General features: G+C 70.2%; 32 protein-coding genes and 1 pseudogene (1 of these 33 only partly in view). 18 read left to right on the forward strand and 15 right to left on the reverse strand.

The window, feature by feature from the left end; all coding sequences use genetic code 11:
- Window positions 1-220, forward strand: partial view of a putative bifunctional diguanylate cyclase/phosphodiesterase gene (locus BXA03_RS18910; protein WP_076510708.1) — the end only. It extends 1919 nt beyond the left edge of the window; only the last 220 of its 2139 coding nucleotides appear in the window; its start codon lies beyond the left edge, outside the window; its stop codon occupies window positions 218-220.
- A gap of 42 nt (window positions 221-262) precedes the next feature.
- Here BXA03_RS18910 and BXA03_RS18915 read toward each other — a convergent pair whose 3' ends face one another.
- From BXA03_RS18915 to BXA03_RS27510, 6 genes are all read right to left on the reverse strand, one after another.
- Window positions 263-4558, reverse strand: a complete 4296-nt coding sequence (locus BXA03_RS18915) for a PilC/PilY family type IV pilus protein (RefSeq protein WP_076510710.1) — start codon at window positions 4556-4558, stop codon at window positions 263-265.
- Between the two features lie 31 nt (window positions 4559-4589).
- A complete protein-coding gene (locus tag BXA03_RS18920) occupies window positions 4590-5201 on the reverse strand; it encodes a pilus assembly PilX family protein (RefSeq protein WP_143476370.1) in 612 nt (203 codons plus the stop codon).
- Window positions 5198-6376, reverse strand: a complete 1179-nt coding sequence (locus BXA03_RS18925) for a PilW family protein (RefSeq protein ID WP_076510714.1) — start codon at window positions 6374-6376, stop codon at window positions 5198-5200. The genes BXA03_RS18920 and BXA03_RS18925 overlap by 4 nt, the downstream gene beginning before the upstream one ends.
- Window positions 6377-6437: 61 nt before the next feature.
- Window positions 6438-6875: a type IV pilus modification protein PilV gene (pilV, locus tag BXA03_RS18930; RefSeq protein WP_143476375.1), complete on the reverse strand. Its 438-nt coding sequence runs from the start codon at window positions 6873-6875 to the stop codon at window positions 6438-6440.
- A 20-nt stretch (window positions 6876-6895) separates the two neighbouring features.
- Window positions 6896-7519, reverse strand: coding sequence for a pilus assembly FimT family protein (locus BXA03_RS18935; protein ID WP_076510716.1), 624 nt, complete (start codon window positions 7517-7519; stop codon window positions 6896-6898).
- Window positions 7510-7968, reverse strand: a complete 459-nt coding sequence (locus BXA03_RS27510; RefSeq protein ID WP_076510718.1) for a type IV pilin protein — start codon at window positions 7966-7968, stop codon at window positions 7510-7512. Before BXA03_RS27510 ends, BXA03_RS18935 begins: the two co-directional genes overlap by 10 nt.
- A gap of 343 nt (window positions 7969-8311) precedes the next feature.
- Here BXA03_RS27510 and BXA03_RS18945 point away from each other — a divergent pair, with 343 nt between their 5' ends.
- The 10 genes from BXA03_RS18945 to BXA03_RS18990 all read left to right on the forward strand — a co-directional run bounded on the left by BXA03_RS18945 (window position 8312) and on the right by BXA03_RS18990 (window position 22735).
- Complete coding sequence (locus BXA03_RS18945) at window positions 8312-8503, forward strand: CsbD family protein (RefSeq protein ID WP_076510720.1); 192 nt, start codon at window positions 8312-8314, stop codon at window positions 8501-8503.
- A gap of 115 nt (window positions 8504-8618) precedes the next feature.
- Complete coding sequence (locus tag BXA03_RS18950) at window positions 8619-9623, forward strand: hypothetical protein (protein ID WP_076510722.1); 1005 nt, start codon at window positions 8619-8621, stop codon at window positions 9621-9623.
- Between the two features lie 343 nt (window positions 9624-9966).
- Window positions 9967-11142 (forward strand): non-hydrolyzing UDP-N-acetylglucosamine 2-epimerase, encoded by a 1176-nt coding sequence (wecB, locus tag BXA03_RS18955; RefSeq protein ID WP_076510724.1) that lies wholly within the window; start codon window positions 9967-9969, stop codon window positions 11140-11142.
- The gene (locus BXA03_RS18960) at window positions 11139-13337 is read left to right on the forward strand and encodes a cellulose biosynthesis cyclic di-GMP-binding regulatory protein BcsB (RefSeq protein WP_076510726.1); all 2199 of its coding nucleotides are present in this window, start codon (window positions 11139-11141) and stop codon (window positions 13335-13337) included. Before wecB ends, BXA03_RS18960 begins: the two co-directional genes overlap by 4 nt.
- A 38-nt stretch (window positions 13338-13375) precedes the next feature.
- Window positions 13376-15073: a glycosyl transferase family protein gene (locus BXA03_RS18965; RefSeq protein ID WP_076510728.1), complete on the forward strand. Its 1698-nt coding sequence runs from the start codon at window positions 13376-13378 to the stop codon at window positions 15071-15073.
- Window positions 15070-18285 (forward strand): NfrA family protein, encoded by a 3216-nt coding sequence (locus BXA03_RS27515; RefSeq protein WP_076510730.1) that lies wholly within the window; start codon window positions 15070-15072, stop codon window positions 18283-18285. Before BXA03_RS18965 ends, BXA03_RS27515 begins: the two co-directional genes overlap by 4 nt.
- Window positions 18286-18354: 69 nt before the next feature.
- Entirely contained in the window at window positions 18355-19341 is a 987-nt protein-coding gene (locus BXA03_RS18975) for an alginate O-acetyltransferase AlgX-related protein (protein WP_076510732.1), read from the forward strand.
- Window positions 19338-20453: an alginate O-acetyltransferase AlgX-related protein gene (locus BXA03_RS18980; RefSeq protein ID WP_234983746.1), complete on the forward strand. Its 1116-nt coding sequence runs from the start codon at window positions 19338-19340 to the stop codon at window positions 20451-20453. The genes BXA03_RS18975 and BXA03_RS18980 overlap by 4 nt, the downstream gene beginning before the upstream one ends.
- A 12-nt stretch (window positions 20454-20465) precedes the next feature.
- Window positions 20466-22049 carry an MBOAT family O-acyltransferase gene (locus BXA03_RS18985; protein ID WP_076510734.1) on the forward strand — a complete coding sequence of 528 codons (1584 nt, stop codon included), beginning with the start codon at window positions 20466-20468 and terminating at the stop codon, window positions 22047-22049.
- 56 nt (window positions 22050-22105) lie between these two features.
- Window positions 22106-22735, forward strand: coding sequence for an alginate O-acetyltransferase AlgF (locus BXA03_RS18990; protein ID WP_234983748.1), 630 nt, complete (start codon window positions 22106-22108; stop codon window positions 22733-22735).
- Here BXA03_RS18990 and BXA03_RS18995 read toward each other — a convergent pair.
- From BXA03_RS18995 to BXA03_RS19030, 8 genes are all read right to left on the reverse strand, one after another.
- Window positions 22725-24164, reverse strand: coding sequence for an AMP-binding protein (locus tag BXA03_RS18995; protein ID WP_076510738.1), 1440 nt, complete (start codon window positions 24162-24164; stop codon window positions 22725-22727). The genes BXA03_RS18990 and BXA03_RS18995 overlap by 11 nt on opposite strands.
- A gap of 20 nt (window positions 24165-24184) precedes the next feature.
- Window positions 24185-24427, reverse strand: coding sequence for an acyl carrier protein (locus BXA03_RS19000; protein ID WP_076510740.1), 243 nt, complete (start codon window positions 24425-24427; stop codon window positions 24185-24187).
- A 41-nt stretch (window positions 24428-24468) separates the two neighbouring features.
- Window positions 24469-25641 (reverse strand): acyl-CoA dehydrogenase family protein, encoded by a 1173-nt coding sequence (locus tag BXA03_RS19005; RefSeq protein WP_083716181.1) that lies wholly within the window; start codon window positions 25639-25641, stop codon window positions 24469-24471.
- Window positions 25642-25770: 129 nt separating this feature from the next.
- A complete protein-coding gene (locus BXA03_RS19010; RefSeq protein WP_076510742.1) occupies window positions 25771-26742 on the reverse strand; it encodes a DUF4434 domain-containing protein in 972 nt (323 codons plus the stop codon).
- An 11-nt stretch (window positions 26743-26753) separates the two neighbouring features.
- Entirely contained in the window at window positions 26754-27614 is an 861-nt protein-coding gene (locus BXA03_RS19015; protein ID WP_076510744.1) for an isocitrate lyase/PEP mutase family protein, read from the reverse strand.
- Window positions 27615-27678: 64 nt separating this feature from the next.
- Window positions 27679-28872 carry a 2-methylaconitate cis-trans isomerase PrpF gene (prpF, locus tag BXA03_RS19020; RefSeq protein ID WP_076510746.1) on the reverse strand — a complete coding sequence of 398 codons (1194 nt, stop codon included), beginning with the start codon at window positions 28870-28872 and terminating at the stop codon, window positions 27679-27681.
- 3 nt (window positions 28873-28875) lie between these two features.
- Complete coding sequence (gene acnD / locus BXA03_RS19025; protein WP_076510790.1) at window positions 28876-31524, reverse strand: Fe/S-dependent 2-methylisocitrate dehydratase AcnD; 2649 nt, start codon at window positions 31522-31524, stop codon at window positions 28876-28878.
- A gap of 87 nt (window positions 31525-31611) precedes the next feature.
- Complete coding sequence (locus BXA03_RS19030) at window positions 31612-32589, reverse strand: tripartite tricarboxylate transporter substrate binding protein (RefSeq protein ID WP_076510748.1); 978 nt, start codon at window positions 32587-32589, stop codon at window positions 31612-31614.
- 295 nt (window positions 32590-32884) lie between these two features.
- On the opposite strand from BXA03_RS19030, the gene BXA03_RS19035 reads away from it, so the two are divergent.
- The 3 genes from BXA03_RS19035 to BXA03_RS19045 are packed head-to-tail and all read left to right on the forward strand — an operon-like array spanning window position 32885 to window position 36120.
- Window positions 32885-34018 (forward strand): HPP family protein, encoded by a 1134-nt coding sequence (locus BXA03_RS19035; RefSeq protein WP_076510791.1) that lies wholly within the window; start codon window positions 32885-32887, stop codon window positions 34016-34018.
- A 30-nt stretch (window positions 34019-34048) separates the two neighbouring features.
- Window positions 34049-34807, forward strand: a complete 759-nt coding sequence (locus BXA03_RS19040; protein ID WP_369822451.1) for a c-type cytochrome — start codon at window positions 34049-34051, stop codon at window positions 34805-34807.
- The gene (locus BXA03_RS19045; protein WP_076510750.1) at window positions 34804-36120 is read left to right on the forward strand and encodes a c-type cytochrome; all 1317 of its coding nucleotides are present in this window, start codon (window positions 34804-34806) and stop codon (window positions 36118-36120) included. The genes BXA03_RS19040 and BXA03_RS19045 overlap by 4 nt, the downstream gene beginning before the upstream one ends.
- Window positions 36121-36193: 73 nt before the next feature.
- Here the strand turns inward: BXA03_RS19045 and BXA03_RS19050 are convergent, their stop codons facing one another.
- Entirely contained in the window at window positions 36194-36898 is a 705-nt protein-coding gene (locus tag BXA03_RS19050; protein ID WP_234983749.1) for an IclR family transcriptional regulator, read from the reverse strand.
- 189 nt (window positions 36899-37087) lie between these two features.
- Between BXA03_RS19050 and BXA03_RS19055 the strand changes: the two genes are divergently transcribed.
- From BXA03_RS19055 to BXA03_RS19070, 4 genes and pseudogenes are all read left to right on the forward strand, one after another.
- The gene (locus tag BXA03_RS19055; protein ID WP_076510754.1) at window positions 37088-38362 is read left to right on the forward strand and encodes an aromatic ring-hydroxylating dioxygenase subunit alpha; all 1275 of its coding nucleotides are present in this window, start codon (window positions 37088-37090) and stop codon (window positions 38360-38362) included.
- A gap of 35 nt (window positions 38363-38397) precedes the next feature.
- Window positions 38398-39378 (forward strand): Bug family tripartite tricarboxylate transporter substrate binding protein, encoded by a 981-nt coding sequence (locus BXA03_RS19060; RefSeq protein WP_076510756.1) that lies wholly within the window; start codon window positions 38398-38400, stop codon window positions 39376-39378.
- Between the two features lie 2 nt (window positions 39379-39380).
- The gene (locus tag BXA03_RS19065) at window positions 39381-40169 is read left to right on the forward strand and encodes an SDR family NAD(P)-dependent oxidoreductase (RefSeq protein ID WP_076510758.1); all 789 of its coding nucleotides are present in this window, start codon (window positions 39381-39383) and stop codon (window positions 40167-40169) included.
- Between the two features lie 9 nt (window positions 40170-40178).
- A pseudogene (locus tag BXA03_RS19070) lies at window positions 40179-40495 on the forward strand (oxidoreductase); the annotation flags it as partial.

Raw genomic sequence — 40495 nt, forward strand, 5'->3', positions numbered from 1 at the left:
CGTGGTGCGCCTGTCGCACGCGCTGGGCCTGCGCGTGGTGGCCGAGGGCGTCGAGACCGTCGGCCAGCGCGACATCCTGCTGGCGATGGGCTGCGACGAGCTGCAGGGCTTCTTCTTCGCCCGGCCGATGCCGGCGGACGACCTGCTGGCGTGGAGCCTCGGCCGGCGGCCGGCCGACACCCATGGCGAGTTCTCGCCCTCGGTGATCGCGTCGCTCTAGCCTGCGCCCCGGCAGCGGCAGCGGCAGCGGCCGCCGCTGCTCTTACTTCACCGTGCCGACTTCGCGCCAGCCCAGCTGCCGCGGATCGAAGGCCCAGAACACACCGGACGGCGCACTGATGCCGCCCGCACTGCTGCCGGCGATCAGCCGCGGCTTGCCCTTGACGTTGTAGAAGCTGAGCTCAGTCACGATGGCGCCCTGCGGGATATAGGCCACCGTGCTGTCGAGCACCGAGGTCGCCTTCGCGTAGTTCAGGGCATAGATGCGGCTCTGCCCGTCGGGGTTGCAGGCATCCCCGGTGGGCAGCGTGGAACTGAAGGCGACGAGGCCGCTGAAGGCGGTGGGCGGCGTGATCAGGCGCCAGCCCACGCTGCCGGTCGTGCCCAGGTCGATGTACCAGCCGGCCTTGCCGCTCAGGTTCGGCGCCGTGGCCAGGGTGCCGCCGTTCGGATCGTTGGTGGCGTTGGTGGCCGTCACCGCAGCCAGACGGCTGCGCAGGTCGACCGGGTAGGCCTGGCCGTCCGCACCCGCGGTGGCGAAGGCGGCGATGCCGCCGTCGATCAGCGCGTAGAAGCTCTGGTTCTGGCCGCTGAGCAGGTCGGTGCGGTCCAGCAGCCGGCCGGTGCCCACGAGCACGTAGCGCTGGCGCGTGACGGGGTGCACCTCCACCAGCGGCGCGGTCGTGATCGGCTGCGCCGCGTTGCTCGCATCCTTGAGCACGGCGATGCGCGTCGGCGCCGGATACGCGGCACCCCCACGCGGCGACGTGAGGTCGAAGCGCCATACCTGTCCCGACAGATCGCCCACGTAGACCGAGTCGGCCGTGAAGTCGGCGAAGTCGCGCACATAGGCCGTGGGCCGGGCCATGCCGTCGGCGGCCTGGGTGCCGGTGGAAACCTTCTCCAGCAGGCGGCCGTTGCGCGGATCGACGACGAACAGCCAGCCCTTGCCGTCCTGGTTGTTGTAGCCCGAGGTGAACAGCGCCACCCAGCCGTACTTGGCGGTCTTGACGACCACCGGGTCGCCGAAGCTGTAGCCCATGTCCACGCAGTTGCCGCTGGAGATGTTGCAGGTGCCGCCGGCCGCCGTCGGCAGGTTGGCCGCGCCCGGGAATTCCCACAACACCTTGCCGGCCACCGCCGCCTCGCTGGTCATCACCGAGGGATCGCTGACATCGATGGCGTAGTAGCTGCGGCCGCCCTTGCCCAGGCCGCCGATCAGCACGCTGCGCCAGTCGGACGAGGTCACGCCCTGGGCATTGGTGACATTGGCGAAAGCGCCGCCCGCGTTGAGGAAGTCGATGTCGAAGACCTGCGGCGTGGCGTCCACGTAGTTGCGGTGGGCATAGAGCGGCTTGCCGAGCTGGGCCAGCAGGCCGTCGGTCGGGTTTGTGGCGTCGCCAGGGTCGCGGCTGAACAGCACCGAGGGCACGTAGGCGAACAGTTCCCGGCCGGCATTGGTGCCGGTGCCGCCGGTGAAGGCATGGAGCATGCCGTCGTTGGCGCCCACGTAGAGCATGGTGGCGCGCGAGGCCTTGCCCTGCCTGTAGGCGCTGTAGCCGGGGTTGGCCGCGTCCGAGTACGAGGCCGCGGGCGGTCCGACGACCGTCACCTTGGAGTCGACGATGTCGCCGAGACGCCGCGGCTGCTGCACCGCGTTGCCGCTGCTGTCGGTGGTGGTGATGGACCGGATGCGGTAGCCCAGGCCTTCGCGGCTGCGGTCGCCGCGCAGCCATTGCAGGTAGTTGGAGCCGTCGTTGCCGCTGACGTAGCTGGTGTCCAGCGCGGTCTGCTGCGCCGAGGTGAGGCTGGCGTAGCGGAAGGGAACGCCGGCCGTGCCCGTCCAGGTGACGACCTGGCGGGCCGTGCTCCAGCCGGTGTCGGTCGTGCCGGTTCCGAGCTGGTTCTCGAAGGTGGTCGTGGTCGTCCAGGCCGGGGTGGAATTGGCCGTCGGCGTGCCGTCGGCCGCGAAGCTGATCTGCGTGGCGGTCAGCTCGCCCGTCCAGTTGGCGGGGTTGTACTGCGTGGCATAGGACACGTCGCTGTCGGTCGTGACCTGCCGCCCGACCAGCGACACCACCGACGAGAACGCACCCTTGGACTTGTTGGCGATGCTGTCGAAGGCCTGGCGCAGGCCGGCGACCATGGTGTCCGGACGGCCGGCGGTGAAGTAGTTGTCGGGCCGGGGCTGCTGCGCGCCGTTGCGGTTGTCGGTCAGCGTGTCGCCGTTGGTGGACCACCAGTCCTGCGGAATGGTGCCGGCGAAGGTGTAGGGATCGAAGCCCTGGGGCACGTTCAGGCCGCCGAACTTGGCTGCCAGGTAGAACTTGTTATTGCTCTGGAAGGGCTGCTCCAGCACGTCGACCCAGTAGGTCTGCACTGTCTGCTTGCCGACGGTCTGCGGCTTGCTCGCGTCGTCGGGGCGGATGTCCTTGGTGTTGGCGTCGAAGGCCAGGCCCGCCATGTAGTAGCGCGAGGCGCCGGCACCGGTGGCCACCGACGCCAGGTTCGTACTGACCGACGCGTCGACCTTGTTCTGCAGAAAGCCGACACGGTTGGTGGCCACGACCGAATCGACCGAGTTGTCGTTGGCAATCAGCGCGGGCTTGGTGGGCTCGGAGTCGGTGCCCGTGTTGTTGCCCGGCACGTTCTTGTCGTTCCAGGTGTAGATGTCGCCGATGCCCAGCACGAAGTTGCGCTGGCAGGAGTACTGGATCGGGTCGTCCCAGTTGGTGATCACCGGAAAGCCGTCGAGTTGCGTCCGGCGGGCATTGGTGTCCGTGGTGGTCATGTTGGACCATTCGGGCACGTTGCCCAGGGCACGGAAGTAGCGCAGCGTGGCGTAGTACAGCTCGTTGACCGGGTCGTAGCTCTTGTAGTTGCCAGGATAGATCTGGCCGAACTTGTTCAGGTAGTTGATGACGCCGCTGTCGGCGATGGCGATGCCGGTGTTGGTGGTGGTGGACGTCGCGTCGGCCGTGTCGGGATTGCGCACGAAGGTGCCGTCGGTGCTGCTCCATTCCGCCGCGCCGTTGGTCACGCTGGGCTGACCTGGCACCGGATTCGTCGGACCCACGAACTTCTGCCGCGCCCGCATCACACCGCCGTCGCGCAGCGCCGCGCCGTCATTGAGATAGCCGAAGGCGCTGAAGCGGATGTCGTTCGAGTACTGCTGGACCAGGCCTTCGGGCTTCCAGTTGCTGCCGTACTGCTTGCAATTGGATTCCACGCCGCCCGCGCCGCTGGACGGATCGCACACCTTCACGCGCACCGTGTAGTCCTGGGTGGGCGCGAGCTGGTTCGACAACACGTCCCAGCTGCCACCGGGCTGCAGCATCTCGAGCTTGGCGACTGCATCGCCGCCGCGCTCGTAGTACTTCATTTGCACCTGGATGTTGTCGCCGGCGTTGAAGCTGATGCCGACCGTGGTGTTGACCGTCGCGCTGTGGTCGTTCCAGTTGTTCACCCTCAGCACGCCGTTGATGGAGAGCAGCACGCCGTCGTCCGAGGTGGTGCGGAAGGTGTATGTGCCGGTGGAGGGGGCCGGAAAATTCACCGTCCAGATGGCGGTGAAGTTGTCGGTGCCCACGCCATTGCCGGGCCCGCCCTGGCCCCAGTTGTAGTTCACCGAGTCGTTGTAGTTGGTGTAGGTGGGCGTGCCAGCCGGGTTCTGGTTGATCGTGTTGGCGTAGTAGTCGCCGCGGATGCCGGTGACCGGCGTCAGCCGCATGGCAAAGCCGCGGCCGTTGATCGAGATGCCCAGCGAACCGGCGTTGGTGAAGGGCGTGGCGCCAGCAATGAACTGCTGCGGCAGGCTGCGATCGTTGAACAGGCCCTGGCCGGAATGCCAGCCCTTTTCCAGGATCGTGGTGGTGGCGGTGTCGACCACGCGCCTGCCGCCGGTCATGGCCCAGCGGAAGGGGTCGATGGCAGCGGTGGTCGCCCAGTTGAGGAAGTTGCCGCTCCAGGCGCCGCTGCAGGTGCGGTTGGTGGCCAGCCCGATGGGCGTGAAGTAGCTCTGATCGCCGTAGCCCGCCGGAATGACGATTCCGCCGGCGGTCGTGTTGGCCGTCGTGTCCTGCACGTAGCGGTAGCACTTCTCGGTGTCGAAATAGCCGAGGAAGGCCGCGGTGTTGGTGTAGTTGTCGGTGTGGGCGGTGCGCGAGGCGGTGGGCCATTCCACCGAGAGCGCGAGCGCCAGGTTGCCGGCTGCCGTGGAGTTGGAGAACACCGGCTGGTCGGCCAGCGGTGCGGCCAGTGCCAGCCCCTGGAAGGGCAGCACCAGCATGAGCATCAGGGCGCAAAGGCGCTGGGCGATTCGGCGGTTCGAATGGAACATGGTGACCCCGGGGCTGCGGAAGTGGAGCGCCTCACTCCGGTTTGGTGAACGAACTCTGGACGAAGACCTGAAGGTTGCGCGGGCCGGTGACACGCACAGTGACCCGGTAGACCGGCTGCACCGGCGGCGGCGCGCGCGACGCCAGCTGGGCGCTGCCGCCCACCGCCTCACGCGTGATCGGCACGCAGTGGCTGCGGCCCTGGTCGGTGGCGCTCTGGGTGGCGATGTCGCACAGGCGGTCGACCACGTAGCGGATCGCCACGCTGTTCGTGCTGCCCTGCAGGTCGGCCGCGCTGGCCACCGTCGCGAAGGTGGCGTCGCTCAGGAGCGCCAGCGGGATGCCCATGTCGTTGACGGCCAGCGGCGTGGGGCTGTAGTTGAGCGCCTTGTTGGCGGCCGCGCTGCCGTTGACCGGATAGGTGGCGTTCATGGCCACGGCGATGGCCTGCTCCGCCTGGTTGACCAAGTCGCGGCGGATGGCCAGGCTGCCCACGCCGGACAGGGTGCTGTTCATGGAGCGGCTGACGGCCACCCCGCCGGCCAGCAGGACGACCAGCACGATCAGGCAGAAGATCAGCACGACGCCGCGCTGGTGGCGGCGTGCGGGCACGTGGCGGGAACGACGGAGAACGCGGGGGCTCATGAGGCGGGCTGCTTCATCAGCAGGTTGCGCAGGGGGACGATGGTTTCGACGATGCGGTAGCGGTAGTGCCGGTCATCGTTTGAAAGGCTGATCGTGTAGCGCTGGGCTGCGGGAAGGTCCGCGAACAGGGTGTACGAGGCGTCCGCGACCAGGTCCTTTTCGTAGACCGTGCTGCGCAACAGCATCGACGCGCGCACGGCGACGATCCTGCGCATGGTGTCGGGCGTCGTCATCACCGCGCCGATCGAATAGTCGGTCGCGCCGGCGCCGCCGGCTGCGGGCAGCACCCAGGCATCCATCACGCCGTCCGGCACCGTGGTCGTGTCCACGCCATACAGCGCCCGCAGGGCATAGACGCCCTCGGCCATGGGCTCGGGCACGGCGCTGCCGGCGGAGTTGAGCAGGTCCTCGCGGTAGAGGATGCGGTCGGTGCCGACGCCGAACATCTGCAGTTGAAGGTTGTCGCCGTCGGCATTGCCCAGGGCCGTGAGGTAGGCGTCGGGGCTCTTGGCCAGGGCGTCGAGCGTGGTGCTGCCAGCGCTGCCCCGGTAGTAGGTGCCGCCCAGCGGCAGCGTGTCGGTGCCGCCCGTGGGCGGCGCGAAGCTGCTGTCCACCTGCGTGACCAGACAGTCGGTCACGTTCTTGGCGCTGAGCAGCAGCACGTCGGCCGGCTGCATGCCGATGGTGTTCTCCAGCAGCAGTTTCTGCGTGCCGGCCGTGCCGCGCACCAGCCGGGGGATGTCGCCGAGCGGCGCGCTGCCGCCCATGGTGATCAGGATGTCCGAGCCGCCGCCGCTGCGACCCTGGTCGATCAGCACCGGCGCCACGCGCAGATTGGCCGCGCCCGAGGCGCCACCGAGCAGCTCGGCGAAGGGGGCTCCGAAGGCGGCGGAGGCGGGCAGCACGCTGGTGGTGGTGCCGCCGGCGGTGCGGCTGGCGTTGATCTTGCAGCCCAGCACGCCCCAGTCGTAGCCCTGCGAGAAGCCCGCGCCCGCCGAGCGCAGGGCCCGGTCGATGACGGTGGCGGCGAAGCTGCCGCTCTGGTTCATGTCGTTGGTGCCGGTGGTGGTGCGGCGGTTGGATTCGCCCAGCACCAGCACGCTCATCACCGCGAGCACCACGATGAGGCCCAGGGCCATGGCCACCAGCAGTTCTAGCAGCGAGATGCCGCGCATCGCCAGGCGGCGTGGCGACGAGGGCGGGGTCGGGACTGGCGGAAACGGCATGCGCACGACCTCAGAGCGACGGCAGGATGACGCGCGTGCTGAAGCTGCTCGCGCTGTTGGCGCCGCTGCGCGATGGCGGCGTCCAGGTGATGACGATGTCGGCTGCCGGCGGGACGCTGCCGGCGACCGCCGTCACGGTGCCGCTGCCGCTGGGCAGCCGGCTCAGCTGGGGGTTGGCGATCTTGGCCTGCCAGGCGGCGACGATGCCCGACTCGGCGGTCACCGTGCTCAGGTCGACCGTCTTGTAGGCCCACATCTTCCCGGCGAGCTCGTCGGCCAGCAGGCTGGCGCGGCTGCGGTAATCGGCCTCCAGCGACAGCGAGATGGCCTGCGCCTGCAGGGCGACCAGACCCAGGATCGCGATCGAGAAGATCAGGATCGCGACCAGGACTTCGATCAGCGCCACGCCGCGCTGGCGCAGCGGCATGGAACGGAAGGGGCGGCGCATGGGCATCGGCATCCCTGCGCTCAGCTGTAGCAGCCGTCCGGGCTGGTGGCGGCGTTGCGGGCCGGGTCGCACATGCGCACCTGGCCACTCAGGCCGACCGTCACGCGCAGCGGCCGGTCGGCCCCGGTGACGGTGATGGCGAAGGTCTGCAGCGGCGGCGTGCCGGTGGGCGCCTGGCAGGACGCGCCGGGCCCCGAACTGGCGGCGGCACCCGTGGCGCGGCCCAGGCTGCTGAAGCACACTTCGGCCGGCCCGGTGACGGCGACGCCGTCGGCCGCGCCGCTGAAGTTGCCCGTGCTGATCAGCTGCGCGGTCTCGGACGAGCCGTCCACCGGCAGCTGGTAGACGGCCCAGAACTTGCCGCCGCTCGTCGCCGAGACCGAAGCCGCGGCCGTCGTGGGCGGGCTGTTGGTGAACAGGAACACCATCGGCCGGCTGCGCCCGAGTGCTTCGGCCTGTGCGGTGCGCAGGCCGTCCTGGATGTTGTTGGCCGCGGTGCGGATGCGGCTGTTGCGGACCCAGTCGGCCATCGACGGCACGCCCACCGCCAGCAGGATGGCCAGCAGCGTGATGGTGATCATCAGCTCGACCAGCGTGAAGCCGGCCGCGCGCCGGCCTGCATGACGGGCCGCCGTCAGGGGCATGTCTGGCCTCGCTTGACGATCCAGGCCGTGCTGCAGTTCGCGCCCCAGCCGGAGGGCAGGCCCGAGGTGCTGCGGGCGCCAGCCTGGGTGACCGTGTACGTCAGGTTGCTGCCCAGGGAACTGGCGACGGCCTGGACGGTGTAGGTGGAGGCAGTGGGCGTGCCGCTGCAGGACACCGTGAACTTGCCCGCCGTCGTGGCGGTGCTGCAGGGCGCCTTCACCGTGGTGCTGACGTCGTTGTACTGCCGGTTGTCCTGGAAGTACCGCTCCATGTTGGCTTGCATGGCCGCCAGGGCGTTGGTGCCTTCCACCATCTGGCCGCGCAGCACGTAGTCGCGGTAACTGGGCAGCGCGATCGCGCTCAGGATCGCCACGATGGCCACCACGATCATCACCTCGATCAGGGTGAAGCCGGAAAAACGCGGGGCAGGAACCTTCGAGCGGTGCATGGGGAACGGACGATGGACAAAGTGGTTAACTATTGTGTCATCGCAGGTACTTTGTGAACCTGAGTAACAACGTTCCGCAGAGCAAAAAAGTGCACAGAAAGTTCAACGACCGTGGCGTGGAGGCGTCAGCCCGTGCACTGCGACGTCGGCGTTCGGCTCGCCGTCAGGTTGACGCGGTGGGCCGCCTACAGCCGGCGACCGCCACGCCCTACACCGGATGAGGCGCGTGCACCGACCGCGTCGGACGGGCGTGTGCCAGAGAGTTCGCCCATCTGCTGAAGGCGGATTCCCGGCGCGATGTCCGTGACGGGATTGCTCTCATTACCCATCCAGGAGGTCATCCATGAACAAGGATTCCGTGCAAGGCAACCTGCAACAGGCCAAGGGCGCCGTGAAGGAAACGCTGGGCAAGGTCACCGGCAACAAGTCGCTGCAGGCAGAAGGCATGGCCGACAAGGCCGCCGGCAAGGCCCAGGAAAGCTACGGCGACGCCAAGGACGCGGCCAAGGACGCGGCCGACAAGCTGCGCAAGTAACAGGGACGGCAACGCTCATTTCATCGGCTCTTACGACCGACATCACACCTCGGGGCGCCAGGATCCACAGGACCCAGGCGCCCCGATCTTTCCTGCCGAGCATCGAAGGATTCGAATGATCACAACAACAGCCCCCCACATCGTTGCGCCAGAAGCGGCGCGCCTCAGCCTCACACGTGTCTCCTGGGGCGCCGTCTTCGCCGGCCTGTTCCTGGCGTTGGCCACCTACCTTTTCCTCGCCCTGCTCGGCACCGCCATCGGCGCCAGCGCGGTGGACCCCATGGCGCCGGGCAACCCGCTGGCCGGTTTCGGTACCGGCGCAGGCTTGTGGGTCGGCTTCTCGACGCTGATCGCCCTGGCCGTCGGCGCCTTCTTTGCTGGCCGCACGGCGCCCGGCAAGGGCGCCCTGCACGGCGTGCTGTGCTGGGCCGTGACCACGCTGGTGACCGTCTACGCCCTGTCGTCGCTGGCTGGCGGTGTGATCGGCACTGCCACGCGGGCCGCCGGTGCAGGTGCCGCACTCGCGGGTCAGGGCGTGGCCGCCGTGGCGCCCAGCATCGCCTCGGGTGTGAAGGACCAGTTGCAGAAGAACGGCATCAACCTGGACTTCGACGATCTGCGCAACCAGCTCGACCTGCTGCTGCGCCAGACGGGCAAGTCGGAATTGAACCCGGACGTGCTCAAGTCCAAGGCCGGCGATGCCGTGCAGGACGGCAAGTCCACCGCCGGCGATGCCGCGACCACGCCCCAGGCTGCAGGCAACGACCTGTCGGCCTTCTTCGACCGCCTGCGCCAGAAAGCCCAGCCGGCGCTGGACGCCGCCGACCGCGACGCCCTGATCAACGTCATCATGGCCCGCACCGGCAAGAGCCGCCCCGAGGCCGAACAGATCGCGGCCAACTACGAGCAGAGCTACAACCAGGCCGTGGCGAAGTACAACGAACTCAAGGCCCAGGCCGAGCAGAAGGCCCGTGAGGCCAGCGACGCCGCGGCCAAGGGCGTGAGCCATGCCGCCTGGGCTGGCGTGGTCGTGCTGCTGCTGGGGCTGATCGTGTCCGGCATCGGCGGCTTCATCGGTCGACGCACGGCCGCCCAGCGCGAAATGCTGATCGCCGTGTGATGCCCAGGCGCCGAAAGGGGCCGGCGACCGTCACGCAACAACGCCCCCGGTGCACGCGCGCCGGGGGCGTTTTCGTTTTGCAAAGGTCGCCCTTTGGCGGGATGGCCTATGGCTCGGCCGAGGCCTGGATTGGTCAGGTCACGCTGGGCAAGCGCGGCGACGCTATCGAAAAGTTAACAATAGTTCACAATTCTCTGCTCCCGATGCCTGCGCTAGGGAAGATGTCTGGCACGCAATCGGTGCACGGTTAACTAAAGTTAACAAACCTAACAACAAGATTTCTGCCGTAGCCGGGTAACGCCGGGTGCGGTGGACCCGGGCGGCGCTGCCGTCTGCTTCTTCGATGCACGTTCTCTCGATTTTTGGAACCCGCCCCGAGGCCATCAAGATGGCGCCCCTGGTGTCCGCACTGGCCGGGGAACCTCAACTGCGCAGCACTCTGTGCATCACCGGCCAGCACCGCGAGATGCTGGCCCAGGCCATGGACCTGTTCGACCTGAAGGCCGACCGCGACCTGGACGTGATGCAGCCGGACCAGACGCTCAACCAGCTGAGCGCACGACTCACCACCCGCATGGACGAGGTACTGCGCGAGCTGCGGCCCGACTGCGTGCTGGTGCATGGTGACACCACCACGGCCGCCGCCTGCGCCCTGGCGGCTTTCCACCTGCGCATTCCGGTCGGCCATGTGGAGGCGGGCCTGCGCAGCGGCGACATGAAGGCGCCGTTTCCGGAAGAGATGAACCGCCGGGTCGTGGACGTGATGAGCGAATGGATGTTCGCCCCCACGCCCTCGGCGCGCGACGCACTGCGGCGCGAGAACCTGGGCGGCCGCGCCTGGGTGACCGGCAACACCGTGATCGACGCGCTGGCCGCCGCGCTGGCCCGGCTGGATGCCGACCCGGTGCTGTCGGCCACGGTCTCCGGCCGCTACGGCTGGCTGTCCACCGACCGCCGGCTGGTGCTGGTCACCGGCCACCGGCGCGAGAACTTCGGCGAGGGCTTCCGCCAGATCTGCGCCGCCCTGCGGGAGCTCGCCCGCCGCGACGACGTCGAGGTGGTCTATCCGGTGCACATGAACCCCAACGTGCGCGGCGTCGTCATGCAGTTGCTGCACGGCCTGCCCAATGTCCACCTGATCGAGCCGGTGGGCTACCTCGACTTCATCTGGCTGATGCGCCGCGCGCACCTGATCCTCACCGACTCCGGCGGCGTGCAGGAAGAAGCGCCCCACCTCGGCAAGCCCGTCCTGGTGATGCGTGACGTGACCGAGCGCCCCGAAGCCGTGGCCGCCGGCACGGCCCAGCTGGTGGGCACCGCACCCGAGCGCATCCTCGGCGCCGCCCGCCGCCTGCTGGACGACCCCGACGCCTACGCGGACGTGCGCCGCCGCGGCAATCCCTACGGCGACGGCCATGCCTGCCGCCGCATCGTCGATGCCCTGTGCGGCCGGCCCGTGGCCGAGTTCGCACCCCCGCCCCTTCAACCCGCTTCCGTTCCCAGCCTGGACTTCGCATGAGACTGCCCCACCGCCTCTTCCGCCCTCTTCCCCTGGTCCTGGGGATCGGCCTGCTGGCACCGATGGCCGCCGCGCTCGCGAGCCCGGCCGGTGACGCACTGCAGCGACTGCAGGGCGAGACCTGGGTCACGCGCAGCTTCACGCTGGCGGACCTCGGCATCACCCGCACCGTGCTGCTCACCGGCTTCGAGGCCAAGCAGGAGTTCTACCTGCCGGTGCCGCGCAACGTGGCCATCGCCGATGCGGGCATCGACTTCCGCGGCCGCTACTACAAGCCGGAGGAATCCCGCACCTCGATGTCCCTGGCCATCAACGGCCGGCCGAGCTACGCCACCCGCGTGGAGGCCGCCGAGGGCGACGCCAGCCAGACGCTGAAGGTGGACGTGCGCACCATCGTCGACGGCTTCCTGCGCCTGGGCGTGAACTGGGTCAACAACTCGCCCGAGCGGATCTGTGCCTATGAGCGCCCTTCCGGCAACGTGCTGGCGGTCGAGCCCGACACCCGCTTCACCTACCGTTTCACCAGCGGCGCCCTGACCCAGCTGGCCGACGCTTGGGTGGCGCTGCCCGCACGGCCCACGATGATCGTGGCCGGCAAGCGCCTGTCCAAGGGCGCCTACGACAGCGCCTGGCGCATCGGCCTGGCAATGGAGCAGGCCGGCCGGCAGATCAACGTGCGCGCCTTCCCGGGCGTGGGCGACAGCATCGACACGCAGGGCTGGCAGATCCCGCCCGCCCTGGCCGCCCTGCCCGCCTTCTCGGGCCTGGCCGCCGGCGAGGCCCGCCACCAGATCCGCGACGCCGCCGAGGTGGGCGCGCTGATGGTGCTGGGTTCCGGTGCCGCCACCGGCGACCTGCTGGTCATGGACGCCCCCCTGCGCCAGCAGATGAACGCGGCCCTGGATGCGCTGGCCGCCCAGATGGGCGGCGACGCCGATGCCGCCCGCGCCCTGTCCGACTGGCGCGGCCGCCAGACGGCGCTGGCCGCTGACGGCATGCCCTCGCACATGGTGCGCCTGGCCACGCTGGGCGCGCGCCCGGTGATCGTGCTGGCCGAGGACGCGGGCGCACAGGCCGCCGGTGCCTTCGCCGACGCCTGGCGCAACGTGCTGTCCGGCCGCAACGCCATCATCGACAAGGCCGACCAGGCCGAAGCCACCAGCCGCACGGTCATCCACCCGACGCAGTGGGGCGGCACCAACCCCAACTTCGACGTGCTGGCCAAGGGCGACTGGACGGTCACCATGCCGCTGGCCGCACTGTCGGCCGACGGCCGCCTGCCCACCGACATTGCCGTCGATCTGGCCGTCTCGCCCAGCGCCGGCCGCTCAGCGCCGGTGGCCACGATCTACTGGAACGACACGCTGCTCGGTGCGCGCCGGCTCAACGCCGACGGCCATCCCGAGCGCATCGACGCCCGCGTGCCCAGCTACGTGCTGGCCCTGAACAACGTGCTGCGCGTGGCCATCCAGCGCCAGCCCTACTACGACGGCTGCAACGAGGCGCCCCAGCCCTATCCGGTCCAGGTGCTGCGCACCACCGCGCTGCGCACCGGCGACGCCAGGCCCGACGGCACCTTCGTCGGCCTCCTGCCCCTGATGGCCCACCAGCCGCAGGTGGCGGTGCCCGAGGCCTATCTGGCCGACGCCGTCGCCACGCTGCCGCGCGTGGTGCGCATCGCCGCCGCCGCGGGCGTGAGCCCCGTGCGTGCCGAATTCGTCGTGCAGGGACAGGGCGCCTTCAACCCGGCGCGTCCCTTCCTGGCGCTGCAGGTGCCGGTGGATGGCGCCGACACCCGCGTGTCGGTCAAGGACGGCCACCTGCGCATCAATGGCAAGCAGTCGCCCTGGCTGGACGTCGGCGGCCTCGCCCAGGCCAGTGCCATCGAGGTGGCCAGCAGCCACGGCCAGTACGGCCTGGTCTACCAGGTGCTGGGCACGCAGCCCGCGCTGGGCAAGCCCTTCGTGCTCAACCGCGGCGACCTGGCCGTGCTGGGCGACGAGGGCCCGGTGGCCTGGTCCGACGGCAGCGTCGCGGCCAACAGCGACACCCCGCCCGAAAGCAGCGGTTTCCTGGCCGAGTGGCGCCGCCACCTGTCGTGGGGCGTGCCCGTCATCGCCTTCGCGCTGCTGCTGTTGCTGCTGCTGTTTGTGCTGGCCCATCGCCTGAAGCGTCGCCACGACAAGAACAAGTGATGACCTCCTCGCGCCTCAGGTCCTGACGGCATCCCCGCATGGACTCGCTCTACTGGCCGTACCTGGCGGCCGACTACTACCACCTGCTGGAGGTGCTGACGGCGACCGTGGCGGTGCTGGTGCTGATCTCGGGCCTGGACGACCTGTTCATCGACCTCTGGTACTGGGTGCGCGAGGCCTGGCGCGCGCTCACCGTGCGCAGGCGCTATGCGCCGCTGTCGGTGGCGCAGCTGCGCGAGCGCGACGAACAGCCCATGGCCATCATGGTGCCGGCCTGGCACGAGTACGACGTGATCGCGCCCATGCTGGCCAACATGGTTTCCACGCTGGAGTACCGCGACTACGTGATCTTCGTGGGCACCTACCGCAACGACGCGCGCACCATCGAGGAGGTGGAGCGCATGCGCCGCCGCTACCGCCACCTGGTGCGCGTGGAGGTGCCCCATGACGGTCCCACCTGCAAGGCCGACTGCCTCAACTGGGTGGTGCAGGCCGTCTTCAAGTACGAGAAGAACACCGGCCAACGCTTTGCGGGCGTGGTGCTGCACGACAGCGAGGACGTGCTCCACCCGCTGGAGCTCAAGTACTACAACTACCTGCTGCCGCGGATGGACTTCATCCAGCTGCCGGTGACCTCGCTGGAGCGCCACTGGTTCGAGCTGGTGGCCGGCACCTACATGGACGAGTTCGCCGAATGGCACAGCAAGGACTTGGTGGTGCGCGAGAGCCTCGCCCACGTCGTGCCTTCGGCCGGTGTGGGCACCTGCTTCTCGCTGCGGGCGCTGCACACGCTGGCCGAGGCCACGCAGAACCAGCCCTTCAATGTGGACAGCCTGACCGAGGACTACGACATCGGCAACCGCCTGGGCCAGCTGGGCATGAAGCAGATCTTCGGCCGCTTCGAGGTGGACTACGTGACGCGGCGCACCTCGTGGTTCGGCCTGGGCCGCGACAAGGTGCATGCGCTGCGCATGCCGCTGGGGGTGCGCGAGTTCTTCCCCGACACCTTCCGCACCGCCTACCGCCAGAAGGCCCGCTGGACGCTGGGCATCGGCTTCCAGGGCTGGGAGCAGGTGGGCTGGCGCGGCTCGCTGGCCGCCAAGTACCTGCTCTACCGTGACCGCAAGGGACTGGTGACCTCCTTCGTCGCCATGCTGGGCTACCTGCTGGTGTTGAACTTCATGCTGTTCTTCCTGGCCTACCAGTTCGGCTGGTTCACCGTGCACTACCCGCCGCTGCTGCATCCAGGCAGCTGGGTGGTGACGGTCATGGCCATCAACGGCCTGCTGCTCATCTGGCGCGTGCTGCAGCGGGCCTGGTTCGTGACCCACATGTATGGCTGGGAGCACGGCCTGCTGTCGGTGCCGCGCATGGTGGTGGGCAACTTCATCAACGCCGCAGCCGCGGCCCGGGCCTGGCGCCTGTTCCTGTCGCACAAGCTCCTGGGCACGCGGCTGGTGTGGGACAAGACCATGCACGACTTCCCCTCCGACGACCACCTGGTGCAGACGCGCCAGCGGCTCGGAGAGCTGCTGCTGTCCTGGCGGGCCATCGACCCCGAGCACCTGGAGACCGCGCTGCGCATGCAGGCCCAATCGCGCCGGCCGCTCGGCGCCATCCTGGTGGACAACGGCTGGCTGGACGACGCCACCCTCGACGAGGCCATCGCCTTCCAGGAAAACGACTCCCAGTTCGTGGGTCTCGAAACCCACAACCAACAGCAGGCACCCGCATGAAACCGCTGCACCGCAAAGCCACGCTGGCGATGGCCCTGGCGGCGGCCTGGCCCGTGATGCCGGCCCTGGCGTCGGTCGCGCCCCTCGCGGCAGAGACACCGGCCGGCCAGGAGGCCGGCGTCCAGCTGCGCGTCGCCATGCGGCTCGCGCTGCCCGAGACGGCCACCGCCGGCGGCCAGCCGGCCCCCGCCCCCATGCCCGGCCCCGAGACGCCGCAGGACGCCCTGCAGCTGGCCGAGCTGCCCGGCTGGCGCCGCCGCCTGTCCGCCGACAGTCTGGCCCTGGTGCGCATGGCGCGCATCGAGCCGCGCGGCATGCCCTCTTCCGCCGACGCCGACCCGCTGATGCAGATCGGCGGCGCACCGCCGCCCGCGCCGCCGCAGGGCCCCTTCCCGCCCGGCGGGCCGGACGTGGTGCTCGGCGCCGGCAGCCGCCGGCTGCCGACCGTGCCGACCCGCCTGGACCTGGCCCAGCTGCAGGAGCCGCCGTCGCCCGATGGGCCGGCACAGTTCGTGCGGCCTGGCGAGCGCCGGACCGCCCCGGCGGCGCGCGCCCCGGGCGCCCGCGCCGGCCGCGCCGCCCGCAGTGGCAACCGCCTGCGCGGCACGGCCTGGCGCCTGGCCGCCCAGGGCTACCGTGCCTACAACCAGGGCCGCTACGACCTGGCCCTGCAGCGTGCCGATGCGGCGCTGAGGCTGCGGCCCGACGTGCCGCGCCTGCAACTGCTGCGCGTGTACACCCTCCAGAAGCTCGGCCGCCTCGACGAAGCCGAGCGCAGTGCGACCCAGGCCATCGCCCAGGGCCATGGCAGCCCCGAACTGCAGGCGGCCCTGGTCAACCTGCGCCCGGCACCCGCCGCCACGGCGGCGGACGGCACGCCCCTCACCGAGGCCTACCGGCGCGGCTTTCCGATCGCCACCCAGGCCTACACCCTCTACAACGACGGCAAGTACGCCGAGGCGGCCAGACTGGCCGAGCAGGCCGTGCGCATCGACCCGAGCCAGGGCCCCTGGACGCTGCTCTGGCTCAACGCGCTGGAAAACCAGCAGCGCTACGACGACGTGGTGCAGTACGGCAACGTGGCCATGGCCCTGGGCGCGCCCAACAAGGACGCGATCATGGCCCGCATGCGCTTGGCGCGCCAGCAGATCGCCAACGTGCATGCGCAGGCCGCCTATGCCGCCCTCAACAAGGGCCGCAACCGCGAGGCGCTGGCCGAGGCGCGCGACGCCGTGCGCATCGCGCCCGATGTCGCCAGCCACCGCATGCTGCTGATCGGCGTGCTGCAGGCCATGCGCGACGACGCGGCGGCCGAGAAGGCCGCCACCGAGGCCCTCGCGGCCGACGACGAGAACACCGGCGTGCAGCTGCTGCGGGCCTACCTGCGCCAGTCGCTGGGCGAGACCGACGCCGCGCAGAAGGACATCGACGAGGTGCTGGCGCTGGACTGGATCACCGACGACCAGCGCCGCAATGCGCGGCTGATCGGCGCCGATCTGGCGCTGGCCGCCGACCAGCCCGAGCGCGCCCGCGCGCTGCTGGCCCCCCTGCCCGCGGACGATGCGCAGGCGCAGGAACGGCGCAAGCGCGCCAGCCGCTTCGCCGGCTGGGGCGCGGGCAGCGACAACAGCCTCACCGCCCTTGCGCCCCTCCAGCTGTGCCGCGACACGCCCTACGGCACGGTCTGCGAACTGGCGCCCTGGGACGACCCGGGCACCGACAGCCCGGCCAGCCGCGCCTACGCCGCCTTCGGCCGGCAGGAATACCCCAAGGCCATCGCCCTGGCCCGCCGCGCCGTGGCCGAGCAGCCCGACAGCGAGGCCAACCAGAACCTGCTGACCACCGCACTCGCCTCGGGCACGGCGCAGGAACAGCAGGAGGCCATGGACCGGCTCAACACCGCGCTGGCCGCCAAGCCGCAGGACGCGGGGCTGCTGCGCCAGCGCGCCTACCTCTACTCCAACCGCAAGGAATACGACCTGGCGCTGCAGGACTTCGTGGCGGCGCGCAGCACCGGCGAGGCGCCCGAGACCAACGTGCTCGACGAGGCCTATGCCACCGCGGGTGTCGGCAACCGACCGGCCGCCGCCGCCATGCTGCGCCAGGCCATCGACGACGCCGACGCGGGCAAGCTCGCGCTGGACAAGCAGCAGCGCTTCGACACCCGCAGCGCCATCGCCAACTTCTCGCGCGAATGGGGCGTCAATGCCTCGGTGGGCTATCGCGGTGCGCGCTCGCCGTCCAACGCGCTGGCCGGCCAGCCGGTGTCCGTGCCCGGCAATGCCACCTTCAGCACGGTGGAGGCCTACTGGCGCCCGCCCGAGTTCCTCAACAGCAGCAACCGCACCTTCGAGGTGTATGGGCGGCTGTCCAACACGCTGCAGAGCGGCAACACGGTGACGGGCGCGCAGGTGGTGGACAACCCCTGCGGCGGCACGACCAACGTGACCGAGGGCACCTTCCGCGGCGCCTCGGGCTGGCCCTCGACCACGGGCGCCATCGGCGCGCGCTACACGCCCGATGCGGGCACCAACCTCACCTTCGGCATCGAGCGGCAGTTCCTGCTGGGCACGGCCACGCGCTCGGGCGCCATCAACGCCGGCCCGGCCTCGGTGCGCTGCGCGCTCAACAGCCAGGCCGCCACCATCGACTACCAGGGCGGCAAGGCCTCGGGCGGCTGGCAGGCGTACATGCTGTATGGCTTCTACGAGGGCACCGCGCTGCGCATCGACCGCCCGAGCTGGTACACGATGGAAGGCTATGTGCAGGCCGGCTACACGCTGCTGGACCATGGCGTGGACTACACCGAACGCGACGCCAGCGGCAACACGCTGGCCACCGGCAACGGCCGCCTGCGCCGCGGCCAGGGCTTCGCGGCCGGCGAGGTGCGCGTGGGCCGCAGCTTCCTGACCTCGTACAGCGACCGGCTGGTGGTGTTCCCGCACGTCACGCTGGCGGCCGACTGGTATTCGACCCAGGCGCGTGTCAGTGGCGTGCCGCTGGCCGGTGCCAGCAGCTTCGCACTGGCGGGCAACGGCACGAGTTGGTCCGCGGGTGCGGGCATCGGCGTCAACCTGCGCTACTGGCTCAACGAGGACCGCTACAACGCCCAGCGCTCGCATGCCGACCTGAGCCTGCAGTACCGCGCCCGCCTGGGCGGTGACGCGGACCGGGCCAAGGGCGTGTTCATGACGCTGTCCTATTCCTATTGATTCCTGCGGGCGTGCGGCCGCGCCGCCGCACGCCTCGCGACGACGCACACGAACGAGGGGTTTGCATCCATGACCGACGACCGCACCGAAGGCGGCCTGCGCCGCCGCCACCTGCTGGGCCTGCCGATGGGCCTGGCCCTGGCGGGCCTGGCGCGCGCCCAACCCGACACGCTGGCCTTCGTGGGCCAGGACAACTTCATCTTCGCGGCCTGGGACAGCCTGGCCACGCCCGAATGGAAAGGCATCGACGCCACCGTGGCCCGTGTGGCGCAGGTGAGCCAGCTGCTCGCGGCCAAGGGCGTGGCCCTGGTCGTGCCGGTGCTGCCCGACAAGATGCGCATCTATGCGGAGAAGCTGCCCGCGGACAAACCGATGTCGCCCGAGATGCGGCAGCGCTACGCCGGCATCCTCTCGCGCCTTCAGGCGGCCGGCGTGGCCACCTTCGACGACGAGAAGCTGCTGATGGGGCTCAAGGCCGCCGGCCAGAACGTCTACTACCGCACCGACCAGCACTGGACCCAGCCAGCGGCCGATGCCACCGCGCAGGCCACGGCCGACCTGATCCGCCAGAAGGTGCCCAACCTGGCCGGCCAGCCGGGCACCGGCATGGCGCTGGGACCGCTGATCAACGAGCGGCGCTATGGGGATCTGGCCGACCGCTTCCTGTCGCCCGAGCAACGCCGCTCGGTCGGCCGCGAGATCTATTCGGTGCGCCGCGCGGGCGATGGCGAAAGCCTGCTGGCCGATGCGCCCGCCCCGGTGCACGTCACCGGCAACAGCATGGTTCAGCCCTATTTCGGCTTTCCGCAGAAGCTGTCGAACGTGCTCGACCGGCCCGTGTCGGTCAACTGGAAGCCGGGCGACGTGGGCTTCTGGCGCGTGCTCATCGAGTATGTGGAATCGAACGCCTTCCGCCAGCAGAAGCCGCAGGCGCTGGTGTGGCAGCTGTTCGAGCCCAACTTCCACCTGGGTCCGGATGCCCGCGGGCTGTGGGACAGCGCCTCGGTGATGGCTGCCGAGGAGTGGCAGCGCCGCATCCAGGCCGCGCTGGCGTGAGCGTGGCTGCGCCGCCGGCGCCCAAGCCCGCAGCCGCGCCCACGCCGCCCGACCGCCGGCACATCCCGTTCGCGCTCGTCATCGGCGTGCTGCTCGCCGCCGGCCTGCTCTGGGGCGGCTGGCGCCTGGCCACCGCCGACCGCGGCGCCTGGCAACAGGCGGGTGCCGAGGCCGCCATGAACCGCACCCTCGGTGCCCTGCCCGGCCAGTCCGGCTGGACGCGCTGGGGCGCCGGGCTGCGCTGGCGCCTGCTGGGCGACCTGGGCCCGCAGGTGGCCGAGGGCTGCCCCGGCTGGCTCTTCTACCGCGACGGCCTGCGGCCGGCCGCCGGCGAGGCCGTCGCGGCGGCGGCCTATGCGCGCCGCCTCGCCCTCATGCGGCACTGGGCCCAGCGGCTGCGAGCGCATGGCGTGCAGCTGGTGGTGGCCACGGTGCCTGACAAGTCCCGCATCGAGGCCGCGCATCTGTGCGGCCTGCCGGTTTCGGCCACGATGCAGGCACGTCTGGACGACTGGCAGCAGCGCCTGGCTGCGGCCGGCGTGCGGCACGTCGACCTTCGCCCCGCCTTGACTGACCTGCCCCAGCCCTATTACCGGACCGATGTGCACATGGCACCGGAAGGCGCCGAAGCCGCGGCCGCCGCCATCGGCCGCACGGCGCTGCCCTTGCTGGGCGGCCCCGGCGGCCAGCGCTTCGACGATCAGCGCGGCGCGGCGCCCGAGCCGCGCATGGGCGACCTGATCGTGCTGGCCGGCCTGGAGCACCTGCCCGAAGGCTGGCGCCCGTCGCTGGAGTCGTTCGTCCCCGAGCGCATCGTGCCCGTGGCCAGCGGCGGCCTGCTGGATGCCGGTCCGCCGGCCGAGGTGCTGCTGGTGGGCGATTCCAACGGCCTGCGCAGCGAATTCCCTGGCCGCCTGGGCCGGCAGCTCGGCCGCGAGGTCTGGACCCTCAGCCACGACGGCGGCTATTTCTCGGGCGCCATGCTGGCCGCCCTGGCGCAGCAGGACCGCTGGCCCGCCAGCCTCAAGCTCGTCGTGTGGACCTTCTCCGAACTCTCGCTCTCGCTGCCCCTGAGCGCCGACGAGGCGCGTGCCGCCGCCGCCCTGCCCTGAGGCCCGACGCGCATGCTGTTCAACTCTTACCTCTTCCTGTTCCTGTTCCTGCCGGTGGCGCTGGGTGGCTACTACGCCCTGGCTGCGGCCGGCAGGCGCTGGGCGGCGCTGTGGCTGTGCCTGACGTCCTTCGTCTTCTATGGCTGGTGGAACCCGCGCTTCGTGGTGCTGCTGGCCGGCTCGATCCTCGTCAACCACGTGTTCAGCCGGCTCATCATCGGCAGCAGCGGCGACAAGCGCCGCCAGTGGTGGATCACGGCCGTGGGCGTGGGCTGCAACCTGGCGCTGCTCTTCTATTACAAGTACTTCACCACGCTGCTCGGCGCACTGGCCGACCTGGGGCTGCGCGCGGGTCCGGTCGAGGACATCCTGCTGCCGCTGGGGATCTCCTTCTTCACCTTCACGCAGATCGGCTATCTGCTCGACTGCCAGGCCGGGGCGGTGAAGAAGGCCAGCCTGCTCAACCACACGCTGTTCGTCACCTTCTTCCCGCACCTGATCGCGGGCCCGGTGCTGCATCACAAGGAAATGATGCCGCAGTTCGACCAGGCCGAGACCTACCGCTTCCGCGCCGAGAACCTGTCGGTGGGCGGCACGCTGTTCGTCATCGGGCTGGCCAAGAAGGTGCTGCTGGCCGACAGCATCGCGCCCTATGCCGATGCCGGCTTCGCGTCGCCGGGCGACACGCAGTTCTGGGCCGCCTGGGGCGCCGCGCTGGCGTACACGCTGCAGCTGTATTTCGACTTCTCGGGCTATTCGGACATGGCGCTGGGCCTGGCCAAGATGTTCGGCGTGCGCTTTCCGCTGAACTTCAACTCGCCGTTCAAGGCGGCCAGCATCATCGACTACTGGGCGCGCTGGCACATGACGCTGACGCGCTACCTCACCACCTACCTGTACTACCCGATGGCCATGAAGGTCTCGCGCTGGCGCAGCCACCGTGGGCTGCCGGTGGGCGCCGCCGGCAGCCGCACGGCGCTGGGCTTCGCGCTGATGATCGGCTGGCCCACGCTCTACACCATGGGACTGGCGGGCGTGTGGCATGGCGCGGGCCTGCAGTTCTTCATCTACGGGCTGCTGCACGGCAGCTACCTGTGCATCAACCACGCCTGGCGCATCGGCCTGGCGCCGCGCGTCGCGCCGCAGGGTCCGCGCGGCCGGCGGCTGTGGCTCATCGCCTGCGTGGGGCTGACCTTTTCATCGGTGACGGTGGCGCATGTGTTCTTCCGCGCCAGCAGCGTGGCCGACGCGATGGCGCTGCTGCAGGGCATGGCCGGCTCGCGCGGCATCGAATCGCTGGGCGGCGCGCAGGCCGTGGCGCTGCTGACGCAGGGCTGGGCGGGCTGGCAGTCGCTCATGGGCCGCCATGTGCAGGCGCTGCTGATCGTGCTGCTGCTGGCCATCGCCTGGGGCACGCCCAATGCGTACCAGATCCTCGGCCGCTTCTCGCCCGCGCTGGGCCGTGTGCAGGAGGGCCGGCCCGCGTGGCTGCGCTGGCAGCCCAGCACGGGCTGGCTGGTCGTGGTGCTGCTGCTGTTGCTGGTGAGCGTCATGAACCTGCACCGCGAGGCACGGTTCCTTTACTTCCAATTCTGATGAAGCCTCTCGCCACTCTTCTTCGCACGCTGGCACTGCCCGCGCTTTGCGCCACCATGGCATTTCCCGCGATGGCCCAGGACGGCGCACTGTCCCAGCTCTACGCCGCGCGCCCGCCCGCGGGCTCGTCCTTCGTGCGCGTGGTCAATCCCACGGACCAGACGCTGCTGGTGCAGGTGGCCGGCGGGCCGGCGCAGCGCATCGGACCGCAGGCGCCCGCCACCAGCTATGCCATCGTGGCCGGTGGCCGGCCATTCGCCGTGCAGGTGGGCGGCAAGAAGGCCGCGACGCTGGAGGTGCGGCCCGACAGCTTCGGCACCTATGTGCTGCGCCGCGATGGTGCCGGCCATGCCTTCACCGCCATCGACGACACGGGTGACGTGCCCGATGCGCTGAAGGCCGAGCTGCGCTTCTACAACCTGGTGCCCGGCTGCGCGAAGGCCCAGCTGCAGCTCGCACCGGCCGGCACGCCCGTCGTGCGTGACGTGGCGCCGATGGCGGCCGGTGCGCGCTCGGTGAATCCGGTGCAGGCCCAGCTGGCGGCCGCTTGCGGCAGCGCCGTGAGCGCGGCCCAGGCCCTGCCCGCGCTGCAGGCGGGCGACCACCTGAGCCTCTTCATGACGGGCACCGCCGACAAGCCGGTGCTGACGATGCAGCCGGCCCGCACCGACACCTTCAAGCGTTGAGCGTCTCGTACAGCCGCGCCAGTTTGGCGCGGTCGGTCTTGTAGTTGACCGACACCGGCAGCTGCGCGCAGGGCAGCAGCTCCGACGGGATCATGTAGTGCGGCAGGCGCGCCGCCAGCAGCGCCTTCCAGTCGGCCAGCTCGGCCGGCAGCGCCGTGTCGTCGCTGCCCGTCTCGACGAAGGCCACCAGCCGCGCCACGGCGCCGTTGGGCCGGCGCAGGGCCACGGCCGAGGCGCCACGGTTGCCCGGCAGCGCGGCCAGGGCGGCATCCACCTCCATCAGCTCCAGCCGGTAGCCGTTGAGCTTGATCTGGTCGTCGATGCGGCCATGGCAGAAGAGCAGGCCGTCCTCGCCCTCGGTGCCCAGGTCGCCGGTGCGAAAGCCGCGCTGGCCCTCGCGCATGAACATGCGCGTGGTGTTGAGGTCGGGCCGGTTGAGGTAGCCGCGCATCACATGCGGGCCGGCGATGCACAGCTCGCCCTCGTCGCAGTACACGGCACTGTCGCGCTTGGCACGACCGATGGGCAGCGGCGCGTCGGTGGCGAGCATGGCGTCTTCCACCACCAGCAGCGTGGTCGCCACCGTGGCTTCGGTGGGGCCATAGGTGTTGAGCAGCGGCACATCGGGAAAGCGTTTGCGCAGCTGCCGACACAGCGGCACGGGCAGCGGCTCGCCGCAGAAGACGAAGGTGCGCAGCTGCGGCAGCGCCGCCTGCGTGAAGCCCGGGTTGACCAGCTGCTGCTGCGCGAAGGACGGCGTGGACACCCAGGTCGTCACGCCATGCCCGGCCATCAATGCCGCCACCTTGAGCGGCGAGGCGGCGTCCTGCCGGTCGAGCATGAGGATGGTGCCGCCCAGCGCCAGCGTGCCGAACACGTCGTAGAGCGACACGTCGAAGCTGAACACCGTCTGGTCGAGGAAGACCGGGCGCTCGCCCAGGCCGAAGTCCAGACGCATCCAGTCGATCAGGCCCTGCACGCTCTCACGGCCGATCTGCACGCCCTTGGGCTGGCCCGTGGTGCCCGAGGTGAACATCACGTAGCACAGCTGCTTCTCGGCCAGCGGCGTGCCGGCGCCCTCGCGCAGCACCTCGAAGCGGCCCTGGGCCGCGTCGTAGAGCAGGTGGGCGTCGAGGATCTGGCAGATGCTGGCCAGGCGCTCGGCCGGGTAGACCGCATCGACGGGCACGAAGGGCGCGCGCAGCATCAGCGCGCCGGTCAGGGCGACCATGAAGGCCGCTTCCTTGTGGCCGCGGATGACGATGGGCATGTCCGCGCCCAGGCCCAGACGGCGGGCCTCGTCGCACCAGGCCTCGGCCTCGCGCTGCAGTTGGGCCCAGTCCAGGTGGCGGTCGCGGGCCACGATGGCCGGCCGTTCGCCGCCGGCCTCCGTCTGGAGGAAGCGGCCGCCGTCGTAGTCGAAGTGCATGTCTGGCGCGCGAGGGCGGCTCAGGCCGCCGTGTTGGCCACGACGAAGTCGGTGAGCGTGCGCACCGAGTACAGGTGCTCCTGCGCCTCGGTGATCGGCACCGTGCAGCCGAAACGGCTCTCGACGGACAGCATCAGCTCGACGGCAGCCACGGAATCGAGCAGGCCGGATTCGAGCAGGGGCACCTCCGGATCCACCTTCTTGAGGATGGCGGACTGGATCAGGGCGATGAGTTGTTGTTCGATCTCGGCAGGCGTGGTCATGAGGATGGAAGACGGAAGCAAAGGGCGCAGTGCCCCGAAGTTCAAAGGTCGCGGTTGAGCGGCACGCCCAGCACCACGGTGGAAAGGCTGCCGAGGATGCGGTCGTCGTTGACCATCACGGCGGCAGCATGCGCGTCGCGGATGTGGCGGCTCAGGTAGAACTCGCCCGGCTCCATGTAGCCCTGGATGCCGCATATGCGCAGCGCGATGTCGGTGACGCGCACCACCAGCTCGGAAGCACCGACCTTCAGCGCGTTGTAGCTGACCATGCGTTCGGTGGCGGTCTGTGGCCCCTCGACGTCTTCGTAGAGCGCCATGCAGGCCGCCAGCGTGCCGCGGAACTGCTGCACCAGCGTCTCGCCCTCGGCCAGTCGCAGGTTGGCGATGGGGTTGAGCGGCGCCCCGCTGCGGTTGCGGTGGCGCAGGAAAGCCCGCGCCCGGCCCAGCGCCGACACGGCGATGCCCAGCCACACGGCGCCCAGCAGCAGGTGCGAGGTGGGCAGCATGGTCTGCGACATGTGCACCGAGAAGGGCTCGGCATAGACCTGTTCAGGCCCGCAGTCGGCGATCAGGTCATAGCGGTCGGTTCGGGCGCCGCGCATGCCCATGGGGTTCCACGGTGTGTGGGCCTGCAACTGGATCTGGTCCTTCCGCACGGCCACCAGCCGCTGGTCGGTGGGCGCCGCATCCTCGGCACGGCGGGCACTCACCAGGAAGACGTCGGCCGCGGGGGCATAGGAGATGACGGCCCCGCTCTTTCGCAGCCGCAGATGGCCGTCGGGCTGCGGGTCCAGGAAGCAGGCGCTGGCGCGGATCGCACCGCCGGTGGCGCCTTCGGTGGTGGCGGAAGCCACCAGCAGCTGCTCCGACGCCATGCGCGCGAGCAGGCCCTGCAGCCAGTCGCTGTCCTGCGCATGGCCGATGGCCACGGCCGACTGCGCCTGGTGCATGGCGTAGATCAGGCCGGTCGAGGCGCAGGCCTCGGAGAGGCGGCGACACACATTGACCACTGCCCGCAGCGGCAGCCCCGGACCGCCGTAGCGGGTGGGCACGAGCAGGCCCATCAGGCCCTGCGCACGCAGCGCGGCGAGCACCTCGGTGGGCAGCCGGCCCTCCCGGTCGACGGCCTCCGCCTGTTCGGCGGCCAGTTGCGTGGCCCGCGCCACGGCGGACTCCATGGCCGCGGCGGGCGACACCAGTTCTGCGGCCTTCATTCCCGCCCCAAGCTTCGAGAGTGTTGATACATTTTTAGTATAAGTTCACTTTTCGTAAGCTTTGCGGACAGGCCGTGACCAGCACCTGACGGCGAACGTCAGGCGGCATCGGCGAAGGGCCGCTGTGGCTCAGGCGCCGTCGCCGCCGCGCCAGTCGCGCAGCAGCTTCTGGGCCTCGGGCGTGTCGCCGAGCAGCCAGGGGTCGATGGCGAAGGCGAGCACATGCTCGGCGCCGTAGCTGCGCGCGACCTCCAGCTGGGCGCGCACCCGTTCCAGCGTCGCGGCCCGGGCGCGGAAGGCGTCGGGCTGGCCTGGCGGATTGGGCAACTGCTCGAACAACTCCACGATCAGGTCGAACGCCACGCCACGCTTGCGCAGCAGGCGGCGCAGTGGCTCCAGGCCGGCATAGTTGCCCATGCCGGCCACGCCCACACCGTCCTGCAGCATGGGCCGCAGCGGCGCGGCGTCGAGGATCTCGGCCCACAGGCCGTCCAGCGAGCCCGGCGTGGGCAGGCGGCTGTAGAAGGTGGAGACGGCCAGGCGCGGCTGGCTGCGCTTGAGGGGCTCGGCCGCCAGCTCGCGCAGCCAGGCCGTGAGCAGGCGGCGCCGCTCGGGCGTGGCCCAGTTGTACTGGTCGATCTCGTAGGGCAGGTACCAGCCGCGGAAGGCGGCATGGTCCGGCCAGGGCTCGCTGCGCATGGCGGCCAGGCTGCGATCGCGCGTCTGGTCAAGAAAGGCCGGCAGCGCCTCGGGCTGTTTGGCGCCCAGCGTGGTCCACCAGCGCTCGTCGTAGGGCAGGCCCAGGCGCACGCCCATGCCTTCCCGTGCGGCCTCGTCGAACAGCATCTGCAGCAAGGCCGGCTTCAGCATCCAGTCGTTGGTGCCGCCGTACAGGCCCATCCACTGCACGACCACCTCGCGGCAGCCCAGCGCGCGCGTCGTGCGCAGGCGGCGGCGCCATTCGTCCAGCGACAGTGCTTCGTGGCTGCGCCAGGGCTGCAGGAAGGTGCCATCCAGCCGCAGCGGCGCCGGTGCGCAACCGGCGGCCAACAGGGCAGCCGCGGCGCCGGCCGCACCCAGCCAGGCGCGTCGTGTGGGCATGGGCGGAGGCTTCACGTGTAGCGCTTTTCCAGCGCGTCCCAATCCGGCTTGCCGACAAGGCGCTGGCGCTCGGCGAAGGGTGCGACGAGGCCGCTGGACTCCTGAACCTCCTTCTGGTCGCGCAGCACCGTGAGGGCCTGCTGCATGCCCATCACCGCGCCCTGCAGCGCGGCATTCGCATAGAGCACGATGCCGTAGCCGAGATCGGCCAGCTGGTCGGCATTGAAGATGGGCGTCCTGCCGCCGATCACCATGTTCATCAACTGGGGCTTGGCCAGGCGCTGCGGCAGGGCGCGCACCTCGTCGGCCTGGGTCACCGCCTCGACGAAGAGGATGTCGGCCCCGGCCTCGGCGAACTTCTGGGCGCGCTCGACCGCGGCCTCGAAGCCGTGCGTGGCAGCGGCGTCGGTGCGGGCCAGGATCATCAGGTCGGCATCGCGGCGCGCATCGACGGCCGCCTTGATCTTGCTCACGGCCTCTTCGGTGCTGATGACCTCCTTGCCCGAGAAATGGCCGCAGCGCTTGGGTGCGACCTGGTCCTCCAGCTGGATGCAGTCGGCGCCGGCCCGCTCCAGCGTGCGCACCGTGTGATAGACGTTGAGCGCATTGCCGAAGCCCGTGTCGGCATCGACGATCAGCGGCAGCGACACCGCATCGCGGATGCGCGCCGTATGGTCGGCGATCTCGGCCAGGCCCATGAAGCCCTGGTCGGGCATGCCGAACCACATGTTGGTGACGCCGGCACCGGTGACGTAGATCGCCTCGAAGCCGAGGTCTTCGATCACACGGGCCGAGAGGGCATTGAAGGCCCCCGGCACGAGCACGCCGCGGCGGGCCTCGACCAGGGTCTTGAGTTGTTTGCGAGTGGACATGCACGCGAGGGGTTCGACGGTCGGGGGGCGCCCAGCAATGCCGGGCCCACCCTGGCCGTCCGGTTCAGAAGCAATCGCCGGGCACGCGCACCCAGCCTTCCATGAGCACGCGGGCGCTGCGGCTCATGAGGGCCTTGGTGACCTGCCACTGCGGCCCGGCCGGCCCGTCGACCTGCCGCGCCTCGGCGCCGACACGCAGTAGACCAGAGGGATGGCCGAAGCGCACGGCGCTGCGTTCGCCGCCGCGGGCCGCCAGGTTGACCAGCGTGCCCGGAATGGCCGCCGCGGTGCCGATGGCCACGGCCGCCGTGCCCATCATGGCGTGGTGCAGCTTGCCCATCGAGAGGGCGCGAACGAGCAGGTCGATGTCGGCCGCGCGCACCGCCTTGCCGCTGGAGGCCACGTAATCCTGCGGCGGCGCGACGAATGCGACCTTGGGCGTGTGCTGCCGCGTGGCGGCCTCGGCCACGTCGCGGATCAAGCCCATGCGCACGGCACCCCACGCGCGGATCGTCTCGAAGCGCGCCAGCGCGGCGGCGTCGCCGTTGATGGCGGGTTGCAGCTCGGTGCCCGTGTAGCCCAGCTCGGCCGCGTTGAGGAAGATGGTCGGGATGCCGGCATTGATCAGCGTGGCCGCGAAGGTGCCGACGCCGGGCATCTCCAACTGATCCACCACGCAGCCGGTCGGGAACATGGCGCCGCCCTCGCCTTCTTCGGCGGGGTCGAGGAACTCGAGCGGCACCTCGGCCGCCGGGAAGGTCACGCCGTCGAGCTCGAAGTCGCCTGTCTCCTGAACCTGTCCGTCCGCCATGGGCACATGGGCCACGATGGTCTTTCCGATGTTGGCCTGCCAGATGCGCACGGTGCATACGCCTTCCGCCGGCACGCCCGCCGCATCGACCAGGCCGGCGGCGATGGCGAAGGGGCCCACGGCCGCCGACAGGTTGCCGCAGTTGCCCGACCAGTCGACGAAGGCGCTGTCGATGGCGACCTGGCCGAAGAGGTAGTCCACGTCATGGCCGGGGCGCGCGCTCTTCGACAGGATGACGACCTTGCTGGTGCTGGAGGTCGCGCCGCCCATGCCGTCGGTGTGCTTGCCGTACGGGTCGGGGCTACCGATGACCCGCATCAGCAGTGCGTCTCGCGCCGGGCCGGGCTCACGGGCGCGCTGGGGCAGGTCCTGCAGGCGGAAGAACACGCCCTTGCTGGTGCCGCCGCGCATGTACGTGGCGGGGATCTTGATTTGAGGCGCGGGCATGGTTCAGTACGTGGCCGGTTGAAGGGGGGCAGTCTGCCCCGCCAGGAAGTCCTGCGCAAAGCGCTGCAGCACGCCGCCGGCCTCGTACACCGACACCTCTTCCGCCGTGTCCAGCCGGCAGCGCACGGGCACGCGCAGGGGCTCGCCGCTGCGGCGATGGACGACCAGGTCGAGTTGCGCGCCGGGGGTGCGTTCGCCTTCTACGTCGTAGGTCTCGGTGCCATCCAGCCCCAGCGTGAGGCGCGTCGTGCCGGGCAGGAACTCCAGCGGCAGCACGCCCATGCCGATCAGGTTGGTGCGGTGGATGCGCTCGAAGCCTTCGGCCACCACCGCCTCCACGCCGGCCAGGCGCACGCCCTTGGCCGCCCAGTCGCGGCTGGAGCCCTGGCCGTAGTCGGCACCGGCAATGACCACCAGCGGCTGGCGGCGCTGCAGGTAGGTCTCGATGGCCTCCCACATGCGCACCACCCGGCCTTCGGGTTCGATGCGGGCGAGCGAACCCTTCTTCACCACGCCATTGACCACGGCCATCTCGTTGACCAGCTGAGGATTGGCGAAGGTGGCGCGCATGGCCGTGAGGTGGTCGCCGCGGTGGGTGGCGTAGGAGTTGAAGTCTTCCTCCGGCAGGCCCATGCGGGCCAGGTACTCGCCGGCCGCGCTGTCGGCCAGGATGGCGTTGGAGGGCGACAGGTGGTCGGTGGTGATGTTGTCCGGCAGCAGGGCCAGGGGCCGCATGCCGCACAGCGTCCGCGGCTGGGCGGCCAGCGCGCCCATGCCCTCGGTGTCCCAGTAGGGCGGGCGGCGGATGTAGGTGGACTGCGGGCGCCAGTCGTATTGCGGATTCGCGCGAGCCTCGCCCTCGGCGCGGATCGCGAACATGGGCTCGTACACGCGGCGGAACTGCTCGGGCTTGACGCTGGCCGCGACCACGGCGTCGATCTCCGCGTCGCTGGGCCACAGGTCGGCCAGGCGCAGTTCGCGGCCCTGGGCGTCGGTGCCCAGCACGTCGCGCTCGATGTCGAAGCGGATGGTGCCGGCGATGGCATAGGCCACCACCAGCGGCGGCGAGGCCAGGAAGGCCTGCTTGGCATACGGATGGATGCGGCCGTCGAAGTTGCGGTTGCCCGAGAGCACCGCGGTGGCGTACAGGTCGCGGTCCAAGATCTCCTGCTGGATGGCCGGGTCCAGCGCGCCGCTCATGCCGTTGCAGGTGGTGCAGGCGAAGGCCACGATGCCGAAGCCCAGGCGTTCCAGCTCGCCGAGCAGGCCGGCCTCCTGCAGGTACAGCTCGACGGCCTTGGAGCCGGGCGCCAGCGAGGTCTTGACCCAGGGCTTGCGCACCAGGCCATGGGCATTGGCATTGCGCGCCAGCAGCGCGGCGGCGATGACGTTGCGCGGGTTGCTGGTGTTGGTGCAGCTGGTGATGGCGGCGATGACCACGGCGCCGTCGGGCAGGCGGCCCGCGGCCTCGTCGGCGCGCCCGGCCGCCAGCTTGGCCGCATCGGCGATGCCGCGCTCGGCCAGGGCACTGGCCGGCAGGCGGCGGTGCGGGTTGGAGGGGCCGGCCAGGTTGCGCTCCACCGTGCCGATGTCGAAGCGCAGCACGCGCTCGTACGCGACCTCGGCCAGCGTGTCGGCCCACAGGCCAGCCGCCTTGGCATAGGCCTCGACCAGGCGCACCTGCGATTCCTCGCGGCCCGTCAGACGCAGGTAGTCCAGCGTCTGGCCGTCGATGGCGAAGAGCGCGGCGGTGGCGCCGTACTCCGGGCACATGTTGGCGATGGTGGCACGGTCGCCGATGGACAGGCGCGCCGCGCCGTCGCCGAAGAATTCCACGTACGCGCCAACGACCTTCTGCTGGCGCAGGAACTCGGTGAGCGCCAGCACGATGTCGGTGGCCGTGATGCCCGGCCGGCGCTCGCCGACCAGCGCCACGCCCACGATGTCGGGCAGGCGCATCCACGACGCGCGGCCCAGCATCACGTTCTCGGCCTCCAGGCCGCCCACGCCCACGGCGATCACGCCCAGCGCATCGACATGCGGCGTGTGGCTGTCGGTGCCCACGCAGGTGTCGGCATAGGCCACGCCGTCCTGCACGGCGACGACCGGCGACATCTTCTCCAGATTGATCTGATGCATGATCCCGTTGCCCGCCGGGATCACCTGCACGTTGTCGAAGGCCCGCTTGGTCCAGTCGATGAAGTGGAAGCGGTCTTCGTTGCGGCGGTCCTCGATGGCGCGGTTCTTGGCGAAGGCCTCGGGGTCGAAACCGCCGCATTCCACGGCCAGCGAATGGTCCACGATCAGCTGCACCGGCACCACGGGGTTCACCGCGGCCGGATCGCCGCCCTCGGCCGCGATGGCATCGCGCAGGCCCGCCAGGTCCACCAGCGCGGTCTGGCCCAGGATGTCGTGGCACACCACCCGCGCCGGATACCAGGGAAAGTCCAGGTCGCGTCGGCGCTCGATCAGCTGGCGCAGGTAGTCACCCAGCCGGACCGGGTCGGCGCGGCGCACCAGGTTCTCGGCATGCACCCGCGCGGTGTAGGGCAGCCGGGCCCAGGCGCCGGGCTGCAGCGCCTCGATGGCGGCACGAGCGTCGTAGAAATGAAGGTCGGTGGCGGGAAGCGGCTGGCGGTGGAGGCGGTTCATGGGGTCGTGGAGCGGGCGGCGCACCGACGCGATGCGCCGCCGCATTGGTGAACGAAGGCCGGCAGGCGACGCCGGCCCCGCCCGTTTTTACTGGGCCTGGATGTTGTTGTCGCGCGCCACCTTGGCGTAGCGCGGGATCTCGGCCTTGATCAGCGCGCCGAACTGCTCTGGCGTGCCGCCAGCGGGCGACACGCCCGTGGGCTCCAGCTGCGCGACCAGCTCGGGCGCCTTCAGGCCCGTGTTGATGGCGCCGTTGATCTTGGCCAGCACCGCGGGCGGCAGATTCTTGGGCGCGATCAGGCCATGCCAGGCGACCACGTCGTAGTCGGGCAGGCCGGCTTCGGCGATGGCGGGCAGGTCCGGGTAGGCCGCCAGGCGCTGGGCCGTGGTCACGCCCAGGGCCCGCAGCTTGCCGGCCTTGACGTGGGGCATCAACGCCTCGGTGCCGGCCACCAGCAGGTCCACGTTCCCGGCCACCAGGTCGGTCACGGCCGGGCCGGTGCCCTTGTAGGGAATGTGCACGCCCTTGACCTTGGCCATGCCGAACAGGTATTCGGTCGTGATGTGCAGGTGGCTGCCGTTGCCCGCCGAGGCGAAGCTCAGCTTGCCGGGGTTCTTGCGCATGTAGTCCAGCAGCTCCGCCATGTTCTTGGCCGGCACCTTGTTGGGGTTGATGCACAGCACGTAGGCGCCCTTGGACAGCTGGATCACGGGCGTGATGTCAGCCACCGGGTCGAACTTGAGCTTGTAGAGCGCCGGATTGACCGTGTAGCTGCCCGCCACCAGCAGCAGCGTGTAGCCATCCGCAGGCTGGTGCAGCGCATAGTCCGTCCCTAGCGTGCCGCCGGCGCCGGGCCGGTTGTCGACGATCACCGACTGGCCCACACCCTTGGCCAGCAGGTTGGAGCCGACGCGGGCGATGAAGTCCGAGCCGCCGCCGGGCGCGAAGGGACAGACGATGCGGATCGGCTTGTTGGGATAGCCGTCCTGCGCGGCAGCGTCGAAGCCGAGCGGCAGGGCCAGGCTGGCAAGGCCGGTGTTGAAGAGGCGGCGATTGAGGGTCACGGAAGGATGTCTCCAGGGTTGGCGGCCCGCACCATGCGGCCGACCGGGCGCGGGATCGTCGGTGCGCCGACCTGACGGGAACCTGCGTGGGCTGCAACCCTTCGGAGGCGATGGTTGCAGCTGATCGCATGCCGCAGCGGCGCCGATGTCGCTCGCGCGCTCCCGAATGGATGCACCAAAGCCGTGCGCCACGTACGATGCAGGAGCGGCCGCCATGGCCGCCCCCTATCGGCCGCCCCGTCCGGTCGGCCTGTTCCTGCCGGTGCCACCGCGCGCCCGCCTAGCCTGCGTCACCATGCGATCTCCTTCCTGGGCCGATCTGGCGGCCCGCTTCCGTCCTGCCACCGCCCGGGTCGATGCCCGTGAGCGGCTGCGCGCCTTCGCCGGTGCCGGCCTGGGCATCCTGATCACCGCGCTGATCGCCCGCTGGTGGGCATTGCGCACCGGCATGGCGGCGCCCTGGCTGGTGGCGCCCTTGGGCGCCAGCGCGGTGCTGGTGTTCGCCGTGCCGGCCAGCCCGCTGGCCCAGCCCTGGGCCGTGGTGGGCGGCAACACCGTCTCGGCGCTGGTGGGAAGTGCCTGCGCCCTGCTGATTCCCGACCCGGCCTGGGCGGGCGCGGTGGCGGTGCTGGCGGCCATCGCCGTGATGTTCGCGCTGCGCTGCCTGCATCCGCCGGGCGGCGCCTCGGCCCTGCTGGCGGCGCTGGGCGGGGTGGGCTTCGGCTTCGCGCTCTTTCCGATGCTGGTCGACTCGTTGCTGCTGGTGCTGGCCGGCATGCTCTACAACGGGCTGACCGGGCGACGCTATCCGCATGCGCCGCAGGCCCCGGCCACCGCGCCAGCGGGCAGCCGCTTTTCCGCCGCCGACCTCGACGCCGCGCTGGCCCACTACAACCAGGTGCTGGACGTGAGCCGCGACGACCTGCAGGACATCCTGCAGTACGCCGAATCGGCTGCCTACGAGCGCAACTTCGGCCAGCTGCAATGTGCCGAGGTGATGTCGGCCGGGCCAGCGGCGGTGCAGTTCGGCACGCCGCTGGAAGAGGCCTGGACGCTGATGCGCGCGCGCGGCGTGAAGGCCCTGCCGGTGGTGGACCGCTCGCAGCGCGTGGTGGGCATCCTGACGCGGGCCGACTTCCTGCGGCACGCCGGCTGGGACCAGCGCGAGGGCGTGGGCGAGCGCCTGCGCAGCCTGCTGCGGCGGGACGGCCTGACCCATTCCGACAAGCCCGAGACCGTCGGCCAGATCATGACCCGCGAGGTGCGCGTGGTGAGCAGCCACCGCCGCATCGCCGAGCTGGTGCCGCTGTTCGCCGAGGCGGGCCATCACCACCTGCCGGTCATCGATGCCGACAAGCGCCTGGTGGGCATCATCACCCAGTCGGACGTGGTTCGGGCGCTGCACCGGGCCTCACGCCCGGCCGGCTGACGAGGCCGTCACCTCCCCACGGAGTCGATCATGAAGAAACAGACGACGAGACAAGCGGGCCTCCCCGGCATCCTGCCGCGGCTGGCGCGCTGGACCGGCAGCGCGATGCTGCTAGGGCTGGCCGCGCTGACCGGAACGAGCGCACCCGCCCAGGCCGCGGACGAGATGCAGCGCCGCATGGCCGCCTGCACCACCTGCCACGGCCGCGAGGGGCTGGCGACCAATTCCGGCTACTTCCCGCGGCTGGCGGGCAAGCCGGCCGGCTACCTGTACGACCAGCTGCGCAGCTTCCGCGACGGCCGGCGCCAGCAGGCCGACATGAACCACCTGCTGGCCCAGCTCTCGGACGCCTACCTGCGCGAGATGGCCGAGTACTTCGCGGAACTGGACCTGCCCTATGCCGCGGCCACGCCCTCCGACCTGCCCGCGGCCGAACTCGCCCGGGGCCGGGCACTGGTGCTGGAAGGCGATGTGGCCCGTGGCATACCGGCCTGCGTGCGTTGCCACGGACCGGCGCTCACTGGCGTGCAGCCGGGCATTCCCGGGCTGCTGGGGCTGCCGCGGCTGTACATCGCCTCGCAGCTGGGCGCCTGGGTCACGGGCGACCGGCGCGCCCTGGCGCCCGACTGCATGGCCGAGGTGGGCCGGCGGCTCAGGAGCGAGGACATCCGCGCAGTCGCCGGCTGGCTGGCCGCGCAACCGGTGCCGGCGAACTACAAGGCCGTACCCGCTTCGGCCCTGCCCGCGGGCCTGCCGGTGGCGTGCAGCGCGATGGAGGCGCACCGATGAACGCGCCGCTCACAGGCGCACCAGCGGCCCGGCCGTCGACGCTGCGTCGCGCCCTGCTGTGGACCGCACTCGCCCTGGGCACGGTACTGACCGCGCTCGCCGCCACCGTGGTGCTGCTCAACCTGCGCGGCGAGGCCCCGATCCGCGACGACCTGGCCCCGCCCGCCGCCTCGGCCGCGCAGCTCGAACGCGGGCGCTACCTGGCCTTGGCGGGCAACTGCGCCGGCTGCCACACCGCCCGCGGCGGCGCCGCCTATGCGGGCGGGCGCGGCATCGAGACGCCCTTCGGCACGCTCTATGCCGGCAACCTCACGCCGGACCCGCTCACCGGCCTGGGCCAATGGAACGCCGACCATTTCTGGCGCGCCCTGCACCATGGCCGCTCGCGTGACGGGCGGCTGCTGTATCCGGCCTTTCCGTACACCAGCTTCACGCAGGTCACGCGCGACGACTCGGACGCGCTCTTCGCCTGGCTGCAGAGCCTGCCGCCGGTGACGCAGGCCAACCGCCCGCACACGCTGCGCTTTCCGTACGACACGCAGGCCGCGCTGGCCGTGTGGCGGGCGCTGTTTTTCCGGCCGGCCGAGTTCGTGCCCGAGCCCAGCCGCTCGGCCGAGCACAACCGCGGCGCCTACCTGGTGCAGGGCCTGGGCCATTGCATCGCCTGCCATGGCAGCCGCAACACGCTGGGCGCGACCGACGTGAGCCGCGGCCTGGCCGGCGGCATGCTGCCGGGCGAGAACTGGTATGCACCGGCCCTCGATGCCCCGCACGAGGCGGGCGTGGCCAACTGGCCGCTTCAGGACATCGTGGCGCTGCTCAAGACCGGCCGCACCGAGCACGGTTCGGTGCTGGGGCCGATGGCCGAGGTGGTCTACCGCAGCACCCAGCACCTGAGCGATGCGGATCTGCAGGCCATGGCGCTGTACCTCAAGGACCTGCCGCAGCAGCCGGCCCCACCGGCCCCCGCCCAACCACCTCGCCGCAACGAATCGCTGCTGGCGCGCGGCGAGAAGGTCTACGCCCAGCAATGCGCCTGGTGCCACGGCGAGCAGGGCCAGGGCGAGCCGGGCGCCTTTCCGCCGCTCGCGGGCAACCGGGCGGTCAACATGGCCAATCCGGTCAACCTGGTGCAGGTGGTGCGGCGCGGCGGCTACCCCCCGGCCACCGAGGGCAATCCGCGCCCCTACGGCATGCCGCCCTTCGGCCATGTGCTGAGCGACGAGGAGATCGCCGCGGTGCTGAGCTATGTGCGCAGCAGCTGGGGCAACACGGAGACGGAAGTCACGCTGCGCCAAGTGATGCAGCGCTAGAGGCGGCTCAACCCCAGGGCTCCGCGGCTTGCGGGCGCGATCCTCCGGGACCGCCACCGAACCGGCCGGCCCCTCAGCTGCGGCGTCCGAGCGCCTGTGAAAGCCGCACCGACTGTGACTTGAGCAGTTCCACGAAGCGGCGCACACAGGCGGCATCGACCCGCACGCTCGGCCCGAAGACGGCCAGCGAACCGACCACCCGCCCATCACCCAGGAAGACCGGCACCGCCACCGCCACTGCCCCCTTGATGAGTTCGTCGCGGCTGACTTCGTAGCCCTGTTCTCGGATCTGCTGCAGGCGCTTGCGCAGCGCGTCGCCCTCTGGGCCGGTGGGCAGATGCACCTCTGGCGCCTGCAGATGCGCAAGGATCACACGCCCGCTGGCACCACGGGCCACGGCCTCGCGGTGACCGACGCCACGCTTGAAACTCAACGGCTGGGCGCTGGGCAGTTCGGCGACGCAGACGCGGTGGTCACCCTGGTGCAGCAGCAGCGCAACGGTTTCGCACGTCTGCTCCCACAGGGCCTGCAGCATGGGCTGGGCCAGCGCCGCCACGTCGAGGCCGGTGCTCCACACGTGCGCTAACTGGGCCACCGAAGCCCCCAGTGCGAATCGCTGAGGCACGCCGCTCGAGATGATGAAGCCCTTGTTCTCCAGCGTGCGCAACAGCCGGTAGAGCGTGGGCCGGCTCAGATCCACCCGCTTGAGCAATTCGCCGGCCGTCAGCGCCTGGTCGCCCGGCCCGAACGCCAGCAGGATGTCCAGGGCACGTTCCACGGCGCGTACGCCTTCACCCGATTTTTCTTCTGCGTCCAAGCGAGCACTCCTGTATTGGGTCGCGGATTGTCACCAGCCAATTGTCCAACAGACGGACACGATGACCATCTGTTGACCAAGCGCAATTGAGTCCGCACAATGGATACATGTCCATCAAATGGACTTAACGATGACGATGGAGAACACACGATGAACAAGGAAATGTCTGAGACCCTCACTCGCGTCGGTCCGGGTACGCGCATGGGCGAGTTGTTGCGCCGCTATTGGGTGCCGGCCCTGATGTCCAGCGAGATCGCCGAGCCCGATGGCCCGCAGGTGCGCGTGCAGCTCCTGGGCGAGAAGCTGCTCGCCTTCCGCAACACCGATGGCCGGGCGTGCCTGATCGGAGAGTTCTGCTCGCACCGCGGCGTGTCGCTCTACTTCGGTCGAAACGAGGAGAACGGCATTCGCTGTGCGTACCACGGCGTCAAGTTCGACGGCGACGGCCACTGCGTGGACGTGCCCTCCTCGCCCCAATCCTGCGCGCGTATGCACATCAAGGGCTACCCGTGCATCGAGCGCGGCGGCGTGGTGTGGGCATACATGGGGCCCGAAGGCCAGCAGCCCGAGCTGCCGGAAGTCGAGTGGTGCACCCTGCCGCCCGAGCAGGTCTTCGTCTCCAAACGACTGCAGTACAGCAACTGGCTGCAGGCCATGGAAGGCGGCATCGACACGGCGCATGTGTCGTACGTCCACCGCTACGAGGTCGACTCCGACCCCATGCACCAGGGTGTCAAGGCACTCGACTACATCAAGGCCGACGGCAACGTGATCTTCGAGATCGAGAAGACGCCTTTCGGCCTGAGCCTGTTCGGCCGGCGCAACGGCGAGCCCGATTCGTACTACTGGCGCATCACGCAGTGGCTGTTTCCGTGGTTCACCCTGATCGCCCCATTCGGCGAGCACGCGCTGGCGGGCCACGTCTGGGTCCCCATCGACGACCACCATTGCTGGGCCTGGAGCATCAACTGGCGACCCGACCGTGCACTCAGCGATGAAGAACTCGAGGCCATGCGCGCGGGCAAGGGCATCCATGTGGAATACGAAGCACCGGGCAGCTTCGTGCCCGCCGCCAACCGCGACAACGACTACATGATCGATCGTGTCGCCCAACGCGAGCAGCGCTCGTACAGCGGCGTGTTCGGCTTTTCGGCGCAGGACTATTCGCTGCAGGAGAGCATGGGCCCGATTCAGGATCACGAAGCCGAGCGCCTGCTGCCCACCGACAAGGCCATCGTGATGGCCCGCCGCATGCTCAACGAAGCGGCGCTTGGGCTCGAACAGGGCGAGGCGCCGCCGGCGCTGAATCCGCAGGCGCAGCGCGTGCGTCCGGCCGGCGTGCTGCTGCCGCGAGAGCAGAGCCCGCTGGAGTGGGCCAGCACGGAGTTGGCCGACAGCACGCGCAAACCGGTCTTCAGCCTCTGAAGCTGGCATCCGCCCCACGAAAGACAGGAGACATCATGCGAATTCCCAAGACACTCGCGCTGGCCGTGCTGGCCGCGGCCTGCGCCAGTTCGGCGTGGGCCGCCGACGCGGCCGCAGACTGGAAACCCAGCCGGCCGGTGCGCATCATCGTGCCCATCGTGGGCAGCACGAACGACGTGCTGGCCCGCCTTGTCGCCCCCAAGCTGCAGGAAGCCTTCGGCCAGCCTTTCGTGGTCGAAAACAAGGGCGGCGCTGGCGGCAACATCGGTGCCGCCGAGGTCGCCCGCGCCGCCCCGGATGGACAGACGCTGCTGGTGGGCTACAACGGTCCGCTGGCCATCAATGTCACGCTGTTCGACAAGATGCCCTTCGACCCGCGCAAGGACCTGGCGCCCATCGTGCTCGCCGTGAAGTCGCCGCAATACCTGGTGGTCAATCCATCCACGGGCATCCGCGACGTGCGCGACTTCATCGCCAAGGCCAAGGCCAACCCGGCCAGGTATTCCTATGGCTCGGTCTCGATGGGCAGCGCCTCGCACCTGACGATGGAAATGATGAAGTCGGCGGCCGACTTCCGGATGACCCATGTGCCTTACCGCGGCGCGGGGCCGGCCGTGGCCGACCTGCTGGCTGGGAACGTGCAGGCGGGCTTCTTCGTGCCGGGCAATGTGCAGGGCTTCGTGAAGGAAGGACGTCTGAAACTGCTGGCCACGAGCGGCGCCAAGCGATTTCCCAGCACACCCGATGTGCCCACCCTGGCCGAGTCGGGCCTGAAGGATTTTGAAGCCACGTCATGGATCGGCTTCCTGGCGCCTGGAGGCACGCCGCCGAACATCATCAAGCGCTACAACGAGGAGTTCGTGCGCATCCTCGCCATGCCCGACATCAAGGCCCGCCTGGAAGAGATGGAGTTCGAGGTGGTCGCAGGATCGCCGCAGGACTTCAGCCGCTGGATCGACACCGAGATCAACCGCTGGGGCAAGGTGATCAAGGACACAGGCGCGAAGGTGGACTGAGGATGGCTGCGACGAACTCCGCACGCCTGGCCGGCAAGGTCGCCCTCATCACTGGCGCGGGTGCCGGCATCGGTGCGGCGACGAGCCGGCTGTTCTGCCGCGAGGGCGCCCGCGTGGCCCTGGTCGACGCCGACGCCGAAGCGCTGGCACGGACGCACGCAACGCTGCGCGAGGAATTTCCTGATGCGTCAATGCTGACCCTGGCGGCCGACGTCCGCGACGAAGCCGCTGCCACCGAGGTGGTGGCGCGATGCGTGCGGCACTGGGGCGGCCTGCATGTGCTGGTCAACAACGCCGCGATGCGCAACTACAGCGCCGTCGATGCCCTCACGGCCGAGCAGTGGCAGGCGGTGGTGGCGGTCAATCTGGTCGGCATGAGCCAGTACTGCAAGGCCGCCCTTCCGGCATTGCGCGCCAGCGGTTGCGGTGCCGTGGTGAACGTGTCGTCGTGCTACGCGGTGACCGGCCGCAAGGGCATGGCGCTGTATGACGCGACCAAGGCGGCCCAGTTGGCCTTCACCCGCACGCTCGCCTTCGAAGAGGCACCGAATGGAGTGCGCGCCAATGCCATCTGCCCCGGCTCGACGCTCACGGACTTCCATGTGCAGCGGGCGACCACGGCGGGCAAGTCAGTGGAGCAATTGCGCGCCGAGCGCAGCACCAGTTCGCTGATCGGGCGGTGGGCCGATCCGGTGGAGATCGCGCACCCGATCCTCTGGCTGGCGTCTGAAGAGGCGTCTTTCATCACCGGCACGACGCTGATGGTGGACGGCGGCCTGCACATCATGTGAGCCCAGCGAATGTCTTTGCTTCGAGCACGGGTCCACACGATGCGCCACGAGGCCGATGGCATCGTCAGCGTCGAATTCCGCCCGGCCAATGCCGGCGTGACCTTTCCGGCCTTCGCCGCGGGCTCGCACATCGACCTGCACCTGGCCAACGGCCTGGTGCGCAGTTATTCGCTGTGCAACCCCTGCAGCGACAGCGGCCGCTATGTGGTGGGCGTGCTCAACGACCGCGCGAGCCGGGGTGGCTCGAAGTTCGTGCACCAGCAGCTGCGCGTGGGCCAGGTGATCGACATCTCGGCCCCCCGCAACAACTTCGAGCTGCACGAGGA

This window comes from Pseudacidovorax sp. RU35E, from assembly GCF_900156165.1.
Classification (GTDB): domain Bacteria; phylum Pseudomonadota; class Gammaproteobacteria; order Burkholderiales; family Burkholderiaceae_C; genus Xenophilus.

What these genes read in the sequence shown, in the direction of transcription:
- BXA03_RS19010 (WP_076510742.1), bottom strand. Translation starts at nt 26,742, where the DNA reads ATGCCCACACGACGCGCCTGGCTGGGTGCGGCCGGCGCCGCGGCTGCC.
- BXA03_RS18995 (WP_076510738.1), bottom strand. Translation starts at nt 24,164, where the DNA reads ATGCACTTCGACTACGACGGCGGCCGCTTCCTCCAGACGGAGGCCGGC.
- BXA03_RS19045 (WP_076510750.1), top strand. Translation starts at nt 34,804, where the DNA reads ATGAACGCGCCGCTCACAGGCGCACCAGCGGCCCGGCCGTCGACGCTG.
- BXA03_RS18950 (WP_076510722.1), top strand. Translation starts at nt 8,619, where the DNA reads ATGATCACAACAACAGCCCCCCACATCGTTGCGCCAGAAGCGGCGCGC.
- pilV (WP_143476375.1), bottom strand. Translation starts at nt 6,875, where the DNA reads ATGCGCCGCCCCTTCCGTTCCATGCCGCTGCGCCAGCGCGGCGTGGCG.
- BXA03_RS18935 (WP_076510716.1), bottom strand. Translation starts at nt 7,519, where the DNA reads ATGCCCCTGACGGCGGCCCGTCATGCAGGCCGGCGCGCGGCCGGCTTC.
- BXA03_RS18985 (WP_076510734.1), top strand. Translation starts at nt 20,466, where the DNA reads ATGCTGTTCAACTCTTACCTCTTCCTGTTCCTGTTCCTGCCGGTGGCG.
- BXA03_RS18915 (WP_076510710.1), bottom strand. Translation starts at nt 4,558, where the DNA reads ATGTTCCATTCGAACCGCCGAATCGCCCAGCGCCTTTGCGCCCTGATG.
- BXA03_RS19005 (WP_083716181.1), bottom strand. Translation starts at nt 25,641, where the DNA reads ATGAAGGCCGCAGAACTGGTGTCGCCCGCCGCGGCCATGGAGTCCGCC.
- BXA03_RS18920 (WP_143476370.1), bottom strand. Translation starts at nt 5,201, where the DNA reads ATGAGCCCCCGCGTTCTCCGTCGTTCCCGCCACGTGCCCGCACGCCGC.
- BXA03_RS19065 (WP_076510758.1), top strand. Translation starts at nt 39,381, where the DNA reads ATGGCTGCGACGAACTCCGCACGCCTGGCCGGCAAGGTCGCCCTCATC.
- BXA03_RS18965 (WP_076510728.1), top strand. Translation starts at nt 13,376, where the DNA reads ATGGACTCGCTCTACTGGCCGTACCTGGCGGCCGACTACTACCACCTG.
- BXA03_RS27515 (WP_076510730.1), top strand. Translation starts at nt 15,070, where the DNA reads ATGAAACCGCTGCACCGCAAAGCCACGCTGGCGATGGCCCTGGCGGCG.
- acnD (WP_076510790.1), bottom strand. Translation starts at nt 31,524, where the DNA reads ATGAACCGCCTCCACCGCCAGCCGCTTCCCGCCACCGACCTTCATTTC.
- BXA03_RS27510 (WP_076510718.1), bottom strand. Translation starts at nt 7,968, where the DNA reads ATGCACCGCTCGAAGGTTCCTGCCCCGCGTTTTTCCGGCTTCACCCTG.
- BXA03_RS18990 (WP_234983748.1), top strand. Translation starts at nt 22,106, where the DNA reads ATGGCATTTCCCGCGATGGCCCAGGACGGCGCACTGTCCCAGCTCTAC.
- BXA03_RS19060 (WP_076510756.1), top strand. Translation starts at nt 38,398, where the DNA reads ATGCGAATTCCCAAGACACTCGCGCTGGCCGTGCTGGCCGCGGCCTGC.
- BXA03_RS18925 (WP_076510714.1), bottom strand. Translation starts at nt 6,376, where the DNA reads ATGCGCGGCATCTCGCTGCTAGAACTGCTGGTGGCCATGGCCCTGGGC.
- BXA03_RS19035 (WP_076510791.1), top strand. Translation starts at nt 32,885, where the DNA reads ATGCGATCTCCTTCCTGGGCCGATCTGGCGGCCCGCTTCCGTCCTGCC.
- BXA03_RS19015 (WP_076510744.1), bottom strand. Translation starts at nt 27,614, where the DNA reads ATGTCCACTCGCAAACAACTCAAGACCCTGGTCGAGGCCCGCCGCGGC.
- prpF (WP_076510746.1), bottom strand. Translation starts at nt 28,872, where the DNA reads ATGCCCGCGCCTCAAATCAAGATCCCCGCCACGTACATGCGCGGCGGC.
- BXA03_RS18960 (WP_076510726.1), top strand. Translation starts at nt 11,139, where the DNA reads ATGAGACTGCCCCACCGCCTCTTCCGCCCTCTTCCCCTGGTCCTGGGG.
- BXA03_RS18975 (WP_076510732.1), top strand. Translation starts at nt 18,355, where the DNA reads ATGACCGACGACCGCACCGAAGGCGGCCTGCGCCGCCGCCACCTGCTG.
- BXA03_RS19040 (WP_369822451.1), top strand. Translation starts at nt 34,049, where the DNA reads ATGAAGAAACAGACGACGAGACAAGCGGGCCTCCCCGGCATCCTGCCG.
- BXA03_RS18945 (WP_076510720.1), top strand. Translation starts at nt 8,312, where the DNA reads ATGAACAAGGATTCCGTGCAAGGCAACCTGCAACAGGCCAAGGGCGCC.
- BXA03_RS19055 (WP_076510754.1), top strand. Translation starts at nt 37,088, where the DNA reads ATGAACAAGGAAATGTCTGAGACCCTCACTCGCGTCGGTCCGGGTACG.
- wecB (WP_076510724.1), top strand. Translation starts at nt 9,967, where the DNA reads ATGCACGTTCTCTCGATTTTTGGAACCCGCCCCGAGGCCATCAAGATG.
- BXA03_RS19000 (WP_076510740.1), bottom strand. Translation starts at nt 24,427, where the DNA reads ATGACCACGCCTGCCGAGATCGAACAACAACTCATCGCCCTGATCCAG.